Origin of the sequence: Spirosoma sp. KCTC 42546 (assembly GCF_006965485.1) — a bacterium.
Classification (GTDB): Bacteria; Bacteroidota; Bacteroidia; order Cytophagales; family Spirosomataceae; genus Spirosoma.
Genome location: NZ_CP041360.1, coordinates 7,222,783 through 7,280,453 on the forward strand (window position 1 = coordinate 7,222,783; position 57,671 = coordinate 7,280,453).

Genomic DNA, 57,671 nt, shown 5'->3' on the forward strand with positions numbered 1-57,671 from the left:
ACCCTGATCTCGTTCGACAGGCAATTGCTACGCTTAAGGAACAGGAACAACAGGCCCAACTCGTATGAAGTATCCTGCTCTCGGACACATCGGCTATTGTACCAACATCCACGCAGGCGAAACCTGGGCCGATCATTTTGTGGCCTTACAACAGGCCATTCCTGAATTAAAACAACGGCTATCGCCCGATGCGCCTTTTGGTATCGGCCTTCGGTTATCAAACATAGCCAGCGAAGAACTGGAGCTTCCCGAAAATCTGGTAGCCTTCCAACACTGGCTGGCCAATAATGACTGTTATGTATTCACGATGAACGGGTTCCCGTTTGGCGGCTTTCACCATACAGTTGTTAAAGATCAGGTGCATACGCCGGATTGGACAACCGAAGCGCGCGTTGACTACACGAAACGGCTATTTCGGATTTTATCCGTTCTGCTACCAGTCGATGAATTAGGCAATGCCATTCAGGGGGGAGTGTCCACCTCGCCCCTCTCTTACCGGCGTTGGTTCGAATGGGAACAACCTGCCGCCCGTGATTATATTTTTTCGCAGACGACTCAAAATGTGCTCGAAGTAGTAGCCGATCTGATGCGGTTACGGCAGCAAACCGACCGGTTGATGCACCTCGATCTGGAGCCCGAACCCGATGGGATCATTGAAACAACGGACGAGTTCATCACCTGGTTTACAGATTACCTGTTGCCTATGGGTATCGAGCAGATCAGTGAAGAATTTGGGCTAACCGACGAACAGGCCGAGAACGCGATTTGCGAACATGTTCGGTTGTGTTTCGATGTTTGCCATGTTGCAGTGGGCTACGAAAAACCAGCCGAGGTATTGGCAAAGCTGAAAGCTTATAACTTACGGGTTGGGAAGGTACAGATCAGTGCTGCGCTAAAAGCCGAGTTCCCGGACGATCCGGCAGGACGGGAGACTGTACGTCAGGCTTTTGCCCAGTTCAATGAACCAACCTACCTGCATCAGGTAGTAGCGCGTACACGATCGGGCGAGTTACTCCGCTTTGCCGATTTACCCGATGCATTGGACGCATTCAACGACGACCATGTGGAATGGCGCTCCCATTTCCATGTACCGATATTTATAGCCGAATATGGCGTTCTGCACTCAACACAGGACGACATCCTGGCTACGCTTAGCTTGCAGAACACCAGTAAGTTTACGAACCAGATGGAAGTTGAAACCTACACCTGGGATGTTTTACCGGCCGATCTGAAACTAGGCATAGTTGACTCAATTGACCGGGAGATGAAGTGGGTTTTACAAAATTCTTAACCGCAAAGGGCGCAAGGGTTTCGCAAAGGCGCTAATTAATTCTTTGCGATCTTTGCGCTAACCCTTGCGCCCTTTGCGGTTAGAAATACATTATGAAAAAGACTGTAGTACTCGACGTTGTGGGCCTGTCGTATTCGCTGATTGGCGAACACACGCCTTTTCTGAAACAGTGGTTTGCCAATAAACATCAGGCCACAATCGACCCCATGCTCCCGGCGGTAACCACGTCGGTACAGTCTACCTACGTAACCGGTAAGTGGCCGAGCGAAACCGGTATTGTTGGCAATGGCTGGTACGATCGGACCGATTCGGAAGTCAAATTCTGGAAGCAGTCGAACAAGTTGGTAGCGGGTGAAAAAATCTGGGAACGGGCCAAGAAGATTGACCCCAGCTTTACTGTCTCCAAAATGTTCTGGTGGTACAATATGTATTCCACCGCCGATTTTTCGGCCACGCCCCGCCCCCAGTACCCATCAGACGGCATGAAGATCCCGGATTGCTATACGCAGCCCGGCGACCTCCGCGACAGGCTCCAGAAAGAGCTTGGTACGTTCCCGTTATTCCAGTTCTGGGGCCCTGCTACAACCATTAAAAGTTCGCGCTGGATTGCCGATGCGTCTATGCTGGTCGATAAGTGGCACAATCCAACCCTGACGCTGATTTATTTGCCGCACCTGGATTATTGCTTACAGAAATTTGGTCAGGATTTCTCAAAAATCGCGAATGATCTAAAAGAGATCGATGACGTCTGTCGCGATCTGATTCAATACTATGAGCAGCAAAATGCCGAAGTAATTGTGCTGTCGGAATACGGGATTACGAATGTGAGTAAGCCCATTCACATTAACCGAATTCTGCGCGAAGCCGGTATGATCCGATACCGCGAAGAACGTGGTCTGGAGTTGTTCGATGCCGGTGCCTCACCTGCCTTTGCTACCCCCGACCACCAGATTGCTCATGTGTACATAAATGACCCGGCGGTCTTCGATAAAGTACGATCGTTACTGGAAAAGACACCGGGTATTGAACTGGTTCTGGACAAAGAACAACAGAAGAAATACAACATCGACCACGAACGCTCCGGCGACCTTGTCGTAGTTGCCGACGCCGAAAGCTGGTTTACGTACTACTATTGGCTCGACGATGCCCGTGCTCCGGATTTTGCCCGACTGGTGGCTATTCACCAAAAACCTGGTTACGATCCTGTTGAGATGTTTATGGACCAAACCAACCCACTTATCAAACTCAAAGCGGGTTACAAACTAGGTCGCAAATTACTGGGGTTCCGCTATCTGATGAACGTCATTTCGCTGGATGCTACACTTGTGAAAGGATCACACGGGCGAATAAATACGGCCCCTGAGTATCATCCTGTATTTGTCAGCAGCAAAAACGTAGGAAAGTCATTGTCGGCTACCGACGTGTACGACCGAATTTGGGACACATTATCGGTAGAATTACCCGAAAAACAGATGAAATGAGTTCTTGGTTATTAGGCTGAAAGCCTGTAATTTAACTCTATGAAAGCCTTCCTTGCCCTCATTCTGCTCGCTTCTGCCTGTACGTCGAACCGGCCAGCGGCAATCAACGCCCCTGCCGACGGTGCTGAATACTACCAGCCTTACCAGCCTCTGGCGGTTGTACAACCCCGGCTTTATCCTGATCCACAGGGTGGACTTGGTCACTCGCAGGACCCCGATATTCGGGTCACAGACATTAAGTTGACGGCCAGCTACACGGTATTGTATTTAACGTTTGGCAAAGACCCGAACGGCCGCGACAACAATTACTACGGCACCAGTAGCATTTCGTTCAACCCAAAAGCGGTACTGGCCTCGGCCGATGGAAAGAAAACCTATGCACTGGTCAAAACGGAAGGCATACCCATGACACCCGAGTCACGCGAGATCAAGAATGATGAAAAAGTACCCTTCGTTCTCTATTTCGAGCGACTGGATAAAGGTGTTGAATCCTTCGATCTATTTGAGTGCAAGAGCGACAATCAAAATTCCTGCTTTAACGTAGCCGGAATGGCTATTCACAATCCCCTTAGTGCAACTGCCACGCAGAACTAGCCATTTTTAAGAAAAAATAGCTAGTTCTGTGTAGCAACATCACGAAAAGGTTAATGTGATGTCAGATGCTTACATCTGACATCACGAAGTACCATCCCAAGCCGACTATAAAAAAAAGAAGCTTTCCTGCCAGCGTTTTCTACGCGTTGATCGTCTATGTCTTTAGAAGTCAGAATGACCTTCTTTCCCAAGAGATCAACGTTCAAACGTCATGAAAACGATTTTCACTTTCTCATGCAGGCTCCTGATCAGCCTACTTATCGGCTGGATAAGTGCGGGGTGCAGCCGTAGTTCAACGGAAGCCAATCCGCAAGGCGACTGCCGGATTCAGCAGTACAACGCTGTATCCAAATCGGCACTTTCCAATACCAGTAGTCAAACTACCTATGAGTACGACCCGCAGGGTAATCTGACCAAAACCGTAGCCACCTTTACGAAGCAATCAACGCCCGCCACGAATCAACAAACAAGTACCACAACCGTTTTATACAGTTATGATACGGATGGGTATTTGACGAAGATGAACTCGCAACTCGTCACGATAACCACCGCTACGGGTAAAATCACCACTGAACAGATAGCCATGGCCAACAGTTATTCATACACCAATGGGAGGCTGACCAGTGCAAGCAAGCGAACGGTGGGCGCGTATGGTCTGAACACGACCGTTAGCGAGTTGTACGAATACGATGGAGCCGGTGCTCTGGCAACGAAAACAGCCCAAACTCATTACGACTATGACCCAGCCGTAACGCACGAGATTCCAGGTAGTCCAACAGGGCCGCTACAAATCTGGACCTATCAGCAGAATGTGTTGATCGATTACGTTGAGAAATCAGGAGCGCTGGAGTCTCGTCCTATTACGATTCAGAATGGGTTAGCAACGTCAATCACGATTCCCGGCAATTATAAAGTCATTTGGGCGTATGACAACCAGCAGCGGCAAACCAAATTAGCTGAGTATGTTGGTGATACACTCACCAGAACAACCACTCAGACCTGGGGTAATGCAAAGCCGGCTAGTGCCTCTTTACCTGCTTTCAAAGGATTTCCGAACACGATTCCAACATCCGAATTTGGGCAATCGGGTGTTCTGGCCACTTCCAACTATTTGTATTGGAATTCGATCAGTAAAAAAATGGAGACGTTTTCAGAGCAAACAACTGTTAGCCAGACAAACGAACAGGGATTTGCAACAAATGTCGTTAGTACCGTTAAACACCCATTGGCGGTCGATCAGGATTATACAACGACTGAAACCTATACCTATTCAGGTTGTCAATAATACAGGCTCAACAGTTCGATCAACTTGACTGAACGTCCTTTAGTAGACATTATAAAAGACTGCCGACGGGGAAAGGAGGCAGCCATGCAGGCGCTTTACGAGCGCTTCTACAGCTACGCCCTATCGGTTTGTCTGGCATATGCCAGCGACCAGGAAGACGCCCGCGAAATGCTTAACGATGGTTTCCTGAAAGCATTTCGGCATCTGGATACGTTAAAAAATGAGGATGTACTCGTACCCTGGCTACGACGAATTCTGATAAACACCGCCATTGATTATTACCGTCGAAACCGGAAACGGGCCTTGGATCTATCAACGGATGAACTTGCGTATACACTTGAAGAACCCTACCTGAATGACGAAGCAATTTTTGCCCAACTTTCAGCCGAGCATATTCTTGCCGTAATCCATCAATTGCCCCTTCCCTACCGAATGGTTTTTAGTCTGTATGTGCTGGAAGGCTATACACACCGCGAAATCTCGGAACAGCTTGGCCTTGCCGAAAGTACGTCACGAGCGCATTTATCGGAAGCAAATCGATTATTACGTAAAGCGCTGACCAACCAACTTCCCACTACCCATGAGCGAACAAACCGATAAACCGCTCCATGACTGGGTACGTCAGTCACTGGACACCTACCGCCCCGATTATAACCCGACCGATTGGGCACGTCTCCAGCGTACGTTGCGTCGTCGGCGATGGGGGCGCTGGGGTGCTCTTACGAGTGTATGTCTGCTTCTTGTCGGTTTGATCAGTTGGTTCGTTGTTGAACAGCAAACAGACAACGTAAAGCAGAGTTCTACTACTCTTCTCTTACGTAGCCCCAAACCAGCGCTTATACTGGATTCTATTGAGGCACATAATTCTGATGCGCTCACTAGCTCATCAGGAATTCCGAAAATGGAAAAATTGATGCCCACAGCAGCGAGATCTAGTCCATTTTATTCATTCGCGACAGTCAAACCAACATCCGTTTTACAACCCGTTATTGATATACTAAGTCCGACTCGTAAGCTAAACTTGTTGCCAACCGACATAAATGAACACATTCCATTACCACATCTAATTGCCTTTAGCCCTGAAGAAACCGCCATCAAGCAACAAATGATAACGGGCGACTTCGGCCTAGACTCAACTTCCTATCGTGTTTTGGATCGTAACCTACGTACGTGGCCAGACGCGGTAGTTGTCTGTGACTTTACAACCAGTATGTATCCATACACGACACAACTCTTTGCCTGGTTCCGAAAAAATGCCCGTAACCCGGCCATTAAAGGCATGGTATTTTTTACAGATTGTGATAGTCTGGGTCAACAAACACGCCCTGGCGGTCCAGCGGGGCGCATGTTTGTGACACGAGAGCGGGACCCAGCCAAAGCCTTACCAATTTTACTGGATGCAGCTCGCAATACCACTCGTAACAACGACGATGCTGAAAATGATATAGAAGCACTTTTGTTTGCACAACAGACCTTTCCTGAGGCTAAGCATCTGATTCTGCTTGCCGATAACATCAGTACGGTTAAAGATATAGCTTTGTTGAGCAAGGTAAAGAAACCGGTTCATGTGGTGCTTTGCGGAACAACAGGCAGTGATACAACACGGGCCTTCCAACCTGACTATTATACGATTGCCAGTCATACACAAGGCAGTGTGCATACCCTCGAAGATGACCTTACGCCCAGCCTGTTATCCCGAACAACTACCCTCCGGGTTGGCTCACATTATTATCGGTATGTAGCGCACAAAAAACAATTTAAACTTACTCCCTTTTCCCACAGACCCAGGCACTTTCTAAAACTCATCTGGCTGTAAAGAATGAACGAGCGGTTGCTGACCAATAGGAACTTATCTTTTTCTATTCATATATGTACCGAATTTATTAATCGGACGTTAGTAGAAGATAGTACTGTATGTAGTTCGTATCTGGTTATGCCTCTTTTTGCCTCTAGTCGTCGTCGTTTACGCATCTCTTTTATTATTGCGATCAGCCTGATTTTTAGTCTTGTTACAGTTGCCCAACTTAATTTAACCTACCATCTGCTCAACGGCTATTTCTTGAGTAGCGATGCCCCTGTTAATAAAGGAAAGCCTACCCTATTTGTATTCGAACAGGCCGAAACATTCGGGAACGTGTTCAAACCAGCCACTACTATGAGTAAGCGGCCTGATGCGGTGAATTTCACCAAAGAAATGGCCATTGGTATTGCCCTACCACCAACTAACAAGCCCCCAAAGCTTTCCGTAAGCAAAGTATTCGTCCAGGATTCCGTTTTGACGGTCCGCTATATTCGCATTGCAGACACCACCTTAACGAATAATCCGCAATCCTTTACAAGTCAGCCTATTCTGCTATTTGCTATCCCGAAGCAGGTAGTTCTAAAAACTAAACTTGTTGAAAATGGCAAAGTGGTGCAGTTGCTTAAGAAACGTGAAGAAGAGTAACGCTCTTTTTTGACCTTAGGCTAGCCTGTTGCACCTGATATATATAGCGATCACAGGATGAGTTTGACTCCGTAAAGTTGACAAGAACATAGAACCGCCTGACAGCTAAAGTCATCATAGAGTAAATGGGAACGCTGGTCTTTGCAAAGACCAGCGTTTTTTAGTTCGTAAACAAAAAGCCCCATCTTGATGATGGGGCTAAGTATTTTTCTTGATAAACGTGATCTTATGGGTCAGATGCACTTGGATACTTATTAGACGTAGAAAGTGTTATTTGGACACAAAAAAAACGTTGGGTCTAAAAGTCCCAACGTTTCATCTAACCCATAAGAGCTCGCAAACTGACAGACCGACAGCTTGCAATCAGTACCAATTTAGTTGTAAAACAACCAAATTGGTAACTTATTGATTATATGGCCAACAGAATAGACAACAAAAAAAACGCCAGTTCTACTAGAACTGGCGTTTCTGCATTCCGTTCAAACCTAAACTCACCCTAAGAGCGGCATAGGTTATTTAAATATAAATCTTGTGCCTCAGAGGATTGCATTAAAATTGATCGGCATTATGAACAATTACACCAAATCCGTTTAATCCAGAAGCCTGTTTCACGTCTCAATCATCAATATGGTTTTCCCACGGCCAAAAATATCTCATGGACATAGCTCCTTTACGTGATGTAAGTACAGGCGGCCTGTGATTGTCTGTAATTTATGGCACTCCTTTTTTATCCGTCCTTAGCTCTACTTAGATATCATCCTGACCTTCGAAACTATCGACAATATCGTTCATCAATTTTGGGCAATTTTCCTCATAAATCGGGCGCTTACCTGACTATTCCAGTTAGTAAAATTTTTACAGCATGATTTTGCCTGTTCATATGCTTAACAAGTGATTTTATAGACAAAAACCAGATATTGACACACTAAATGAGGCCTTAATGCTTCCTTACTCATAACATATGACCGAATAGTATATTTTTAAACACGAATAGCTTGTCTGGCAAGGTTTTGGCGCTTTGTGAATTCTATAAAACTCATAAATCATGGAACGCAACATCAACCCGGATTTACTTAAGGAATACATCAAAACACTTATCGCTACGGATGTAGTATTCCCCGGTATACTGCCTCGCCAGTGGGGTAATGACTTCAATCGTATGGAATTACAGGTAATTCACTTCACACTGAAATTTATCCTCAAAACAGCTGATCCAAAAACCAAAAAAGTTCTGATTGAAGCCTTCAAAAAGGTTGAAGAGCATGACTTAAGCCTACACTGGTTTCTATGCGACTTCTGGGAAGCTATTGTTCCCATACTGATCAAATACCCGTATTGGCCAACTCGAAAATCGTCATTTCAACACGAATTGAATTAATAAAATCTCACTATATACCCAGGGTCAGCTGCCCTCCCTGAACCGTTGCTATAGGCTGTAAACTTGATAGTGAGACACCCAGCAAACGAACACCTTTTGGCAGAGGGAGTAAAGAAGCCAATAAGTCGAGGCTGATTCTGGCAAATACCGATTGGTCCGCAATGACGCTGAGGGACGTTCGACTGCGGGTAATCTGCTGAAAATCGGCATATTTAACCTTCAGCGTAACCGTCCGGCCTACCAGGCCCATTCGCTCACAGTAGGCCCATACGCTTTTTATCAACGGTTCCAGCTCCGTTGCCAAATCGGCATAGTCTGTTAAATCCTGTTCAAAGGTGTTCTCTGAACCTACAGATTTGCGCTCCCGATCCGGAGTCACCGGGCGGGTGTCGATGGCCCGGGCGATGCTATAATAGTGATGGCCTACTTTACCGAAATGGTCCAGCAAAAACGCTTCGCTTTTCTGCCGCAAATCCAGACCGGTAAAAATGCCCAGTTGATTCATTTTTGCTGCCGTCACGCTGCCAATCCCGTGAAACTGCCCAACCGTCAGGCCTTCTACAAAGGCTAGTCCCTGATGCGGCTTAATGACAAACAAGCCATCAGGTTTTCGGTAATCGGAAGCCAGTTTCGCCAGGAATTTGTTATAAGAAACGCCCGCTGATGCCGTCAGACCCGTTTCCTGTTTGATCTGCTCTTTGATGGCCTGAGCCGTTTGCGTAGCGGTGCGTTGGTCCGTCAGTGTATCCGTTACATCGAGGTAGGCTTCATCCAGCGACAGCGGTTCAATCAGGCTGGTAAACTGAGCGAAAATAGCCCGTATCTGACTGGAAACGGCCTTGTATACATCAAAGCGAGGCTTTACAAATAGCAGATCCGGGCACTTGCGAAGAGCGATGGATGAAGCCATGGCCGAGCGTACGCCATATTTTCGGGCTTCATAACTGGCGGCAGCTACCACGCCCCGCTGTCGGGAGCCCCCTACGGCTACGGGTTTCCCGCGCAGATCGGGGTTATCGCGCTGCTCAACAGATGCGTAGAAAGCGTCCATATCGATATGGATGATTTTTCGGGTACCGGGCTGCTCCATACTCAAATTACCCGTTTCTGTATACCTCTGCCAGCCGTGTTACAACATCCCATGAAAACGGAAGCCATTGATCACGGGTGCTGTCAAATACTTCGGTAGCTGCTTCGCAGGCGAACAGCTTATAATCAAACTTGGGGTAATTACTGACCAAATAGCCCGGATAGTAGTACTCTTTCTGGTAGCGTTGGGCAAACTTAATTTTCTGTAGCATCAGGTATTTCCCCAAGCTATGTTTACGGTAATCCGGGTGGTAAAAATTCATGATACCCGCAATGCTTTGAGCGCCATTATCGAAGATACCGGCAGCAATCAAACTGGCTCCGTCCCGCACTTCAACTACGTACGTATCAAACACATTATACACGGCTCCGTCCAGCAGGCAAGATTCAACAGATTCGGGGGCGTCAAAATTTATGGAACTTCTGTACAAGGCATACAGGCTCTCCAGTTCCTGCGAAAGCACAAAGGGCTTCACCGCAACGGAGAATTTCTCATTGCTTCGTAATAGCCGGAGCTGTTTTGTGCCATATGTAACAGTTGCGAGTGTAATACGTAACCAGTGTACCGCACAGAGCGAATCATCGAACAGGACAAACCGGCAGGTAAAAACATCCTGCTGCATCCGAAAATAGCCTTTGCTCAGGCACAAATCCAGCATACTTCCTTTCATAGGTAGGTTGGGATAGCGCGAACGTCTACGTTCGTGCTGATTATTCTCCGGCCTCTGGCCGATTGGTGATTAGTTGGCTTCAGGCCAAAGGCCGGGAAATAGTCAGCACGAACGTAGACGTTCGCGCTATCCTATCACTTTCCGGTGGTTATCTCTTCATAAGCGGCCTGCAGGCTCCGTATAATGCCATCACCCTGCCACTCTGTTACACCCGGAATAGCTGTTGCTTTCAGAATCTCGTCTTTCGATTTTCCCGCTTTGACTTCTCCCCCAACAAACACCAGGAGCTTCTCCAGATAGTCTTTAAATGCCTTGATATCTTCTTTACTTCCCGTAATTTTTTCGGGGTCGAAGGCGTGCCCAAACACGAAGATGGTTTTGTTATCGAAAGTCGTCAGCGTTTTATCCAGAACTGTAATCCAGTTTTTAATACTGGCTCCCGCACTTTTATCAATAAACGGATACCGACGATTCGACATTAAGTCGCCCATGTGCAGCACGTTGGCGTTCTCGAAATGGATTAAGCCATCGCCATCCGTGTGGCCCGGTCCGAAATAATAGGCCCGAATACTTTCGCTGCCTACCTTCCGCTTCCAACCCTCATTAAAGGTGATATCGGGATAGAGTTGCTTATCCTCGGTCTTTGCTTTTTCGGCGACTGCTTTCTGGTTTTTCAACGAATTCTCGTGCGCTACTACGTGACCCACCATCCCTTTAAACGCAATGTTTCCCGACGTATGGTCGCCGTGGTGATGCGTATTAATCAGTAAGGGAAAGGCTTTATCTTCCGTTTTTTTCAGGGCGTCAATTAAATGCTGCGCCTGTTCGGGAAATTCAGAATCGACAACTACCCAGCCCTCTTTGGTTTGGAGATAGGCAATCGTGCCGCCTTTTTCGGTAAAAACGCCCACATTATCGCGAACCATCTTCATTTTGAATGGGTCGTCGGCCAACCGATTGGCAAACAATGCGTGCTGAAACAGGGAAACGCCCCCTAAAGTTAAGGCCGTGTGTTGAACGAAACGTCTGCGATTCATGGACTTGTCGGTTCGGGTTTAGCGATTTTTTAGCCGATGGCTAATTGAGTTGAAAGTTACTCAAAAAGCCGATACAAGTCTGTTTCGTAACCGCTCGTCCAAACTAGATTCTATTGATTCTTCAACACAATTTTTGGTGCTGTCAGTTTCTTAAAACTGACAGCACCAGCAGTGTTCATCAAATTAACGAATCAGGTAACGACACGTCTGGGCCAAGCTGGAGCTTGGCCCAGACCCTATAGACGGCTAGGATTTGGCCAGGTCTTCCGGGCGAACCGGTAATTGCCGGAGTCGTTTTCCGGTAGCGGCAAAAAGGGCGTTAACAAGCGCCGGGGCAATAGGTGGCACGCCTGGTTCGCCAGCACCGCCCATTGGTCCGGTGCTGGGTACAATGTATACGTCAATGACTGGCATTTCATCGATACGTAGCATACGGTAGTCATGGAAATTGCTTTGCTGAACCCGGCCCCGCTCCAGGGTAATTTCACCGTAAAGAGCAGCCGTGAGACCATACACAATACAGCTTTCCATCTGCGCCCGAACGCCATCGGGATTTACAGCCAGTCCGCAATCAATGGCGCAGACCACGCGGTGGAGATGAATCTTTTGTTTATCAACCGATAACTCAACGACTTGCGCGATGTAACTTCCCATAGCCGCATGGACAGCCACGCCCCTGAATCGACCAGGCGGTAGTGGTTTTTCCCAGTTGGCTTTTTCGGCAGCAAGGTTAAGTGCCGCCAGATGCCGGGGATGCTCGTTCAAAAGCATACGTCTGTAGGCAACAGGGTCTTTGCCCGCTATAGTCGCGAGTTCATCCACTAACGTTTCCATCACAAAAGCGGTGTGCGTATTACCAACGGACCGCCAGGGAAGAACAGGAACATGGCAGGTAGTTGTGTGAAGCTCAACGGAATGGTCAGGAATCTTTGCCAGGTAAGGCGATCCATGCACCCCACCTACCGAACTATAATCAATACCCTTCTGAACAATTTCCGCGGCCAATGGGGTATTAGTAAAAAGAGATTGCCCAACAATTCGGTGTTGCCAGGCTGTCGGGAATCCGTCTCGGCCAATCCCGATTGTTGCCCGATGCAGATAAACGGGCCGGTAATAGCCGCCTTGGATATCATCCTCCCGAGACCATATCAGTTTGATAAACTTACCACTGACTTTAGCGATCTGAACGGCTTCCATAACCCAATCGGCGTTAAAGGAACCCCGCCTACCAAAACTCCCTCCCAGAAAAGGCGTGTTAAACGCAACCTGCTCGGGCTTTATTCCCAAAAACGCAGCCACTTCCTGCTGATGAAGAAACGGCGATTGCGTACCAGTCCAGATCTCGCATCGGTCGTTAAGGATCTTAACGGTACAGTTCAACGGCTCCATGGGTGCATGCGCGAGGTACGGAAACGTGAATTCTGCATCAATGGTTTTGGCCGCTGTTGACAAAGCACTTGCTACATCCCCTTTTTGCTGGCTGGGGATTCCTTTTGTTGTGGCTAGCTCCCTGTATGTGTCCAGTTGAGTTTTGCTGTCAACGGGCTCATCGGTTCCCAGACTCCAGTCTATTTTCAGGGCATCACGACCGAGCCTGGCAGCCCAATAGTGATCAGCCAATACGGCCACACCCGTTGGAATCTGAACAACGGCCCGAACTCCCTGTATAGCTTTCGCTCGGCTGGAATCGACTGATTTTACTGTTCCACCGAACACGGGCGCATGGGCTACAACTGCCGTAAGTAAGCCAGGGAACTGAACATCAATCCCATAGGTCGCTTTCCCATTGATCTTTTCGGGACTGTCAACCCGCTTTTGAGAGTTACCGATGTACCTCCATGCTGTAGGTTCACGAAGTTTAACGGCAGGTACCGGTAGTGTTGACGCTTCAGAAGCAAGTTCGCCATAACTGACACGCCGGGCACCCGCAATGACATACCCATTTTCCGTTCGGCAGTCCCTGGGTTGTAGACCTAATCGGTTGGCCGCTGCCTGCACCAGCATGGTACGGGCCGTTGCGCCCGCCAGCCGATACCGATCAAATTCGGAACAGGTTGAATCAGACCCTCCGGTAGTCTGTACCGAAAGCGGTTCGGCAAAATCAGCCCCTTTGCCAGCTGGCCGGTGTTCAACCTGTATGTTGTTCCAGTCACAGTCCAGCTCTTCGGCAATCAGCATAGTTAGGGTCGTCCAGATACCCTGACCCATTTCTACCTTCGAGAGAATAAGTTGTAGGCTATTATCCTCGCCAATACGCAGGAACGCATTCAGTTTCCGAGCCGGTCGGGTTGACGGAGAGGCTGTAAAGCTGGACGGGGTAGCGCTGACAGGCATACCCAAAGCGATAACAAGACCGCCAAGTGAGCTTGTTTTAAGAAAATCTCGACGACTAACAGGCCTTGTTTCCTTCATTTTACATCTTTTTCGTTGCGCATAGCCGCCCGATGAATGGCTTTTCGAATACGCTGATACGTACCACACCGACAAATGTTACCCGCCATAGCGGCATCAATATCCTCGTCGGAAGGGTTTGGTTTTTCGCGAAGTAAGGTAGCTGCCGACATAAGTTGACCCGACTGGCAATAGCCACATTGCGGCACTTGTTCGGCAATCCAGGCTTGCTGCAACTGCCGACCAATATCACCCGAAAGGCCTTCAATAGTGGTTACCTCCTGCCCCTTTACAATTGAAACGGGTGTTACGCAGGAACGCATCGCTTCACCATTTACATGAACAGTACAGGCCCCACATTGCGCCATGCCACAACCAAATTTTGTCCCTGTCAACCCAATACGATCCCGAATGACCCAAAGTAAGGGCATAGATGGATCGACATCCAGCGTGTACCTCTTTTTATTGACGGAAAGCGTTATCATATTTTTTTGCTACGAATCGCCCGCTTTAGGGTTGCCCGTACTCAAAGGAAATACGTAAGCTACGAAGTAGAAAATGTAGTTGACCACCCGCATGCCAGCATAGACCAACTGCATTTTCTGGTTGATTATGTGTGATGCCAATCGAGTAATCCCCTAATTTAGCTCCGGGGGAGTGTGCCTATCTATCCCCATTATTTTATGGTCGATCAAATCATTGACGCACGTCAGGCTTCTCTTGGAAATGGGTTTGCCGTCCGACGTATTCTACCTTACCGACTACGACGTATGCTCGGGCCATTCATTTTTATGGATCATGCCGGGCCCGTCAACTTCACCCCCGATCAGGCGTCTACGATGGATGTGCTTCCTCATCCGCATATTGGCCTGTCTACAGTTAGCTATCTGTTCGATGGGCAGGTAACGCACCGGGATAGCCTGGGTGTTCAGCAGATCATTCGGCCGGGTGAAGTCAACTGGATGACAGCCGGAAAAGGCATAGCACATTCCGAACGGTTTGAAGATCCGGCCACGCTGGTAGGTGGCTCACTGGAAATGATTCAGACCTGGGTGGCGCTTCCCGAAGCCAACGAAGAACAGACTCCAACCTTCGAGAACTACGCCCCAGCCGAACTACCTATATTCACCGACAAAGGTGTGTGGTTACGGCTGATTGCCGGAGATGTTTTTGGCCTGCGGAACCAAGTAAAAACACATTCGCCCTTGTTTTATGCGCACGTTGTGCTGCAACCCGGTACGCGTTTCGGTATTCCTCAGGGCTATTCAGAACGGGGCGTGTATATAGCCAAAGGTAGCCTTGAAGTCAATGGCCGAACCCACGGAATCGGTCAACTGCTGGTTTTCACACCCGGCATGGACCCCGTTTTGGTGGCGCGTGAAACCTGTACCTTGATGCTGTTAGGGGGTGAGCCTCTGGGCGAACGGTTTATCTGGTGGAACTTCGTTTCCTCCCGGCCCGAGCGCATTGAGCAGGCCAAAGCCGATTGGCTGGCCGGTCGTATTGCGCTGCCACCCAACGATAACTCGGAGTTTGTACCCTTACCCAATGACAAGTCAAGGCCTGCCGGAACACCCCCGCCCCAACCGCTATCCTGAATAATGGATAATAAATAACCATTGTACATTATTCATTATTCATTCACCGAGTTGTTCTCGCTTGGCTACGCCGAGTGATGATTATTAGTTCAAGGGCCTCTGGCCCGTTTTTGACCTGTTACTCCGGCCAGAGGCCGTTAAAGCAATAGCCCTCACTCGGCGAAGCCAAGCGAGAACGGCGCGTGAATGGGGAAACAATAGAATCCTGAGAATCTAAGTTTTACCAGTAGAGCAACCCCAGCACTTTCCTTTTCTGTTGACGACAACATCGTGTACAAAAACCAGCGGCCTCCCTCGGGTCTGCATAACTCTATCAAACAATGGCTAAATCGCGGTGGTACCGACTCCTGCCGATTGCGTTTATTACCTATAGTCTGGCCTACCTGGACCGGGCGAACTTTGGCTTTGGAGCTGCCAGCGGCATGGCGACGGACCTGCACATTACGCCCTCGATGTCGTCTTTGCTGGGGTCCCTGTTCTTTTTGGGCTACTTTTTCTTTCAGGTTCCGGGAGCAGTATATGCCGAAAACCGAAGCGCCAAAAAGCTGATCTTCTGGTCGCTGATTCTGTGGGGCGGGCTCGCTATGGCAACGGGTATCATCAGCAATGTGAATGCGCTAATTGGTATTCGCTTTATGCTTGGCGTGGTCGAAAGTGCGGTTATGCCGTCGATGCTGCTTTTTTTAAGCCGATGGTTTACCAAAGCCGAACGCTCTCAGGCCAATACGTTTTTAATTCTTGGCAATCCGGCCACTATCCTCTGGATGTCGGTACTGTCGGGTTATTTGATCCAGGCGGTGGGCTGGCGATGGATGTTTATTCTGGAAGGGCTTCCTGCCATTATCTGGGCGTTCTTCTGGTGGCGGCTGGTCGATGATAAACCGCAGGATGCCAACTGGTTAACCAACGCCGAAAAACAGGCACTAGCCGATCAGTTACAGCAAGAGCAGCAAGGTATCAAACCAGTCAAGAACTACGCCGAAGCCTTCAAATCCAGGGTGGTTATTCTGCTCAGTTTACAGTATGCATTATGGAGCATCGGAGTGTATGGCTTTGTAATGTGGCTCCCGTCTATTCTACACGCAGCGCCCAACATGTCGATTATCAAAACAGGCTGGCTGTCTTCGGTTCCGTACGTACTAGCCATTATTGGCATGCTGAGCGCGTCGTATTTTTCGGACAAAACGCAAAACCGAAAAGCTTTTGTCTGGCCGTTCCTGTTGATTGGGGCGTTGGCATTCTATGGTTCCTATTTACTGGGTGCCGATCATTTCTGGCTATCCTTTACGCTACTCATCATAGCTGGAGGAGCTATGTATGCGCCCTATGGTCCTTTCTTTGCCATTATCCCGGAGATATTACCCAAAAACGTAGCGGGTGGCGCTATGGCCCTGATTAACAGCCTGGGGGCATTAGGATCATTTATCGGCTCGTATATTGTTGGTTATTTAAACGGAACAACCAATGGATTCGGAGCATCGTATATTTTCATGGCAGGCTCGCTGTTGCTTTCCGCACTGATAACCCTAATCGCCGTAAAAAAGCCTGTTTCAGCCAATACGCCCGTTCCCGTAACAACTACAATCCCGTAACGAATTTCCACTTATTCGGAAACATGGCCGCATACGTGGAATCACTATCCCACTGTAAAAAATCGCTCTTCTCTGCGTTCTCTGTGCCTCTGTGGTTAATCTATTTTTTTATTAACCACAGAGAACGCAGAGAAGGAATATATTTTCGATACAATGCAGAAGCTGAATGATAAATGGATGCGCATCATCGGTGTTCCGTTGCTCTCCTTAACCGGGCAATGGATGATGTATGGCTATACCAACATCCCGTATCCGGATGATTGGCGCATTCCGTTTTTCTTCATTCTGGGCAGCGTACTGGTGTGGGAGGCCAACCGTTGGGGCATTATCGTATCGCGCCGACGCTACCCGGAACTGAACCAGACACTTAAGCGGGTTTTATTTCAGCTAAGCTGGTTTGTCTGCTGTGCCAGCGGAATCCGCATCTCACAAACACTTTTCTACGAATTTATTGGCCTCTGGCCATCCGAAGATTACTTTTTATTCAAGCCTTACTTTTTCAATACGCTCGTATCTGTAGTGGGCACAATTCAGATTGCGGCCTATTACGAGGGTGTTTATCTGTACGAGCGCTGGCGGGTATCCTATACCGAAGCGCTGGAACTTAAGAAAGTGAACCTGCAAAGTCAACTCGACTCGCTGAAAACCCAAATCAATCCTCATTTCCTGTTCAACAACCTGAACTCGCTGTCATCGCTGATTACCACCAACGCCGAACAGGCCGAGCGGTTTCTGGATGAACTCTCATCTGTATACCGCTATCTGCTCCAGCAGAATAGCCGTGATCTTTGCCCGCTTGATGAGGAGATGCAGTTTATCAACGCCTATTTCCACTTAATCAAAACCCGCTATGGCGACGGCATTTTTCTGGTGAATGAGATCGAGAGTCAGTACCTCGCGTACCGCATTCCACCCCTGACCCTTCAGATTCTGTTCGAGAATGCCATCAAGCATAATGTCATCCTCGCCGACCGACCGCTGACGATCAAATTATACACCCAAAATGGGCAGTTGTACGTAGAAAACAACCTGCAACAGAAGAAGGTAACTGTTCCATCGAATCAAATCGGCTTGCAGAACATCATGATGAAGTATAAACTGCTCGATCAATCATCCGTTATGGTTTACCATGATGAGGATCGGTTTCTGGTTGGCGTTCCCCTGCTCAATCCAGCGGTGTAAGTCCATTCTCACCGTATGTCAAATTAAATCCGCCGTTTTTGGGATGGATTGCCCCATCTATCAAGTCCGTCCGTTTGTTAACGGCAGAATGTGCTGTTTTAATGGCCTTCATTGGAACAAGGCCATTAGCTTATGAAAAAAAAACCTATGAACTTGTTCACCGACTGGCTGCATAGGTTTTTCGAGCAATCAGTCGACTGGATCATCCTGATCGTTATTGCGCTGATTATCCTGCTTGTGTTGTATTTGTTTTAACTCAACCGTACCCATCGTAGTACTCATAGTCAAAAAGGCTTTTTCACGGTAACCAATGCGTTGTTTTCTGTTCGGTCTATTGGTACTTCTGATTTCCGGGGCCGCTTCAGCCCAAATGCCCAGCCTAAAGCTTGAACACCTGACAACCCGCGAGGGATTACCCTCCAACGATGTCTGGTGTCTGAACAAAGACCGGCAGGGCTTTTTGTGGATCGGTACGGGCCGAAATATCTGTCGTTACGACGGCTACAATTTTCTGCGATTAGATAGCCTGAAACTGGGCTATTGCTCTGGCGTTTCGACTGACTCTAAAGGCGATATATACACCTCCAACGACACCCGGGGCCTTTGCAAAATTGATGTAAAAACGCTGGCCGTAACAACTGTAGTCAAAAACGATTACGATGATGCCGACCCGAGCAACGACCTCCACGAGCAGGGAATGGTTGACTCCTACGATCAGGTGTGGGTGTGCGACTATACCTCGGTGCAACGCTACGACCCGTCCACTAAAAAACTCCATCGCTACACCTTTTCACAGACCGCTTCGGGTGGCGATGTGTATCAATACGCCAGCTTTTTCGAGGATGCCCAGCGCCGACTGTGGATCGTTTCGGAAATAGGGCTCTATCGGTTTGACCGTTCGCACGACAAACTCATTTGTGTGCTGGGGAAGGAAGCTCGTTTAGCCCGAAATCGCATACCCATTCGCTTATGCAAAGCCTCCGCCGATGCCGACGGTAACCTTTGGCTTGGTGGCTATGAGTATGGCTTAGTCCGGTTTTCGCCAGAAAGTCAGACATTCCGAATTCGAAAGGAAGGTTTCGATCATACAAATGTGGTGTGCGTGAAGGAGTCGCAGGATGAAAATGGGCAAAAAATCCTGTTCGTGGGCACCGATGATGGGGTGAGTATCTTTTATCCCGGCCGGAATCAATTGTACCATTTACCTGAGTTTTACAACAGTGGCATTCAGGTAAAAGATATGTACGACGATACTGTCAATGGGATTCTGTGGATCGGCACGGGCGAAGGTATTTATAAGTACCGCTACCGAAACGTTGGTATTCGTACTGTAGATATCCCCCCCAACATTGTTCGGCTACCCGTAAAAATTACCAGTATTTTACCCCTTCCCAACGGTAACTACCTGTTGGGTTTATCGCATTCGGGGGCATTGATCTGGACACCTGCCACTAACCACTTCCAGCAACTGCCGTATCCCACCAATGAGAATGCGCTCACGCAGCAATTTCGTTGGATACAGGGGCGTCCTTTTGCGTTTACCGATAAAGGTGTTTTTGCGGGCGATCTTCAGAAAGGCAGTTTTTCTGTCTGGCAACCAGCGGCCCGTTTGTATAAAAACACTGATTTTCGCGACGGTCTGCTCGACCGGAAAGGCCGGATCTGGATTGCCAATTTAAACGAAGGGGTAAAGGTGGTTGACCCCGCAACAAATCAGGAACTCAACCTGTGGCCCGAAAAGGAGAATCGCAAACTACTGAATCTGACGTACATAAAAGGAATTCTGGAAGGTATTGACGGGCGTATCTGGGTAGCCACCTGCTCCCGCGGACTATTCTTTTTCGATGAAAAGCGGGCTGAGTTCATCAACATCGAAAGCCTTCCGGCTAATAAAGGCAAACTTATTGGTGGAGATTGTATTAATGGAATGCAACGAACGGCTGACGGGTCTATCCTGATCTCCAGTTGGGGGGGCGTCTCGAAGCTATCAAGTAAAGGCCATATCCTGACCACGTTCGAGTTCAAAACGGATGCCCTTATCGACACCTATTGTTCGAACATTGCCGAATCCCCGACTAAGCATCTTTGGTTTAGCACAAATGAAGGTATCAATATTGCCAATCCCAAAAACCACACGATCCGCTACCTGACTACTATTGAGGGCTTACACAGTAATTCGCCGGTTGGGTTCTACTATAGCCCGGCTAACGAATTATTTCTGGGCCACACAAACACAATCAATATCCTCAATGTCAGCCTGTTAAACAATCAGACCACAAAACCCCATATCGCCCTCAGTTCGATTGAAGTAAAAGGGAAACCCATCCAGCAGGATGTGTCGAAGGAGATTATGCTGCAACCTGATGAGAATGCCATTACGCTGAGTTTCTCGTCACTGAATTACGAGCCGTCCTCTAAAAACCAGTACAAGTATCAGTTGCAGGGCCTGGATACCAGTTGGGTCGATCTGGGTGATCAGCATATGCTCTCGTTTACAAATCTGGCTCCAGAAGCCTATCAGCTCAACATCAAAAGCGGGAATGGGAGTGGAATCTGGACGGATAAGCCATTAGCGGTTCGTTTTACAGTGAAACCCCATTTTACGGCTACCTGGTGGTTCCGCTCCCTCATTGGCCTGTTCATTGGTGGTCTTGTAGTGGGTATGATGCGGTGGCGTGTGAATGCCCTGGCTGAGCGAAACCAGACCATAGCCGAACGCAACCACATGGACCTGCAAATTGCCGAATTGAAACTCAGAGCCCTACAATCGCAAATGAACCCTCACTTTCTGTTCAACTCGCTCAACTCGGTTCAAAATTACCTGCTCACCGATCGGGGTATTGAGGGTGCCAAATACCTGTCTAAATTTTCCAGACTGGTTCGGCGCATCATGGAAAACTCGAATCATCAGTACCTGCGCTTCGAGCAGATTATCGAAACGCTACGGATGTATGTCGAAATGGAGTCGTTCCGCTTCAATCACGAATTTCATTACGAATTCGACATTGAAGATAACGAAACCTTGCTGGATGCCCTGTTGCCACCCATGCTACTCCAGCCCTTCGTCGAGAATGCCATCTGGCACGGGCTAATGCCCAAAGAAGGAGAGAAAAAACTTACCATCTCCGCCTACATCGACCGTAACCACATCTACTGCATGATCGAAGACAACGGTGTTGGCCGAACACTGACGCCCCAGCGGGAGGGGCACATTTCAAGGGGTCAGGAGATGACCAAAGGTCTTTTCGAATCGCTCAGCCGGAAAGACAGCAAGGCTAAACTCGAGATTATCGACCTCTTCGACGCCACTCATAACCCGGCAGGTACCCGCGTAGAAATGATAATTCCCGTTGAAAAAGGGTAGAACGTGCTATCGAATGCTGGCCAGATGAAAAATACGAGTGAATATGCACGCCAGTACCAACAAGCACACACTTAATAGCGGTATGTGTTGCCTTTCAAATCAAAAAGCGTGATCTTCTTGCCTGACGGTTTGACCAGCGTGATTTTATCGACTTCGGTTGTGTCCATCCGCTGTACATACTCAGCATCTTTGGGCAAATACATATTGGTCAGTTGGGCATCCTGAATTGAAAAAGGCCAGTACGTCTTTTCAATTTCATCGCGAGGGTGCAGCCGAATAGACGGATAAAGCACCGTATCTCCCGGCACATAAGCCTGCTTGATCTTTTGGGCAACCAGATAATAGGGATTAGGGCTACGCTGTCTGGCAAAATACGTGTATTTGGGCTCCTGGTCCTGATAAATGTGGTAGAGCAGCCGAATAACAAAATAACACTGGATCGCTAAAACCACCCACAGCACTTCCCGGAACTCGTTTTGGATGCGCGCAGCCTGTTGCAGCAACAAGGCCACCAGAATAACACTGAACGGAAACGAGAAACCAGAATAACGCTGGGTAATTCCATAGGTGTGCCCATTTCGAAAGGCCATCACGATCAGAAAGAGGGTAGGTACAACGGCCAGCATGATAACAAAGACCAGGAGCGGAAGTCGTCCTTCCATCGCTTGTCTACGAATGGCCAGCAGGAGAAGATAGGCAAAGGAAGGGAGCGCAGCTACCACTACATACTGAAGGTTGATGACCGTAACCAGCGGCAAAGCAGCTATCAGCAGAAGCGGATAAAGCAGGAATACCCACAGTGGAAGTGGGCTCATTGGGTGGTAACGATAAAGAAGGCCGACGGCGAACAAACCCAAAAACACTGAAATCGCTACATTCCGAATCCCCAGAGCATCGATTTGCCCTAGCCCATTCGAAATAATAAACAAATCCGCCCAGATGGGTGCAGAGCGTTCAGCAACGTTGATCAACGTTGCTGGCAGAATGATCCCAAATCCATTCTTGTAGGGATCTGTGAGCGCCAGATTCCGGTAAAACTGTGCCTGATAGGCAAGCGTTTTAAAGGTATAAACCCCTCCACCAAACAGGAACCATAACGATACGAGCCCCACCCCCACCAATCCCGTCAGCAGAAAGGGTACCCAACGGCGTGCCGGTCGTACATAGATCAGTGCATAGAGACCATGACATAAAAAAACGGTGATCGTCAGGTAATGCGAGAGTAAAGCCATCACAAATACAAGTCCATATACCAACAGGCGTTTGTTTACGGCTTGCCCTGATCGATGTTGATCCAGGATCAATAAAAACAAATGAGTTGCTAATAAGGTCAGAAAAAAGCTCATCGAATAATTACGAGCCATGTGGCTATACGCAATAAAAAAGGGCTCGACAGCCGTTAACAACGCACTGAGTAAGGCTAAACGCTCGGATTTAAAATGTCGGCGAACAAACAGAAAGACCAGACCAACGAGTAGTGTACTGAACAACACGGAAGGGAAGCGCAGCGAGAAATCACTCAGGCCAAACAACTTAGTCCACAGCCACAAAACAGCGTAATAACTAGGGCTATTGCCAATATCTCCCCTAATATTGGCACCAATAAAATCGTCAATAGACTTTTCTTTCCAGAATTCACGGGGTGTAAAATAGGGTTTTCCAGGTGTAAAAAACACGTCCCGCTGGTTAGCCCCCTCCATAGAAATTCCCTGGGAGATAAGCAACGTATACTTTTCATCAAGGTAGATACCATAGGTGCCGGAATGGTAAACCCGTAAGGCAAAGGCCAGAATCAGAATTACTGCCAGGACTGCGTTCGTCGACTTGACTAATTTCATACATGAATGGCGTTAATTTAATGGACAATGGTAATGTAGACTCATTACTCATTGTCCATTATTCATTATCCATTGCTTATAGTTACACTTGCCAGGGTCATTTACGTTTCGTACAGAAGATAATAAACTGAGCTGAGAATATGTGCTTTACCACCGGTATTTTTTCCAATAGGGGCTGAAAAAAATAGATCACTTTGGCGGGGCCTGTTGGAAAGAAAAACGGAACATAGCCCACGTAATTCCAGGACCGGATCTGTCCACCTGCATTTCGTATCCATCGTTTTAGCTCCCACTGAAAGAAAGACTGCTCCTCATGCTCGATGTGGTATTGGGAGGTTCGTTCGATGATTTTCAGAATAGGGTTGTTCCCGTTGGGTTCCATGATAATCAGATTGTCGGCCAGTTTAAAGGCATTGGTGATAGCCTTCTGCTGATCGGACAAATGATGCAACACCCCCCGAATAACGGCAACATCGTATTTCTTTGGGGGTACGGGTAGCTGATCATCGAGGAGATTGATCGAGCTAAATTGTACAGACGGATAGTTTTGTTTAGCAATCTGAATGGCAGATTCGGCCGGATCAAACCCATGTACTTCCAACTGCGGAAAATTCTGTTTGATGTTGTGGGTGTACATACCATCTCCACAACCAATATCTACCAGCGTTTTGTAGGAAGGGTCAATGAGTTTAAAGATTTCGTCTGAAATACGTTTGTTAGCAACGTGCGACGAGAACTGAGCATTGGTGGTGTAGAGAAATCCACCATTTTCCCGCACGTTTCGATTAAACTCCTGAACATTCTTTTTTAGAGTCATATTCATGAAAGAAGATAAATCTGGTGAGAGGATAGATCCTACTAACTTCGAAATGGGCACTAGTAAGCAATGACTACTAGTTAACTAGCAGACAATGGGTACTGAGAATTGAAGAGAAAAGAATCAGGTACGCTGAGGCTAACAAGCCTATAGTAAACGGTATCCGCTATATATCGTCAGGAACGTAAGATGTTCAGCTAGTTCAACTTATGCTGATGAATTTTGAAACCAAATAAAGAAATGAAATGAAAAAAAGCAACCGTTAAGCTGGATAGCAATTATTTTTTTAGATAAAGCACTCCTCCCTCCAGGTTAATTGCTCATTAATTACTTAGTAGTCGGTAGAATACACCCGGCAAGGCTTTCGTAGATAGACCTAACTAGAACGTATTACCAACCTAAGTAAGCCCTTTTATGAAACGCCTAACACAAACATTGCTGGCTGGTTTAGTCAGCTTATTGCTGACTCCAACCAAGCCCCTCTTAGCCCAAACAAAGCTGGGAATTTTTGAAGGACATACCGACATTGGTGCCGTGTTAAAGCCGGGATCGGCACAGTATAATACAAAGACCCACCAGTACGAACTCTCTGGCTCCGGCTATAATATCTGGTTCGACCACGATGAATTTCACTATCTGTGGAAACGCATCAAAGGTGATTTCATTCTCTACACGCGGGCAAGCCTGCTGGGAAAAGGCGTTGATCCGCACCGCAAAGTTGGCTGGATGGTTCGGAGCAGCCTCGACGGCAAATCGGCCCATATCAACGCGGCCGAACATGGTGATGGCCTTACGTCCCTGCAATTCCGCCGTACAACCGGGGCCAATACTGAAGAAGTCCGTTCGAAATTAACGCACGCCGATGTGATCCAACTGGAACGAAAAGGGAACACCTACACCATGCGGGTCGCCAAATTTGGCGAACCCTTCGTGACCGAACAGGTGACTGATTTAAATCTGGGCGACGAAGTGTATGTAGGACTCTTCATCGGATCGCACAACAAAGACGTACTTGAGCAGGGTACCTTCCGCGATGTGCGTATCAGCGTACCCGCTCATGATGGCCTCGTCCCCTACCGCGAATACCTGGCCAGTAACCTGGAGATATTGGACGTAGCCACAGGTAACCGGCAGGTGATCTTCAACGCACCCAAGTCCATTCAGGCTCCTAACTGGATGCCCAATGGAAAAACCCTACTCTATAATGGCGACGGCCAGATGTATAGCTTCAATCTGGCAAAAGGTCAACCCTCTGTGCTGAACACGGGAGATGTAAAAAATAACAACAATGACCACGTACTGTCGTTCGATGGTAAAATGCTGGGACTGAGTAGTGGCGTAAAAGAGTTAGGTGGTTCTATCATTTACACCGTACCGGCAACGGGCGGCACACCGAAACAGATTACCCCCAAAGGTCCCTCCTACCTGCATGGCTGGTCGCCGGATAAGAAAACGCTGGTCTTTACGGGCTCACGGAATGACGAGTACGACATTTACAGTGTCCCCTCTGTCGGTGGCCCCGAAACCCGATTAACCGAAGCGAAAGGGCTTGATGACGGTCCCGAATACACGCCCGATGGCAAGTACATTTATTTCAACTCCAGCCGTACCGGCACCATGCAACTCTACCGTATGAAAGCCGACGGTAGCGAGCAGGAAGCGATTACGAATGGGGAGTTTCACGACTGGTTCCCGCACATCTCACCCGATGGCAAATGGATCGTATTCCTGTCCTTTTTGAAGGAAGAAGTAAAAGCGGATGATCACCCATTTTACAAGCACGTTTACCTGCGCCTGTTACCTATCTCGGGTGTTGGCCAACCCAAAGTGATTGCATACATCTACGGAGGACAAGGTACCATTAATACCCCTTCGTGGTCGCCAGATAGCAAACGGGTTGCCTTTATCAGCAATACGGCGGAGAGTAGTATTAGTCCTGTTGAGAAATAAGAGCGCTCGCTAATTACCCAAATGTTACCATATTAATTATTTATTTAACAAAATACCAAGACTACTTACCTTTTGGTATAGATATTGCTTCTTTTAATTTCATTCTGTTAACTGTGGGCGCAGTTATAGTAATGTAGATGTAATAGGAAACGCTGGCTCCGTTAGGGCCAGCGTTTTTTGGTTTAGCACGGTGTGGATTCAACAAATACCATCTTGGGGCGGACATAAGACAAGCTCATCCTGACTGAACTATCGGCCTGGGCAGTCCCTTCTTTTTTCGGCAGGATTGCAACCGTACTGTATAGTATTATTTAAATAATTATTAGAGAATAGCCCTTATTTAGTTAAACTATTCCAGTAATCAATAAAACTATTTGCGGCCTTATACCCCGTTGTTTGTCCTTGGTAGTATAAGCCCACGGCTGCCGAGTCTTGAACCAGAAGAAATGAATAAACATCAATTCCTAGTAGTTGCTGCTCTTGCAACACTGACCAATATTCCGACATGGGCGCAATCTCCTCCTACCTATAGCTGGACTAATCTGCCCAAAATCGCTCAACCCGCTTTTCGAAAGGATACGATAACGATTCTGGCGCATGGCGCAAAACCCGATGGCGTTACGCTGAATACGAAGTCGATCAATGCGGCCATTGCTGCCTGTAGCCAGAAAGGTGGTGGCGTGGTACTGGTGCCCGCTGGCTTATGGATGACGGGCCCAATTGAGCTGAAAAGCAACGTCAATCTACACCTGAAAAAATCGGCGACCCTGCTATTTACCACCGACAAAAGCCAGTATGCACTGGTCGAAGGTACGTACGAAGGCAAACGAGCCGCCCGGAATCAATCGCCCATTTCGGGGGTGAATCTGGAAAACGTAGCTATTACGGGTCAGGGAATTGTTGATGGCAATGGAGATGTATGGCGAGCCGTAAACAAAGGACAGTTGACCGACAGCCAGTGGCAGGAGAAAGTAGCGTCGGGCGGGGTGTTGAAAGACGATGGCAAGGTCTGGTATCCGAGTGAGCAGTTTAAACGGGCCGCTACAGAAAATAAAAGTATGTTGCTGGCAGCCGGGAAAACTCCTCAGGATTTTGCCGATATGAAGGACTTTCTGCGGCCTAATCTGCTGGTGCTGACGTCCTGCAAAAAAGTGTTACTGGACGGCGTTACGTTCCAGAATTCGCCCGCCTGGTGTCTGCATCCGCTGATGTGTCAGGACCTGACTATCCGAAACGTCACCACCAAGAATCCAGAATACGCCCATAACGGCGATGGTATGGATATCGAATCCTGCAAGAACTTCCTGATCGAAGGGTGCACGCTCGATGTGGGCGACGATGCCATTTGCATCAAATCCGGCAAAGACGAAGAAGGTCGTAAGCGCGGCATGCCGACAGAAAACGGCATCATTCGGAATAACACCGTCTACAACGGTCACGGCGGATTTGTGGTGGGTAGCGAAATGAGCGGAGGTGCCCGCTATATTTTCGTCTCGAACTGCACATTCATGGGGACCGATAAAGGGCTTCGTTTCAAATCGGTGCGGGGTCGTGGTGGCGTTGTCGAGCACATCTACGCGAAAGACATTTTCATGAAAGACATTGCGCAGGAAGCTATCTTCTTCGATATGTACTACTTCGTCAAATTCGCGACGGATGGGGAACGAGATGAACGCCCGGTCGTGAATGAAGGGACACCTATCTTCCAGAATATGAAGTTTGAGAACATTGTCTGCAATGGAGCCAAAAAGGGCGTTTTCATTCGGGGATTGCCCGAAATGGCGGTCAAGAATATTACAATGAGCAACCTGGTTCTTCAGGCCGACAAAGGCGTGGAGTTGATCGACGCCAGTGGTATTCGTCTTGACCATGTACAGTTAATAACCAACGATACCAAGCCCGTCATTCTGGTCGACAACAGCAGCAATCTTACGTTCGATACCGTTCAGTACGATGCGAATACCAGTTTGTTGTTTTCAATAACGGGCGAGCGTAGCCAGGCCATTCGGGTCTCCCACACCGATCTCACCAAAGCCAAAACCAAAGCTGAGTTCAGCAAAGGTGCAGTCGAAAAGCAATTGGTTATAAGCCAGTAGGTAACGATTAAATTAACCACAGAGGCACAGAGAACACAGAGTTTACATAGAGCTTGTTTAAACTCTGTGTTCTCTGTGCCTCTGTGGACAATAAAATGTATTCGTGCTTAAACCCCTTGACCGTTCCAACTATAATCCAATGATTCGATTTTCATTCCTGCTTTGCCTATTGATCTGGGCAACAGGCACATTTGCCCAGACTCCTCCGCCTGCTTCCCCCACGTCTCCGGCTTCGGTTACCGTGGCCCTGGATGGAAGTGGCAACTTCAAAACGATTCAGGAGGCCGTCAACAGCTTCCGCGACCATATGCAAGTTCGGGTTACGCTCTATGTTAGGAACGGCGTGTATGCCGAAAAACTCGTTATTCCGTCCTGGAAACCCAATATCCACGTTATCGGCGAAAGTAAAGACGGGGTCATTATTACGGGTGATGATTACTCAGGGAAAGACTATCCGGGCGGGAAGGATGGAACAGGGAAGGATAAATTCAGTACCTACACCTCCTACACGGTTTTAGTCGATGCGCCCGATGTTATTCTGGAGAATCTGACCATTCGGAATACCGCTGGTCGGGTTGGACAGGCTGTGGCGCTACATGTAGAAGGCGACCGGTTTGTGTGCAAAAATTGCATGCTGTTAGGCAATCAGGATACGTTGTACGCAGCCGCCGAAGGAAGCCGACAGTACTATGAAAATTGCTTTATCGAAGGAACGACCGATTTCATTTTCGGAAAATCAATCTCTGTTTTCCAATCCTGCACCATCAAAAGCTTATCGGACTCGTTCATCACCGCGGCTGCTACGCCTGACTATCAGCAGTATGGATTCGTCTTTTTCGATTGTAAACTCATTGCCGATCCAGCCGCGAAAAAAGTATATCTGGGTCGCCCCTGGCGTCCGTATGCCAAAACGATTTTCATTCGAACCGAAATGGGCGACCATATTCTGCCCGTCGGTTGGGACAACTGGGGCAATGCGGCCAATGAAAAAACGGTGCTCTATGCTGAATACGGCAGTACCGGCGTTGGCGGAAATACAGCAAAGCGAATCGCCTGGTCGAAACAGCTAACCGCTAAAGAAGTACGCCAGTACACCGTGGCCAGTATCTTCTCCGAGAAATCACTCTGGCTACCGGAAAAGCAATGAAGAATGAAGAATGGACAATGTAGAATAGAGAGTCTGTACTCATTATCCATCACCAATACCTACTCGTATGAAATCACAGTTACTCTCTTGGGCATTTTTTCTTGTCACACTTCCTGGGTTTGCACAGAATACTGTATCGAAACCTTCTTCATTTGATGTATCAACGCCTTATGTGTCGAAAGTTTGGGTAGCGGACTTAGGCAATGGCTCTTACAAAAACCCCGTTCTGGACGCCGATTATTCGGACCCCGATGCCTGCCGGGCGGGAGATGATTTCTATCTGGTCGCATCCAGTTTCGATGCCATTCCGGGTTTGCCCATCCTTCATTCAAAAGACCTGGTGAACTGGACCATCATCGGTCATGCCCTGAAGCGTCAGCCCCCTTTCGATCATTTCGAGAAGACCCAGCACGGTAACGGGGTTTGGGCACCTGCTATTCGCTACCACAACAAGGAGTTCTACATCTATTACCCCGACCCCGATTTTGGCATCTACCTGACCAAAGCCACTAACCCGGCTGGCCCCTGGTCGGCACCAGTGCTGGTTGAAAGCGGCAAAGGATTGATTGACCCTTGCCCGCTTTGGGATGACAATGGGCAGGTATATCTGGTACACGGCTGGGCGGGTAGCCGGGCCGGGATTAAAAGCATCATTACGGTAAAAAAGCTAAGTCCCGATGGCACAAAGGTGACGGACGAAGGTGCCATTGTGTACGACGGCCACGAAACCGACCCTACCATCGAAGGGCCGAAAATCTATAAACGGAACAGCTACTACTACATCTTTGCCCCGGCGGGTGGCGTACCTACGGGCTGGCAACTGGTGTTACGTTCGAAAAGTATTTATGGACCCTACGAACGGAAAGTCGTTATGGATCAGGGCAAAACGCCCATCAACGGGCCGCATCAGGGCGCGTGGGTCACGACAAATCCGGGCAAAGGGAAAGCCGCTGAAGACTGGTTTTTACATTTCCAGGATAAAGAAGCCTATGGCCGGGTGGTACATCTGCAACCGATGAAGTGGGTGTCCGACTGGCCCGTGATTGGCGTAGATCCCGATGGCGACGGCAAGGGCGAACCCGTGTTGACCTATAAAAAACCAAATCACACCAGCGGAAAATCCTATCCGGTTGCTACCCCCGCTGAATCGGATGAGTTTAACACAACAGCACTGGGCTTGCAATGGCAGTGGCAGGCGAACCCGAAAGGCATTTGGCACACAACCAGTCGGCAGGGATTCCTGCGATTGTACTCCTACAAAACACCGGAGGACGCGAAAAATAACTGGGAGGTGCCAAACCTGCTGATGCAGAAATTTCCGACAGAAACCTTCATGGCCACCACAAAGGTCATCTTCAAGCCGAATCCGAAACTGGAAAATGAAAAGGCAGGCTTGATAATTATGGGGTTGAGCTATGCCAATCTGATGCTAAAAAGTAGCAAAGAGGGACTTGCTCTGGTCTACGGTGTTTGTAAGAAGGCATCGGAAGGAAAATCCGAAGAAGAGACAGTCATTACCCGTATCAATCCGGGCACCCCGGTTTACCTGCGCGTTGCTGTAACGAAAGGGGCGAAATGCCAGTTCAGTTACAGTTTAGACGGGCAGAATTTCACAAAAACAGGCGATAGTTTTCAAGCCGAAGTAGGTCGCTGGATCGGCGCTAAAATGGGCATCTTCTGCACCCGTACCACCCAGATCAACGATTCGGGTTATGCTGATTTCGACTGGTTCCGGGTAGAGCCCGTGACAAGCGTTACACCTTAATACCCTACTAATGAGCAAGATAACAAAGCCATACACACGTACCTTATGGCTACTCTTTTGCCTAACTACGGCTTTTGCCCAACCCGCACCCACCGTTGCTACCAATGCGCCCTGGTCGGTTCGAATGGCCGATTCGGACATGATCCGAAATCCCAAAGGATGGATGCTCGACTTTTCCAAAGAGCCTCGCTGGGGGTATTGCAATGGGTTGGTGTGTAGCGCACTCGAACAATTGTGGAAGAAATCGGGCGATGAAAAATACTACACGTATATCAAGGGCTATGCCGATGACCTGATCAATCCTAACGGCACTATAAAAACCTATACCCTTAGCCAATACAACATCGACGCGGTTAACTCGGGCAAAATCCTCTTTGCCTTGTACGAAAAGACCCACGACCCAAAATACGAAAAAGCCATTCGCTTGCTACGTAGTCAGATGCTAACCCATCCGCGTACGAGCGAAGGCGGTTTCTGGCACAAAAAACATTATCCACACCAGATGTGGCTCGATGGGTTATACATGGCGTCACCGTTTTTAGCCCAGTATGCCCAGGTCTTCAACGAACCTGCCTTGTTCGCCGACGTAGCCAATCAAATTCAGCTCATCGACAGGCATAATAAAGACCCAAAAACCGGACTGTATTATCACGGCTGGGACGAAAGCAAAGAGCAGCGCTGGGCAGATAAGGAAACAGGAAAATCACCCCATGTTTGGGGACGTGGTATGGGTTGGTACGCCATGACCTTAGTGGACGTTCTGGATTATTTCCCCAACGACCATCCGCAACGAAAGCAGATAATAGCCATTACGAATCAGCTGGCACAAACATTGGCTACCTATCAGGATAAGCAAACAGGTCTTTGGTACCAGGTCATGGACGTAGGCAAACAGGACGGCAATTACCTGGAATCGTCGGGCTCAACTATGTTCGTTTATTTCCTGATCAAAGCCGCGAAGAAGGGCTATATTGACCAGAAATACGCAGACGTTGCCCGGAAGGGATACGACGGCATTCTAACGAATTTTATTAAAACTCAACCCACAGGCATTGTAACCATTACGGATGCCTGCGCGGGCGCTGGTCTGGGTGGCACGCCCTACCGCGATGGCTCCTATGAGTATTATTGTAAGGAAGCCAAACGGGATAACGACCCAAAATCCGTCGGCCCCTTTATCATGCTGGCGCTTGAGTTTGAGGGGAAGAAGCGGGGGAAGTAGTAATGTAGAGGCCAATATCGTGGTGGCAGATACTTATATCTGCCACGATAGGTTTCTCAAAACCTATTTTTCACATGTAGGTTTTGAGAAACCTTCTATATCGGTTATTAGTAACCGACATCACTTATTTTTGATAGTAGCTTTAATGCTCCGAGTTCGACAAAACAACAACGCGTTTAACGCATGAAAAAGAACCTCACCACCAGCTTATTTTCCGCACTTTTTGTTCTTCTCTATTTACAGGGTGCTGCGCAACCCTCTCCCACTAGTTACCCATCCCGGCAGTTGTTGTTACGTGACGAGGGGCTTTCTAAATTGAATTACATTGACCTGGCCCACCCCGAAAAAAACTACTTCATCGCTGTTCCGGCGGGTCGGGATCTGCAACTGGTGGGGCAGGGACGGGTGATGATCGGCACCGGTAAGGGGTATGAAGAGCGGGACATTAAAACGGGCAACAAAGTAGCCGAACTCACTACGTTCGATGGCACCATTGCCGCCCGACGCTTACGCAATGGCCATATATTGCTCGTGGGCTTGAACTGGCAGGGAAAGAAAGGCATCGTACTGCTGGAACTGGACCAGAACCAGGCTGTGCAACGAACCATCAATTACCCCGATTTTACCTATGTCCGACTGGTTCGGGAAACCGTCGACGGTAACTTTCTGATTACCTCCAATGATCAGGTGTTTGAGGGTAAACCCGATGGTACTATCGTGTGGCAGGCTCGGCTTACGAAACAGGACAAAGCACAACACGCCTGGCAGGCCCAGCGACTGGGCAATGGTTCTACGCTGGTAAGTGGAGGCTATTCGGCCAACTTCCAGCGATTCGATAAAAAGGGCGTCTGGGTGGATAGTATTAGTGGCCCGCCCATTGTAAACCCCCATTTTTTTGCTGGTTTTCAAGTATTGAAGAACGGGAATTGGGTCGTTGCGAACTGGCAGGGACACGGGCCTGAACACGGAGCCAGCGGTACACAGATACTGGAATATACGCCAGCAGGTAAGCTAGTCTGGTCGTGGAAGCAGGACCCTAAGCAGCAGTCGTCCATACAAGGTGTTTTGGTTCTGGATGGACTGGACCTGAACCGGCCGCATGTGGAGGACGCTCAGGGGCGACTAGTGCCAAATTGAGAAGACCCGATTTGGCGAAAGCCCTAAAGAATTCTCAGATTCCGTAATGAAGTGAGTTCTATTTCGTGTGGTTGTCCCCTGGAATCAAGAGTTGGGGAGAACTCCCGTTATTGAATCGAGAAAGATTTCATGGTGAATTGTAGGTTATCTATGGCTCACAAATATGAACCTGACGACACATGCGGTTTGGAATGATCGTTTTCTTGCTATGTATAGGGGGGCCTTGCTTGGCCCAAACTCAACAAAGCGTCAGTTTTACCAACCATAATCAGGTATTAGCTGGCACGCTCAAGATGCCTCCAGGAACGGGCGTTCACCCGGCGGTACTGATTATCTTAGGCAGTGGCTCTAGCAATCGAGATGGGGAGGTAGAGGGACTTAAGCCCTTCCAGGCAATGACGACCGAACTGGGCAAAAAGGGATTTGCTGTGTTACGCTATGATAATCGGTCTAAAGGTCGCTCATCAGGTAAGCCAATGGAAGAGTCTACTACTACAGAATTGGCTACTAAACGACGGTACGAATTCGGAAAAGTCTTCAACACGGTTAATCAAGCGCATTCAATACTGCAAATTAAGCACGTAGACCATAACTTAATTACGACCGATCAGCGTGTTCCAAAGCAGTCTCCTCGGCCTTTACAAAAGTAGTAGAAGAGGAGGCACGCAAATTGATTTAGCGATGTAGTTATCTTAAGTAAACCCTCCTAACTGAGACGACTGAGTTCTCATGTAACAGCTCCATAAATGGGGCGTTTAACAAAATAGTTAATCCACGAGTACATAGCCTTAAGTTTGGCACTTTGACTAACCTATAGTTCATTAGTCAAAAAATGGCTTAGGTAGTTGATAGGCTTTCCGAAGGTCAACCATTAACGAAGTGCTCGCTCTTGTTTCGACAAGTTCAAGCGAAGTGTTATTGTATACGTTGTTTCTTTATCTAAGATCATTAGATAGTGGTCTGGGTACTGAAGGGATAACCTTTTTTTTACATTAGATACGCCCAAACCACCCAGTACTGAAGAAGGATTGATTGGCTTACTATTGATCAGCGACAAATTCAGTACATTATCATGAACCACTAGGGTCAGCTTTACCCAGGATTTTTGGGCGTTATTTTGAACCCCGTGCTTAAAGGCATTTTCAATAAAGGTAATTAATAAGAACGGGGCGATCTGGAGCGATTCGTCAACCAATTGGGGCAAATCGTAATCCAGCACTAATCGCTTGGCCGTTCGGAGCTCTTCCAGATTCATATAATCCCGAATGAAGCGCAGTTCCTTGTTTAAGGGAACGAGCGAATTGGCGGTTTCATACAAGGCGTAACGCATCATACCCGATAGCTGGAGCGTTATCCGGGCCGCCTGTGGATTCTCTTCCTCCGTCAGGGCATAGATGCTATTGAGCACATTGAACAGAAAATGGGGATTAACTTGACTTTTCAGGAAATCCAGTTCAAGCCGGGTGTATTGTTGCTGAAGCTCTCCATGACGTACTTGCCTGCGGTAGACTTCCAATACGAGCTTCACGGCTAACGGGTAGAAAGCACGCTCAATGATAAATGATAAGTGAAAAAAGGTGCCTACATTAAATAAAGCTTGTCCGTAAGGCAATCGCTCAAAATGGTTGATTGATCCCGAATAATCGTCCGCTAGGCCGAAATAGTGCTTGACGATAGACGATGAATAGTAATAAACCGTAAAGAGAATCACATAATAAAGGGCCAGGCCAGGCAATAGGACAAACGGACGGCGGCCATAGTGGGTAAAGAGATAAACCAGACTATAATACTGGACCAGGACGCTCAGCGAATCCCGTAAGATAGGCCCTACGTACGTTTTGATGGGGTAATGAAGCGATGGATTGGGATAGAGAAACCAGGGAATGTAGGTAGAAAAAATCAGCAAAAACACCCCCAGAATCAGCACCCCATGAAAGCCGACTCGGGTCCAGCCCCGATACTGGGCTTCATCGGTCAGTAGGGTTAGTCTAAACATGGACACAGGCGGAAAGCGATACGCGCACAAAGTAATCTGGTTGGGGCAGCTTTGCCTCTTTTTTCGATAAAGAACCCTTTTTATCCGATGAAACGCACGATCCGACTTTCATCGAAAAAACGAAGCTCTTAATCGATTTAATGGAAGCCCCCGTTTGGCCCGCGCTACTTTCGTTCCCAATAGGAACCTCCTTGATTCTCAGATGCACGCAAACGGATTACAGTCTTTACGTTCAGAAAACATACCGGCAGGCAATCGCTGGTCAGCGAAACGGCCTCCCTAAACAGTCAGCCACTTCTGTACCGCTTCTCGTACGGGGGCTCGGTAGTTAGGCCCGACAACCAACGTCTGTCCCGTTGAGGTATGAATGGTATTTCCTTCCAGGGTTTGAATGTGGCGCAATTGGATGATGCAGGATCGATGGACCCTCAGAAAGCGGTCGGCGGGTAGGGTATCGACTAGCTTTTTCATCGTTAAGAGAACTACCAGATAGCGATCCGCTAGAAAAATTTTGAGGTAATCACCCAGCGATTCGGCAAAGACGATATCATCTACCCGGACTTGTTCCAGTTTCCGGTCGGTTTTAAAGTAGATAAACTCTGCACCTAATGTGGGGTTGGCAACCGGTGGTAACAGGCTTTTTTGCTCTGGCAAAGAGCCTGCCAAGGGCGCACTGGTTTTCTTCTCTCTGGCGCGTCCAATCGCTTTGAGGAAACGCTCAAACGAGATGGGTTTGAGCAGATAATCCGTCACGCCCAGATCAAAACCATCCAGGGCATGTTCAGGATTGGCTGTCGTCATAATTACGGCCGGGTGTGGGGCCGGGTAAGCCCGTAAAAACTCAAGCCCCGTCAGTTCTGGCATCGTGATATCGAGAAAAATCACATCGGGTAACAAATCCGGTAGCTGATTAAAGGCGATAATGGCATCATCAAAGGTGGCGATTAACTCTAGTGAAGTAACGCGCCGGACATACTTTTTCAAGAGCTCCTGGGCCAGGAATTCATCGTCAATAATCGCGCAACGAAGTGGATTTGTCATAGTGAGTGTATAATCCGATAAGCGGGTATACTACAGAGGTAATAGCCGATGGTTTTACCGGCAAGCGCCTACAGAACCCAACCTAAAAAGTGCTCAACTCGATTGGTCGCTTCCTGCTTCAAGTCATATTCTTCCCTGCTTTACTCTGTATATCATGAAAAAAATCACATCTCTCCTCCTTTGTTTGTGGATTTGTCTTCCTAGTCTTGCCCAATTTCAACTACAAGGAACAGCCGTTGAAACGCTTCATCAGCCAGCACCTTATACAACCATTCGGCTCGCTTCGGCGACAGACTCCAGCACGATCAAAGGAGCCGTAACCGACGAAAAAGGCTTTTTTAGGATCGATAATCTAGCGGCTGGAACGTACTTACTTCATGTACAGTCGGTTGGCCACCAAGCCACATGGCTTCCTGTGTTTTCGTTAAATGAAACTAATCCAACCAAGGATTTCGGCGTCATTACGCTGAATGAAAAAACAGAAAAACTGGCTGAAATAACCGTCAAAGGGCAACGAAGTTTGGTGGAGAACCAAGGGGATCGGATGGTATTGACCGTAGCCAACAGCGTCATTGCTAAAGGAAACAAGGTAGAAGACCTGCTGAACTATGCACCCTTGGTGTCAAAAACGCCCTTGGGTATTAAAGTGGGCAACAAAAGTAATGTTCTGATGCTGGTGGACGGTCGCCAGATGGGTCAGGGTGCTCTAGACAACTTCCTGCAAAATTTCTCGGCGGAGGATATCCTAAAAATTGACGTAATCCCCAACCCCTCCGCCAAATATGATGCCAGCTTCGGAGCCGTCATTAACATAATCACCAAGAAGAGCTTAGAACGAGGCATCAATGGGCGGCTGAGCACTACCTACTCGCAGGGACACAATGGGCGCTTTAACCCCAACGGCTCCCTTAACCTTCGATCGCCGAAGTGGAATGTGTTCACTACCCTCAATGGCCGACTTGATCAGGTGGGATCTGAGGAGGCTACAGAACGTGCTTATCAAGGCGGTTCTATGTCGGGGCAAGCCTTCTCGGCTTATAAAACCAAAGGCTTTTCCACCTTTAGTGGCGTTGAATTTTTCCCCAACCTAAATCATGCGCTGGGTATCCGGTTCAATAGTAATGCACAAACCGTTCGTAGCACTACCGACGGGACAACGGCGTTTAGAAGCCATTTCGTCGGGGAAGATTCATTACTTTTATTGAGTCGGCTTGAAACGGATTACACGCGGAATTATGATGCCAATATCAACTATACGGGTAAACTCGACAGTACGGGCAAGGAATTGTCGGTTAACCTAACCAAGAGCTTTTTCGATCGATCAAATACCCAATACTTAGGCTATCAGTATCAGAATGCAGACGGTAGCTCGATACGCCCACCCAGCCGGGCTCGAATTCAGAACCCCAAAACGGAGGAAAATCTGATCCTAAAGGCTGATCTAACGCTGCCCACAAAAGGCGGACGCTGGGAGTCTGGCTTTCAGTTAACAGCCATTAGCAATGACAACCTGGTAACCCAGGAAAATGAAGCGAGCTCAGGAGTCTACGTACTCGATTCGAACTTTAGTAATTCCGGAAAGTATTCCGAAAATTCCTTTGCAGGTTATGCCAGTTACAGTACCAAATTTAGACCCGGCTGGTCTGTGCAAACCGGTTTACGGTATGAACGAACCCATCAGGAACTGGTTAGTTCAAATCTGAGTCGGATATATTCCGGTTTTTTTCCTAGCCTAAGCCTGAGCAAAACACTACACAACGGCCCAAAATTTAGCTTTTCCTACGCTCGTAAAATAGCTAGACCGTCCTTATCGGCGCTGGTACCTTATCGCTGGCAATCCGATCCTTACCTGATTTCGGTAGGTAATCCGGGTCTAAAGCCATCCTTTGCCCATACGCTAGACGCTAACGTGACCCTGGGTGGGCTGACCCTGTCGATTAACTATTCCAACACACAGGATGCGATCCTGAATACCGTATTTTTTGATCCAGACACCCGGATTTATACCGTATCGTTTACCAACTTAGCGCGGCTTCACAGCGAATTTGTGGGTCTTACCTGGGGCCATGATTGGTATAAGTGGTGGTCTATGAATTGGAATCTGGGCCTTCGGGGCTCTCAAACTGATTCGCCTATCGGTCAGTATGATGCTGGCAAGTTGACGGGCTACGGCCTACAAACCTATATTAACAATGTATTCTCTTTACCCAAAAGCTACAAAGCGGAATTGCTCCTGGTCTACGAATCACCCAACCGAAGCACGATCAACCAAAGCAAAGCGCTATTTTTCACATTCATTAGTCTTAATAAGTCCCTATTTACCGATGGGAATATCAAACTTATTTTCCGGGATGTATTTCATTCGCAACTCTACCGCTATGTCGTTTCCTATGGCAATGTGTCTTCGAGTAATCAATACTATAATGATAACCAGCGCATTCAGGTAGCGTTTACCTATAATTTTGGCAAACGCACGGTAAAGCCCGCTAAAGACCGAAGCCTAGGCAACGACGCGGAGAAAAACCGGATGGGAGGTGGTGTGAGATAATCGGCTAAATCGAAGCAAATTGTGTCCGCATGTTACTCCCTGCCTACTCGCTGGCAGCTTTGTTAAGCCGGTTATGGGCTGTAGTTGCAGATCATCCTATACACCGTCGACTTAAAGCGCATCGAGTAATCCATATCAGCCCAATACAATACTAGTATCTAATTAAGCAATCAATGAGCATTCAATTAAGATAAACGCTCACAACGAGAGACCTAGAACCGTTTATGTGTCTGCGTCGAGCAACTGGCGTTTACTGAAACGCAGAAGTCACACCCGTAGTTAGCCTGAAGGGTTTCCTACTTCGGCTACTCTATATGCACTTAGTAGAACGAAGAAAATAGTGCGTGATGTACCCCTTCGACAATGGGGAGGCTAGCCTACATCTACGTTGCCCAATAAACGCTACTACAGAATCAACACGACGAATCAACCTCAACAAGCACTGGACAGAGGCCTGTATCGAGGACGCTACATTTGTGAACGTTAATTTGAATCGGGCCTGTGTCCTTAACAGGGCCTAAGCTTAGGAATGCTGATTTAAGGGATATAGATATTGAAGGCGCTCAACTGGGCGGAGCCTATTTTCACCAGATCGGCATGCCTCCCCAAGGTCATCCTCAGTATGATTCATCAGCCAAACAGCCCCCCTCCGATTTGATAATTGTGACTTATCGGGTAGTACTTTGACTAATTGCAACCTGGCGGGTGTTGTGTTGACGAATTGCCTCCTGAGGGGCATGAAAATCAACGGTATCTTAGTGGAAGAGCTAGTAACTTTCTATGGAAAGTAATGAACTTGGGGATTGTATGTTACTTTAACCTGAATAACTGGTACATTCTCAACCCTCCTACTTGAGACGATAGAATCTTCACGCGTCTGCTACAGGAAACGGGTGTTTTTAGAAACGGTAATTTAAGGGTGGACTATTCAATAAAATAAGTTACCGATTACACATTTGTAAGGAGTTTAGTAGCCAGACTTAAGTAGTATTAGGAGATACCACAATCTTACTTAAACACTCCTGATATGTCTACACGTACTACTTCTCGAGCACTCGGTTGGTTAATTGGATTGTTGCTGCTTGTCTGCTGGAATTTGAAGGCCGAGGTTAGGCTTAATTTCACTGAGATCGATTCTATTCAGGCTACAAAGTCGTTTCGTGAACCAAATACGGCTATCGATTCCGCCCCTATCAGCCTGACGGCCACCGCTGGGGTGCCCTTTAAATACCAGTTGCCCGCCCTACTGCCCTATCAAAGTGCGATTTACTCCTCATCACAGCTACCCGGCAATGGATTGAGCCTATCTTACGTAACCTTACCCCCATCCATCGTGGGTACGCCAAACGCTACAGGTGTGATGAACCTGACCGTCAGCGCCAATCTTACTTCGAACGGCCAGCCAGAGTCAGCCTGGGTTCCTATTATTATTACGATCACTGCTCCCACTCCCATCAATCTGACGGCTACCGCTGGGGTGCCATTTAGCTATGAGCTTCCCGTCCTACTGCACGACAACAGCACCGGTTATACCTCACCACAGCTACCTGGCAATGGATTGAGCCTATCTTATGTAACTTACCCCCCATCCATCATGGGTACACCAAACGCCACGGGCGTCATGAGCTTGACTGTCAACGCGCACAATAATGTGAATGGTCAGGAGGGATCCGCCTGGGTACCCATCACCCTTACAGTTATTGCCCCTACTCCCATCAGCCTGACGGCCACTGCTGGGGTGCCATTTAACTACAAGCTACCCGTCCTACTGCCCAGTAATAGTGCAGGTTACTCTTCACTACAGCTACCTGGCAATGGATTGAGCCTGTCTTATGTAACTTACCCCCCTTCCATTACCGGCACGCCCACCACCACGGGCGTTATGAAGCTGACCGTCAACGCACACAGTAATGTAAATAGTCAGGAGGAATCGGCCTGGGTACCCATCACCATTACGGTCAACCCATCTGCGACAAGCTTCGCCATTACCGGCGTCAACCTGATTAGTTGCCAGACCATCTCGGCTACCCAACGACAACTCTCCTTTACCCCCCAATACGTGGGTACCACAGGACAGCCCATCCTGTTCACCGTCTATCAGCAGCTTCCCTTTACCACCCAACCAGGCCCCTATAGCCTCAATCTCGACACCAGCAATCCGCTCATTACCCTGATTGCCCAGCAGAACGGGGTTCTAAGCAGCTATAACTATCAGTGGCTGGCTGGCTGCAACACGACTACGCCCAACCGCCCGCCTACCACCACGGGTATTCCCCCCCAGACGGCCCAGACAGGGCAAGCTTACCAACTCAGCTTAGCGAACTATGTTACGGATCCTGATGGAAACCCCTTAACCTATATCGTATCCGGTCTTCCCGCACCCCTGACCCGAACCGGGGTCATTATTAGCGGTACGCCCGCTAGCACGGGCAGTTTTCCGATCAGTGTAACGGCGGTTGATCCAAGTGGCTTGTTTGTCTCGACTACGTTCCAACTCACCGTGAACGGAACCACCCCACCGACTCAACCTTTTACGTTGGTTGGTGTCACCACGACTGGGTGTCAGAACCTGGGGGGGAATCAGTGGCAGGTGACGTTTACTCCTCAGTATACAGGACTGACGGGTGAGCAAATCGTGCTGGCCATGACCAATGGAATAATCACGACCCAGGCCGGTCCTTATAGACAGACCTTATCGACTGAACAGCCGTTGCTGACGCTGATTGCCCAACAGGGGAATACTACCTCAGCCTATAACTACTTCTGGCTGGTTGCCTGTACTGGGGGAGCTCGGCAGGCAGCCAGTGAAGTCGGCAATGGCTTACAGGTTAAGGTGTTTGGCAATCCAGTACAGAGTCAGCAGGTGGACGTAGAAATTAGCGGAGTTATCGGGCGTTGGGTAGAGGTGACGGTGCTGGACATTCAGGGTCGAAGCCATCACCAGCAGCGGCTGGATTGGTCCACAGATCGGGAACGGATCAGCCTGCCTTTAAGCCAAGAAGTAGGTACGCACCTGGTCCAGGTACGCACGGAGGGTCAAGTTCATACGGTAAAGTTGATCAAGAGCCGATAAGATTTGTGTAGGAGGGAACAGACCCGCCAGAACAAAATTGGCGGGTCTGCTTTTGTTGTAAAATCCACCTATCAACCTTCCTGTTTGTAAGTACAAGGTATTGGTTCTCAAACAACGCTCCTTTAGGAGACGAATGAGCGTTTATGTGTTTACTTCAAGAAATGGGTGTTTTTAGAGACAGTTAATCCAACCAAGCGTAAACTATTTCCTGTCATTCATTTATCGCCCGAGATCATCTTTTGCCGATGTAACTCGCCCCATTTGCGTAAGGATTCAATCACGTCATGTAATGTTTGGCTATGAGCTGTTAACGTGTACGTCACCTTAGCGGGATAGGTGTCATATAGAGTTCGCTTGACCAACCCGTTCAACTCCAGATCCCGTAATTCTTTGGAGAGCATTCGATCCGTAATCCCCTGAACCTCTTTGGCGATTTCCCCAAACCGCTTCTCCCCGAAGGTAAGGGCCACAATAATCGGCAACTTCCACTTCCCATTTAATACATCCAGGGCATCCCGTATGGGGCGCAAAGTACGGCTACATTCCTCCGGTAATAAGTTTGTTGGCTCCATAGACTATCGTTTGTAATAAGCAGGTTGTTTTCCTTATTGGGCTTGTTGCTATACTTGAGTATAGTACTATACTCAAGTATACTACTTACTAAAGTATAGCAAATGTAGTAAATTTGTAGAAGCAAAGGGAACACAAGCATTGACCCTTCATAAACCAGGTAGTGATATGAGCATTCAACGAAATCTTGCCAAACTATATACACCCCAAGCCCAGCGGGGATTTTTAGGAGCGGGCCATCTTGCCAGCCCTCTCATTCAGGTTGCTTTTTCAGAGAGCGATCCGTTTATCGTCTTGATGGATGATCGGCTCGAAAAACGGGATGAACAGCCAGTCGGTGGACCACACCCCCACGCCGGTTTTGAAACGGTTTCCCTATTGCTGGAAGGCGAGATGGGCGATGAGGCTTACCGCATGAGTGGGGGCGATTTACAACTAATGACGGCCGGGAGTGGCGTGATTCATACCGAAACCATCGAGCGTGAAGCCAATATGCGTCTCTTGCAATTATGGTTGACGCTGCCCAAGAAAGACCGCTGGGCTACACCACGGGTGCAGGACATTCCCTTAAACCATGTGCCCAGAGTTACCAATGAGTCGGTGGATATCAAAGTCTACAGCGGCTCTTTGGCGGGTGTAACCTCGCCCGTTCAGAATTATACGCCCCTGATTCTGGCCGATATATGGTTGGCACCCCATGCATCTACCGTACAATATATTCCTGCGCCTTACACCGCCTTTTTGTATGCGATTGAGGGTAGTGTGGAAGTTGGCGACGCGAAGAAACAGTTAATGCAGGATCAAGTGGGCTGGCTTGACCGATTCGCGGATGATGACGTCCTGAGTGAACTTAGATTAACGGCTGGTGAAACGGGAGGTCGCGTCATTCTTTATGCCGGCGAACGGCAGGGGGACGAAATTGTATCCCATGGACCCTTCATTGGCGATACGCAAGAGGACATTCGTCGGCTTTACCAGGATTATAGACAGGGTAAGCTGAACCATATTGCCACCCTTCCCCAAGGGCAACATATTCACTACTAATCAGCTATTTGCTAATTGAAAGGCCTAGTTCATAGGGATTATAATCAGAAATGACCGTTTCTGATTATAATCCCTGTTTTATAATTTCGCATTAAACGCTCTTTATTGAGTTGCTGTAGCTAGTATCACAACGGCGTAAGATACCGAAGCGGGAACACAGGATTAAAGCGTATTCTCATCCTACCCTCCTACTTGAGACGATAGAATCTTCATACAGGAAGCGGGCGTTTTGAGAAACAGCTATACACCATATTTCTGACCCTCGTTACGTCTAAAGTCCATGAGGGTTATTCCATCATAACGATACACTCCGAAAAAAATATCCAGCCAAAATACGTCCATTATTAGCTTCTAAAATCCCAAAAAGTTAGTGATTGCGTTATTTCAATTACAGTTACCACGAACCCCGCTATTGCTTATACATTGATTGTGCACTGATTTTATCGAGTAAAAAATACAGCATAATAATATACTTCGCCATCAGGGTCAGTGTATTTTGTTCCACCTTTTGGGAGGCTGTTCTGTATGATCAGGCTCTTACCGATAGAATCAGTATACTCGTATGTAGGGTCAATCCATCTGGAAGTGGATGCGTCTTTGGTTTCGGACTTAATACTATTTTTTTACCTCCTGTTTGGTTTTATCTATAGTAGATGAACCTGTTTAAACTTTATTTTTTATATCTCCAATGCGCTTTAGTTTAACCGCAGAGAGCGCTGAGACAAAGTCGCAAAGAACGCTGAGTTTGCTGACTGAATTTCTTTGCGCTCTTTGCGCTTTGCCTTAGCGTTCTTTGCGGTTAATTTGAAAAGTTTAAACAGCTTCAAAAAAACAACCGTTAAGAATAAAGCATCTATGTAGTTCATAATTTACTTAGCAACCGCCTTGGCGAGGGGCACGTTTATAAATTAGTTTACTGGCTCGTTCTACATAGTCGCCCGATAGTATTGGATATGAATACTTGGGCGCGTGCGATACATTATGGCTTCTTATAATTAGTTTGTCGTTAACGTTCAGGGTATGCAATTGCTGAAATTCATTGTTAACGTTCAATAAATTCCTGTCAGATTTCTCCGAGCCAAAACTAAGAATATAATCGTCGCCATTAATCCTGACCATCACTCCAAAACCTAATCGTGAGCCTGGCGGAAGAGAAAGAGAGGTTACAACAGCCTCCATATTGGTAAAAGCACTTATATGTTTCCTTACTTTAGCTTCACCGGCATACACTTTTTTACCTTCGGGAGACGCTTCCCATTTTTTGTACCTTATACCATCAGGGGTAGCCTCCCATTTTTTTAATGCAGCTTTCTTTTCAGCAGCAGAGAATGGCGTTGAGGTTGACTTTTTCGAAGCTTCATTTTTAATTTCACGATTAGCTAATACTAGTCCGCTTACCACAACCAGCGGTAAGATCAGCGCATACATAATTTTTTTCATGTTTTTTGCAGGTTTAATTAAAATAAGTCTATATCCTGATAAATCAGATCCGGTTAAGGCATTCTTTTTATTTTCAAGGATTTCAACCACTGCGATGGTCCGCAAAGCTAAAAGTTCGTATTCTGTCGCCTGTTAATGGCCTGTAAAAGAATGTTAACGAAACGTAAAAACTTCTCTTACAGACTGCTATGGATTTTGGCCTCTAAGTAGTTGGATATACTGTACACTAATGTTGCCTATACAGCTGTCTTACAAAACGCTCCCATATGAGATGAAAATAACGTTGATACATCCGGCTTCATCTATCCATGTTCGGAACTCGATGAGATAGTAGTTTTCTAAAAAAAACGATCCTGCATGACAACTGTCCGTGTCTGCGTCTTAAATAGGGCGTTTACTTCGGAGTTCTGATAAAAACCCTTTTTTGCAGGTTTTACGTAAACTACGAAACGGTAGATTGACTGGGTTCATCCTACTTACTTATATGCTGGCGAAGTAATCCATTAGTCTGTGCCACCACAACCACTGACCCGCTACGTTCATTGTTAGGTGCAAAAGCAGAAAGAGCCCTAAAGCCAACGGGTACGATGGCTGTAGCCGACCCATTCGTCGATCGTCAAGCAGTAGCAGCAGTAATACCACTTCAATGGCGACGAAACTACCATTCAATGTTTTAGCGAAACTGTCAAACCAAGGAATGAAAAATAATAAGCGGGTAATAGCGGGCGGCAGAATGATGAGTACAGTGCAAACCATATAGCGGGCATGGAGGGCTAATCGTTGCCCATTTCCTAAGCTCAACCCCAGAAACAAGGAAAATAGGACCAGGGAGGAAGCGTCGATGAACGAAAGCTGATAAACCGCTCCGGGCGGGTACTCATCGGCTGCCCTGAGCATCAGGTGCATCATCTTGACTCCTCCAATCAGCAGGGCAGGCACTAGCACAATCGTGCCGATCCAACCTAGTTTTCGATGCAAGGCCAATTGCCCACGTCGATACAAAATAGGTTGTAGAATGAGTAACCCCATCCATAATCCTGCGGAGGCTCCATGCAGATGATGGTATAGGTCAGTCTGCATGAGATGGGAAAAATAAGACCGGGAAAATCCCAGCCAGGTTATGATAACGGCCACCCCAAAATACCAGGGTGCATTGGGATATAGCAGAGCCTGTTTAACTGGAGTTGACTTGACGTGGTCTTGGTTAGGCTCTTTCAATTGAAGTAACTATCTATCGTGAGGCTTTTCTTAGAGTAAGATAGCCATTAAATCATTCTAAACTAGAGAGCATGAGTTGCCTGTGTAAAATTTGCGCTATTGGCATAAGCCGTATCCATAAAACTTGGCTTGATGGATCAATACCAGACCACATAGAAATAGATTATTAACGTATACACTGCCCTGCCTGTAAAAATGGGTCTGCTTTTCCTCAGCATGTTGTTTTGTACGTTGGAAAGTAAACGATGAAAACTGTCAGCTCAAAAGACGGCTGCGCACCCCGTTCTCGCTAAACATTTGTTTAGTGATCCACAGCTAAAGGCAAGCGGTTAAGAGCTGGCTTGCTCCTACTGTAACTATATGCCCTTTCAACTACAACATTGCGACTTTTGGCTACATCCGTTTTTGTAGTACGGCAGAACTTTGCATCAACAAAAAACGCAAATCATGAACTTAACAAATAACACAATCTTGATTACAGGCGGAACGGGTGGGTTCGGAGTTGAATTTGCCTCAAAACTAATGGCACTAGGCAATACCGTCATTATCACCGGACGAAACGCTCAAAAACTACAGGAAGTAGCCCAAAAACTGCCTGGGGTACATACCATACAGAGCGATGTGAGTTTAGTAGAAGACATTAGTACCCTGTATAACCGAGTGACCAGGAAATTTCCGGACCTCAATATCATTATCAACAATGCGGGCGAAATGCGAAAAATCAGCTTACACCATCAGCATGCCCTTACGGACATCACCCGAGAAATTGACATTAATCTAATGGGGCCTATCCGGATGGTGCAACAGTTCCTGCCGCATCTCAAAACAAAAAAAACGGCTGCTATCCTCAATGTTACGTCGGGCATTGCGCTGATGCCTTTTCCAATATCCCCCATTTATAGTGCAAGCAAGTCGGGGCTTCGGGCGTATACACAAGCGTTACGGGTGCAACTAAAAAATACCAACATCAAGGTTATTGAGCTTGTCGCTCCCGGTTCGTCCACCGCCCTGAACGACAAATTTCGAAACGAAGACGGCTTTAGTGAGAGTGCCTTGATGGCTCCTGAAAAAATAGTCGATGCCGCCATCAAGGGAATGCAACATGATAAGAATGAGATTTATCCTGGTCTTGCCAAATTAATGCGGGTGCTGAGCCGGGTGGCTCCCAACTTTATCATTTCGCAATCGGCTAAAATGGGCGCATCATTTATGTATGGTAAGCAGGAACACGAATAATAGGAACAATTCACGGCTTATCGTACGCATCCCGCTATTGGATCAGACCCTGAAATTCAAACGAGTTCATCCAGTAAACCACAACAAAACTTATGAAAATCATTAGTATCCTACTCCTGTTCATTTCATCGTTTTTAAGCATTAAGCATGGTTGGGATGCTTTTCAACCCGCTACTGCCGAACAAACAAAAATGATGGCAGACATAGGTATCACCGAGACCGTGAAACCGTTCTTTGGCGTATTTTCAATCATCATTGGGTTGATGATTTTGTTTCCCCAGACATTTTTTATCGGAAACCTACTCAATGCAATCACCATTCTATTGATCATGGCTTTATCCTTACGAGCAGGAACGGTCAGTACGGCTTTACTGGAAATTCCTTTTCTTGCCTTGCCGTTACTCCTGATTTGGTTAACGTATCCCTTCAAGAATTAACCGTATGGCCATGGATAACAAAAAACCATTCAGAATTAAATCAATAGCAGAAATACATCGGTTGATGAACCTGCCGAAACCACAGCACCCGCTCATCGGTATTATTGATCTGAAATGGCTTAAAAATGACCCCAATATCAATTCCGTTATTTCTGATTTTTATGTTGTGTCCTTAAAAAGGGGCTGCGACAAATTATTTTATGGTCAGCAGAAATACGATTTCGATGAAGGGCTAATGGCCTTTATCTCGCCAGGGCAAATTTTGCGTGGAGAAGAGGGCGGTGTACCGCACCATCTGGAAGGCTGGATGCTGTTCATCCATCCCGATTTTTTATGGAATACATCACTGGCTAAAAAAATCAAGCAATACGAATACTTTGGGTATTCGACCAACGAAGCCTTGTTTCTTTCCGACAAGGAGGAAACGATCATCAACGGCATTCTTGAGAATATCAGGCTGGAATACCACGCCAACCTGGATAAATTTAGTCAGGATGTGATTATTGCTCAATTGGAGGTGTTATTTACGTATGCCCAGCGGTTTTATGAACGCCAATTCATTACCCGAAAAATCACCAACAGCAAACTACTAGACCGATTAGAAGCTGAACTAACCCGTTACTTTGCTAATGAGGATTTGCTGGCAAAAGGACTGCCTACTGTTCAATACATGGCGGATACACTCCATGTTACCGCCAAATACTTAAGCAGTTTATTGAAACAGCTCACGGGGCAAACCACGCAACAGCTTATTCACGAAAAATTGATTGACAAAGCGAAAGAAAGACTGTCGACGACTGAATTGTCTGTTGGCGAAATTGCCTACGAACTAGGCTTTGAGCACTCGCAATCATTTAATAAACTGTTTAAATCGAAGACGAACCTGTCGCCTTTAGCATTCAGGCGATCGTTCAATTAACCACGATCCGGGCAGACGATCAATCCAGAACGATCACCGACTTCCCCATGACTTTACCCCGACGAGACTCCCGGTAGGCTTCTCGGATATTGGCCAGAGAATAGGTCTTATTCAGCACGATCTGCAGATCATGTTCAGCCAGATGCGCTAACGTATTAAGCCCGTCGACGGTGGGCTTTACGATCAAAACCTTGAGTTTTTGCCCGGAAAACAGATTATTAATGGCTGAGTAAAGAAGCGTCAACGGCGATGGAAGCGTACTGACAAACACAGCTCTCGATTTCATTAGCGGCCTGGCATCGGTAAAGGAAAGCCTGGTCGATAGATCAATAACAGCATCGAACCGTTGAGCCAGACTCCGAATAGGCTGCCTGGTGTAATCGACTACATTATCAGCGCCCCACTTGGTTACTTCGGCAACGCCCTGTGTGCTGACAACTGCCGTCACCCTGGCACCGCGTTTTTTGGCTAGTTGCACAGCAAATAGGCCAACCCCACCGCTAGCCCCGTTAATCAATACGTCCTGGTTAGGGCCTACTGCGGCCAGCTGATCAATAATTTGCAGGGCCGACAGTCCGGTTAGGGGTAAGGCCGCTGCCTGCTCAAACGACAGGTTAGCCGGTTTTGGGGCAATATCCGTCTCCTTAACAACAATGTAATCGGCGAGGGCTCCGCCTTTGAATACGTCCAGTACGCCAATGACCGCATCACCAGTCTTAAAGCGGCTCACGGCGCTGCCTACTTGGTCGACACTACCCGAGAAATCGATGCCCACCGATTTAGGAAAGCCAGTGCCCGACATCAACTTCATGTCTCCACCATATACTTTCCAATCCAGCGGGTTAATCGAAACCGCTTTTACCCGGATCAGCAGTTGATCGTTCTGAATACTGGGCACCGCTTGCTCGACTACCTCCAGCACGCTTTCGTCGCCAAACTGATTATACATTACTTTTCTCATGATTGCCGTGTTTTAGTTTCTACACCGCAAAGTTGGGCCTGATAAAGAACTGTAAATAGCGCAAAAAGCCAGAAAAATAGTCGAATCCGACGAAGCAGGTGCACCCAGCAACTTCCCGGTAGGTGTCCCTATATAGAAAGAAGTAGGCTTTATGCTTTGGTTTGTCCGATAGGACTGATTTACGGTCACATCGGAATATTTTCCGGCTTAAAGTCTTCCGAACTTTGTGAAGTACTTCAATCAAACATCATGGGAAATCACAAAAAACCGATCACGGTAGGCTCTCAGGAAGGCAAAAGCGTTTCTGTTGGTGGAAGCACCTATCGAATCCTGGTGGCTGGCAAAGACACAACAGGAGCCTTCGCTACAATTGATATGCTGGTACCTCCCGGCGGTGGACCTGGACCGCATGCCCACGCCGATTTCGAGGAATCGTTTTACGTAGTCGAAGGCGAAATTGAGGTCAAATCCGAGTTTGGCAGTTATGTAGCCACCAAAGGGTCCTTTATTAGCATTCCCAAAGGGGGTGTAGTGCACGGTTTCAAGAATACGAGCGGGCAAACGGCCCATTTGCTTTGTACCGTGGTACCTGCTGGCCTGGAACTGTTATTTGAGGAGATCGGCCAACCCGTTGCAGCCGGTCAGTTCCTGCCACCGCCCGTGCTGGATGGTCCTACCATAAAAAAACTACAGGCTATTGCAGAAAAGTACGGTCAGCAAGTATTCCCGCCGGATTATCTGGGATAACCAGCGCGTTACGAATAAGAGTATCGCTTCGGGTTTAAGCCATAATGCTTTTCAAACAGTCGACTGAAGTGGCTTAGATTGGAAAAGCCCAGCTCATAGCCCACCTCACTAACCGAATGTTTGCCCTGTTTCAGTAGGAAGGCGGCTTCTTCCATTCGGGCTTGCTGGTAATACGTATAGATGGTGCTGCCAAATGTTTGCTTGAAAAGCTGTTTTAGCTTGGTTTCGCTCATCGCAGCGACCTGGGCGAGCTCACGGATTACCGGCGGCACGCTCAGGTCGCTGATAATTTCATTGCGTATGGACAAGAGCCTTTCCGCATCAGCGCTGTTGATTGCCTGATGAGCAGCGCTTTCGCGTAAAGACAGTTTATAAAAAACCAGATAGAGCAGTTCCTGCACCTTGATCTGCATGTAGAAGTTGCTCAGATTGGTAGTCATGTCCATGGCGGCCATGTTTTTAAGTAGCAGCTTGGTCTCGGCTTCCATACGTTCAAAAAAAAGGAAGGAGTTACCGCTGCCGGTAATCGTTTGGAGTACCGAATTGGGCTCGTTAACGCCTAATAATTCCGTCAAACGGAGCGGCTTTATGGCGACCACCACATACTGAATCTGTTGATGGGCGGGAAAACGGATGGTTGAGCTGAGATCGTTGGAGGTAACCTGGATCGCCGACTCATCGCGCTGCGAAAACAGAACCTGGGTGTCCTCGTTGTAAGCGATCTGGAGCGCCTGCTCGTTGTTGTAAAAAAAGACGGTGATCAGGTCATTTCCCTGGCCGGATGTAGTGCGTTTGAGGACAAGATCTTCCTTGAGCAAGTATCGGTGTATGGTGATCTTGAAGTCCGGCCCGAATGCTAACTTCCGTACGTACCCCTGTCCTATATGATCCGGTATCACCAGCAGGCCGTTCTGTACCGGTGCCTGTATATGACGGGCAAAGTACGTTATAAAGTCGAAATCAGGTGTTGCATAGAAACTGAATAGCATGACGAAAGAGCCTCTTCAGGCTTAGTTGAATTAGTCATCAGGAAGTTAATTCAGGGTTTACATACCCGATTCAGAAACTCAGTGATATACGTCAGGGTTGGCGTAAACCAGGGGTTGAAAAACATGAACGTGTGGGGCGCATCGGGAAAGGTGTGCACGTCTGAATAGATACCCAGCGCATTCAGTTTTTTAATCAGATCGTCACGCCCACCGTGCATCCGATCTACGGAGCTGTTCAGAAATAAAATCGGGGGGGTGTGCTTGTCGATGTGGTTTAGCGCCGAGGCTTCCTGCCATAAATCGGGCCGCTGCGTTTTGGAATAGCCAAACCAGTACGTAGCTGCCGAAATCGACTTCGAGTCATCGCCCTCGCCCGATTCTGGATGAATAAACGCCAGCACTCCATCAATATCAACAATAGCCTGCACCGCGCTCGAATAGCGTGCATTACCGCCTGTTCCTTCAAATGTTGCCTGTCCATTCGTGGTGCCCACCAAAGCGGCTAACTGTCCACCCGCCGAAAATCCAAGAACCGCAACCCGCTTCGGATCAACGCCGTATTTCTTCGCATTAGCCCGAACCCAGCGAATAGCCGCTTTCACATCATGTACAGCGGCTGGGTACAGAGCTTCCGTCGATAAGCGGTATTCAACCGGAATCGCCACAAAGCCATTGGCCGCCAGTTGTCCGGCCAGCGTATTATTATGCGATCGGTCGCCGGAACGCCAGCCCCCGCCGTGAATCATGACAACCGCCGGGCGAGCTTTCCCGGCAACGGCTGGTCGGGCGTAGACATCCAGTTTAAGAGTTCGTCCCGCAATGGGTGTGCTGTACGTAACCGCTTTGTCGATACGGACTCCGGCTGGCAAGGTTGAATCGGCCAGAGTAATGTCGGGATGGTATTTTTTCTCGCGCAGGTAAGAGCCCTGTACCGTAAACGACGTATCCCGGCCACCGGTTGGTTTTAACTGGGCATAGGAAATTGTTGTGCTTAACGCAAGGATGAGTAGTAAAGCAACTGGTCGATTCATACAAGTTTGGTCAAGGCGGTCAACGAGTAATTTGGAATACTTTTCAAACTATTGAGCATCGGTAAGCAGATTCATTTCTCGTAACCAGCTTTCGCACAAGGTTGTCCACTGCTGCGTTGAGCCTGGATTGTTTCTCAGGGCAATGGCGTGGCCACCCTGTGGAAATATATGCAGACTAGCCGGAATTTTCTTGTCGATCAATGCCTGATAAAATAGCAAACTATTTCGCTGATCGACAACCGTATCATTGTAGGCATGCGTCAGAAAACAGGGAGGAGTCATAGCCGTCACTGCGTTTTCCAGCGAATAGGCTTTCAACAAATCGGCCGATGGGTTGGGGCCTAACAAATTTTTGCGACTGCCCGCGTGCGCGTATTGGCCCATTGTAATGACAGGTGAAACCAGAAGCGCAAAATCGGGCCGGAACGCCTGACTGCTAATTGAATCGCTGATGGCCGATACATCAGTTGTATGGGTTGCCACCAGTGCCGCCAGATGGCCGCCCGCGGATGAACCCTGAACGCCCACTTTATCGGGCTTGATACCCCATTTTTTTGCATTGGCCCGGATAAATCGAATCGCTCGTTGGGCGTCCTGTAGCGGCCCCAGCTCCCGTTGTTTTAAGTCGGGTGAATTCGGTAACCGATAGTTAAGAACAAAGGCGCTTATCCCCATCGTGTTGAACCATTTCGCCAGTTGCCACCCGCTGATCACATACGCCAAACGCTCGTAGCCTCCACCTGGACAAATCACCACAGCCGCCCCTTTGTTCTCCTGAGCTGATGGAAAGAACGCGTACATGCCTGGCGTTCCAACCCGGTATACTCGCTCGTTGGCAATACTATCTTTTAGCGCCATACCTTTTGTATTTGGCATGCTACCGGCAGACCAAAGCGGTATAAAGTCCTGTGCTGTAACGTAGTTGCCTGAAACTAAAAGAAGGATAACTAGTAAACCAATTTTGCGCATACGTTCGAGGAAGGATAAGGTAAACAAGACCTGATTGAGGGAAAAGACGGTCAAGGATAGAGAAGCCAATTAGATTAAGCAAAGGAACTATTGTGACTTTTTACGCAATCGTTACCGGGAACGTTCCCGATAGAAAATAGGCTGCATAGCGACCAATTAAGCCGCTATCAATTGACTTTCCTGTGATGGATGACCCCCGACAATCAGGGTAATGTGCTGGTTCTGCACCCTTATTTTAATCACTATAGGCATAAAATTCTGTACTTTAGCAAGCGATTTTCGGTACTACCAACTCATCATGGAGTATAAGACTCTTCCAGATACTGCCTTATTGATTTACCTGAAACAAGGGGACGAATCCGCGTTTCAGGAGATCTATGTGCGTCACTGGAGGAAATTGTTCATTGTAGCGAGGAACAAACTCCCCTCGACCGATAGTCCCGAAGACATGGTTCAGGATTTATTCGTGAAGCTTTGGGAGCAGCGGGAAAACCTACTCATTGAAAATCTGGGCGCTTACTTACAAACGTCCCTCAAGCACGCTATTATCAATCTGTTCAAAGCGAGGTTGATCCGCGAGAAGTACGTTGAACATGCGCAAAGTTTTTCGCCCAATACCCAAACCACAGAAGAACAAATTGCGCTAAACGACCTGATGGCTACAGTTGAGCAACAACTGAACGATTTGCCAGAAAAAACCCGTCAGATTTTCCGCCTAAACCGATTGGAGTATAAGTCGGCGAAGGAAATTTCAACTCAACTGGGCATTCCCGAACGAACCGTCGAATACCATATCAACTTAGCCCTCAAGCTGCTCCGGCCTTTATTACAGGATTATTTTATGCTGGCAGTCGCGCTCTATTACTGCTAAGTTTACTGTGCATTCAAACGGAGTCCCCATCGATCCCTTCGTTGTAATAGCCAACGAGCTAAAATTGACCGCATCGCTGATCCATACAGACAAGTAATTTGAGCCGTGGACGAAATTGCCTAAGGAAAACAACGCCCACCTTTGTATCGTCAAATCATAAAACAACAACGATGACAACGATTCAAAAAATAAATCTCGGCAAAAATGGACCCCTCGTTTCTAAACTCGGATTAGGCTGCATGCGCATGTCTTCTATCTGGGGCGGTTCTACACCTGACGAAACAGAAAGTATTGCTACTATTCAAATGGCCTTAGACAGCGGCATCAATTTTCTGAATACCGGAGACTTTTATGGTGCTGGTCATAATGAAATGCTTGTAGGCAAAGCCATCAAAGGACGGCGGGACGACGCGTTTATCAGTGTCAAATTTGGCGCAATTTTCTACAACGGCCAATGGCTGGGAATGGATCTGCGCCCCATAGCCATCAAGAATTTCATCAACTATTCGCTGACCCGTTTGGGTATTGAAACCATTGACCTCTACCAGCCTAGCCGAATGGATAACAGCGTGCCCGTAGAAGACATCATCGGCACAGTTGCCGACCTCATCAAAGAAGGAAAGGTTCGTTATCTGGGCGTTTCTGAAATAACGGCCGATCAATTGCGCAAGGCGAATAGTATCCATCCGGTAACCGCCCTGGAAATAGGGTATTCGTTGGCCGATCGGCAGATAGAGAGCGACTTACTTCCTACGGCAAAGGAACTGGGTATAGGCGTTGTGGCGTTTGCCAATACGGCCGAAGGGTTACTCACCGGTGAGCTAAAAGCGCCCCTTCCTGCCAATGATTACCATACGCACTTCTCGCGTTTTCAAGGGGAGAATCTGATCAGGAATCTTGAAAAGGTCGACGTATTGAAGCAACTGGCACAGGAAAAAGGCTATACGCCGACACAGTTGGCGATTGCCTGGGTGAATGCGCAGGGCGATCATATTATGCCCCTGGTCAGCATGAGCCGACGATCACGCTTACCGGAAAACATGCAGGCAATGGCGATCGAGTTCACGGCTGACGAAATGAATACGCTTACAACGCATTTTGCGCCGGGCGCGATCCTTGGTGGTACGTACCTTCAGCGGTAGTTAGTCTGTACATAAACCTACAGTTTATTTTTTTTACCTAAAGGCTGTTTAGGATTTACTTTTTAATGAACGAGTGTTTGATTTTATCAGTCAGTTTTACCCCTAAATCCCCTGAAGGGGACTTAGCTCGTGTTCAAACAAAGTCACCTTCAGGGCAGGGCTCTTAAGTTCTAGCGTTTTTACCCCCCAACCCCCTGAAGGGGGAGTACTCCGAAATGGATTTTCTCCCCCTTCAGGGGGGTTGGGGGGTAAAAATAAGCCAACAAAAGAGGCTGGTTAAGTAAAGAAAATTCAGAACTTAACAGCCCTGTCCTTCAGGGGATTTAGGGGTAAAACTGACTAGAAAAAATAATCCTAAAACAGCTTCCTAGTGACGAATCCAACAGAAATAATTCCGGGAGTCATTTTTTACGCTTACTCTTCGGCCATGAGAAAGGAGAAAGTAGCGTTCCTGGAACATAATACCCTGGTCATGCAGATTTCAGGCCGCTTTTCAATGGAAACTGCCAATCAAAAGATTTCTATGGGTCGTGGTGAGATGTTGTTGATACAAAAAAATCAGCTGGCCGAACTCACCAAAACTCCGCTTGAAGACAATGAATACCAAACCATTATCATAAGTCTACAAGAAGACCTGCTCCGGAAGATTGTTCTGGAAGAGCAACTAGAGATAGGTCAAAAATACGTGGGGCCTCCGAACGTTCTTATTCCCGCAAACGATTTTTTGCGGGCTTTTTTTCAATCGATTATTCCCTATGTCCGTAATCCGGGAGAAAAAATAACCAATTCGATGGGCATGCTGAAAGTAAAGGAGGCTGTACACCTCCTCCTGTACACCATGCCTGAACTCGAAGCATTTTTATTCGATTTTTCCGAACCCTACAAGATGGACCTGGAAAAATTCATGTACAGTAATTTTCATTACAATGTTCCGGTTGAAAAATTTGCCCAGCTAACGGGGCGAAGTCTGGCGGGTTTCAAGCGTGATTTCCAGAAAACATTCGGAATGGCACCCCGGCATTGGCTACAGGAAAGGCGGCTTACAGAAGCCCGGCATCTGATCGAAACCAAGCATAAGAAACCTTCTGCCATCTACCTCGAACTGGGATTTGAAAGCCTCTCTCATTTCTCGCATTCGTTTAAGAAAAAATTCGGCAAGGCACCTACCGAGTGGTCACTATAGGCTGTATTAGGCCGGGTGCCTGATCGCTCCGGCCTAATACAGCCATGCCCACCGTTTGGCCCAATCCAGCAATACGGCATTACGCCATTTGAACACCGTTTTAGCACCCTGCTGTCGACCGTCGAACAGCGATGGGTCGCCTTTGTCGGTGTACCAGTTCGCGCCTAATTTGAAATCACTGGCACTCCGTTTGCCCGGCCAGCTATTGTTCACCACAAACTTCCCGCTCTGTTGAGTAAAGCCCGGAATGGTTGAGTTGATTGTGTAGCTCAAGGTTTCGGTCTGTTTGGGAATGTACAGGATTGCATAGTTGCCGTTACCCAGGTAATGCCCCGGCCATTTTTGCTCACCAATCTGGGCCTGCACGGTCATCGTAAAACAGGCAGAATCCGCCGGAATATCGACTTTAGGACCCTTGAAATGAAACTCCATCACCGAATAAACGCCCACCGTATCGGCAAGGGTAGTGTTGCGGTTAAAGAGGGTCCGAGGGCTGTGGTTGAATTTTTCAAAGCTGCCGCCCCAGCTTTCTTTGAACGGATCATTTGGGTCGCCATCCATCATGTAGAGCAGCGAAGGCGTGTCGCCCATCTTCACGTTGCCCTTGTAGTAGTTCTTAAAGTCTTTGCCCAGGTGTCCGGCAGCGCGGATATAGCGGTCGTAATACGTACGGGTATCGAGGCTATCGGGCACGCCCGTATTGGAAAAGAAGCCGTTGTAAGAGCCATTTGCTTCGATGAACCAGAGGTTCGGGAAGTTCTGCGCGATATACGCATAGGTGTTCGCGCTCCACTTTTTATTCGGTCCTCCAATCCAGTATACCTTGATCTTAGTTTGAATCGAAGGATCGTCGTGCAGCGCCTGGGCCAGATCGTCCAACCCGCC

General features: G+C 47.8%; 50 protein-coding genes (2 of these 50 only partly in view). 32 read left to right on the forward strand and 18 right to left on the reverse strand.

The genetic code is table 11. The annotated features are described in order from the left end of the window. From EXU85_RS29475 to EXU85_RS29515, 9 genes are all read left to right on the forward strand, one after another. Positions 1 to 68: the 3' end of a 3-dehydroquinate synthase gene (locus EXU85_RS29475; RefSeq protein WP_142775513.1), read on the forward strand. It extends 1,099 nt beyond the left edge of the window; only the last 68 of its 1,167 coding nucleotides appear in the window; its start codon lies off the left edge, out of view; its stop codon occupies positions 66 to 68. Then, a complete protein-coding gene (gene eboE, locus EXU85_RS29480) occupies positions 65 to 1,291 on the forward strand; it encodes a metabolite traffic protein EboE (protein ID WP_142775514.1) in 1,227 nt (408 codons plus the stop codon). Before EXU85_RS29475 ends, eboE begins: the two co-directional genes overlap by 4 nt. 92 nt (positions 1,292 to 1,383) lie before the next feature. Continuing rightward, entirely contained in the window at positions 1,384 to 2,772 is a 1,389-nt protein-coding gene (locus EXU85_RS29485) for an alkaline phosphatase family protein (protein WP_142775515.1), read from the forward strand. A 39-nt stretch (positions 2,773 to 2,811) separates the two neighbouring features. Further along, positions 2,812 to 3,366: a hypothetical protein gene (locus EXU85_RS29490; protein WP_142775516.1), complete on the forward strand. Its 555-nt coding sequence runs from the start codon at positions 2,812 to 2,814 to the stop codon at positions 3,364 to 3,366. 211 nt (positions 3,367 to 3,577) lie between these two features. Then, positions 3,578 to 4,651, forward strand: a complete 1,074-nt coding sequence (locus EXU85_RS29495) for a hypothetical protein (RefSeq protein ID WP_142775517.1) — start codon at positions 3,578 to 3,580, stop codon at positions 4,649 to 4,651. A gap of 24 nt (positions 4,652 to 4,675) precedes the next feature. Then, a complete protein-coding gene (locus EXU85_RS29500; protein ID WP_142775518.1) occupies positions 4,676 to 5,251 on the forward strand; it encodes an RNA polymerase sigma factor in 576 nt (191 codons plus the stop codon). Further along, complete coding sequence (locus tag EXU85_RS29505; RefSeq protein ID WP_142775519.1) at positions 5,232 to 6,467, forward strand: hypothetical protein; 1,236 nt, start codon at positions 5,232 to 5,234, stop codon at positions 6,465 to 6,467. Before EXU85_RS29500 ends, EXU85_RS29505 begins: the two co-directional genes overlap by 20 nt. A 117-nt stretch (positions 6,468 to 6,584) precedes the next feature. Continuing rightward, a complete protein-coding gene (locus tag EXU85_RS29510) occupies positions 6,585 to 7,097 on the forward strand; it encodes a hypothetical protein (protein ID WP_142775520.1) in 513 nt (170 codons plus the stop codon). Between the two features lie 1,045 nt (positions 7,098 to 8,142). Beyond that, entirely contained in the window at positions 8,143 to 8,475 is a 333-nt protein-coding gene (locus EXU85_RS29515; protein ID WP_142775521.1) for a hypothetical protein, read from the forward strand. 10 nt (positions 8,476 to 8,485) lie between these two features. On the opposite strand, the gene dinB is transcribed toward EXU85_RS29515, so the two are convergent. The 6 genes from dinB to EXU85_RS36040 form a co-directional block, all read right to left on the reverse strand. Further along, positions 8,486 to 9,565, reverse strand: coding sequence for a DNA polymerase IV (gene dinB, locus EXU85_RS29520; RefSeq protein WP_142775522.1), 1,080 nt, complete (start codon positions 9,563 to 9,565; stop codon positions 8,486 to 8,488). Between the two features lie 7 nt (positions 9,566 to 9,572). Continuing rightward, positions 9,573 to 10,235, reverse strand: coding sequence for an arginine-tRNA-protein transferase (locus EXU85_RS29525; RefSeq protein ID WP_142775523.1), 663 nt, complete (start codon positions 10,233 to 10,235; stop codon positions 9,573 to 9,575). Between the two features lie 134 nt (positions 10,236 to 10,369). Then, the gene (locus EXU85_RS29530) at positions 10,370 to 11,272 is read right to left on the reverse strand and encodes an MBL fold metallo-hydrolase (protein ID WP_142775524.1); all 903 of its coding nucleotides are present in this window, start codon (positions 11,270 to 11,272) and stop codon (positions 10,370 to 10,372) included. A gap of 246 nt (positions 11,273 to 11,518) precedes the next feature. Then, positions 11,519 to 13,684 carry a xanthine dehydrogenase family protein molybdopterin-binding subunit gene (locus EXU85_RS29535; protein WP_142775525.1) on the reverse strand — a complete coding sequence of 722 codons (2,166 nt, stop codon included), beginning with the start codon at positions 13,682 to 13,684 and terminating at the stop codon, positions 11,519 to 11,521. Beyond that, entirely contained in the window at positions 13,681 to 14,148 is a 468-nt protein-coding gene (locus EXU85_RS29540; protein WP_142775526.1) for a (2Fe-2S)-binding protein, read from the reverse strand. Before EXU85_RS29540 ends, EXU85_RS29535 begins: the two co-directional genes overlap by 4 nt. Before the next feature lie 9 nt (positions 14,149 to 14,157). Continuing rightward, a complete protein-coding gene (locus EXU85_RS36040) occupies positions 14,158 to 14,289 on the reverse strand; it encodes a hypothetical protein (protein WP_256366012.1) in 132 nt (43 codons plus the stop codon). Positions 14,290 to 14,346: 57 nt separating this feature from the next. Here EXU85_RS36040 and EXU85_RS29545 point away from each other — a divergent pair, with 57 nt between their 5' ends. From EXU85_RS29545 to EXU85_RS29560, 5 genes are all read left to right on the forward strand, one after another. Then, entirely contained in the window at positions 14,347 to 15,261 is a 915-nt protein-coding gene (locus EXU85_RS29545) for a pirin family protein (RefSeq protein WP_142775527.1), read from the forward strand. A 320-nt stretch (positions 15,262 to 15,581) separates the two neighbouring features. Continuing rightward, positions 15,582 to 16,853, forward strand: coding sequence for an MFS transporter (locus EXU85_RS29550; RefSeq protein ID WP_142775528.1), 1,272 nt, complete (start codon positions 15,582 to 15,584; stop codon positions 16,851 to 16,853). Positions 16,854 to 17,006: 153 nt separating this feature from the next. Next, entirely contained in the window at positions 17,007 to 18,035 is a 1,029-nt protein-coding gene (locus EXU85_RS29555; RefSeq protein ID WP_142775529.1) for a sensor histidine kinase, read from the forward strand. 132 nt (positions 18,036 to 18,167) lie between these two features. Continuing rightward, a complete protein-coding gene (locus tag EXU85_RS36045; protein ID WP_256366013.1) occupies positions 18,168 to 18,290 on the forward strand; it encodes a hypothetical protein in 123 nt (40 codons plus the stop codon). 55 nt (positions 18,291 to 18,345) lie between these two features. Continuing rightward, complete coding sequence (locus tag EXU85_RS29560; RefSeq protein ID WP_142775530.1) at positions 18,346 to 21,399, forward strand: two-component regulator propeller domain-containing protein; 3,054 nt, start codon at positions 18,346 to 18,348, stop codon at positions 21,397 to 21,399. 71 nt (positions 21,400 to 21,470) lie between these two features. Here EXU85_RS29560 and EXU85_RS29565 read toward each other — a convergent pair whose 3' ends face one another. After that, positions 21,471 to 23,237, reverse strand: a complete 1,767-nt coding sequence (locus tag EXU85_RS29565) for a glycosyltransferase family 39 protein (protein WP_142775531.1) — start codon at positions 23,235 to 23,237, stop codon at positions 21,471 to 21,473. Between the two features lie 97 nt (positions 23,238 to 23,334). Beyond that, complete coding sequence (locus EXU85_RS29570) at positions 23,335 to 24,060, reverse strand: bifunctional 2-polyprenyl-6-hydroxyphenol methylase/3-demethylubiquinol 3-O-methyltransferase UbiG (RefSeq protein ID WP_142775532.1); 726 nt, start codon at positions 24,058 to 24,060, stop codon at positions 23,335 to 23,337. 408 nt (positions 24,061 to 24,468) lie between these two features. On the opposite strand from EXU85_RS29570, the gene EXU85_RS29575 reads away from it, so the two are divergent. The 7 genes from EXU85_RS29575 (at position 24,469) to EXU85_RS29605 (ending at position 34,021) form a co-directional block, all read left to right on the forward strand. Continuing rightward, positions 24,469 to 26,004 carry a TolB family protein gene (locus EXU85_RS29575; RefSeq protein ID WP_142775533.1) on the forward strand — a complete coding sequence of 512 codons (1,536 nt, stop codon included), beginning with the start codon at positions 24,469 to 24,471 and terminating at the stop codon, positions 26,002 to 26,004. A 446-nt stretch (positions 26,005 to 26,450) separates the two neighbouring features. After that, a complete protein-coding gene (locus EXU85_RS29580; protein WP_142775534.1) occupies positions 26,451 to 28,100 on the forward strand; it encodes a glycoside hydrolase family 28 protein in 1,650 nt (549 codons plus the stop codon). A gap of 139 nt (positions 28,101 to 28,239) precedes the next feature. Continuing rightward, positions 28,240 to 29,247, forward strand: a complete 1,008-nt coding sequence (locus tag EXU85_RS29585; protein ID WP_142775535.1) for a pectinesterase family protein — start codon at positions 28,240 to 28,242, stop codon at positions 29,245 to 29,247. A gap of 67 nt (positions 29,248 to 29,314) precedes the next feature. Continuing rightward, positions 29,315 to 31,012: a glycoside hydrolase 43 family protein gene (locus EXU85_RS29590; RefSeq protein WP_142775536.1), complete on the forward strand. Its 1,698-nt coding sequence runs from the start codon at positions 29,315 to 29,317 to the stop codon at positions 31,010 to 31,012. 10 nt (positions 31,013 to 31,022) lie between these two features. Next, on the forward strand, positions 31,023 to 32,234 hold the full coding sequence (locus EXU85_RS29595; protein WP_246859294.1) for a glycoside hydrolase family 105 protein: 1,212 nt from the start codon (positions 31,023 to 31,025) through the stop codon (positions 32,232 to 32,234). 183 nt (positions 32,235 to 32,417) lie between these two features. Next, entirely contained in the window at positions 32,418 to 33,371 is a 954-nt protein-coding gene (locus EXU85_RS29600; RefSeq protein WP_142775537.1) for a hypothetical protein, read from the forward strand. Between the two features lie 227 nt (positions 33,372 to 33,598). Then, on the forward strand, positions 33,599 to 34,021 hold the full coding sequence (locus EXU85_RS29605; RefSeq protein WP_142775538.1) for a S9 family peptidase: 423 nt from the start codon (positions 33,599 to 33,601) through the stop codon (positions 34,019 to 34,021). Between the two features lie 221 nt (positions 34,022 to 34,242). Here the strand turns inward: EXU85_RS29605 and EXU85_RS29610 are convergent, their stop codons facing one another. Both EXU85_RS29610 and EXU85_RS29615 read right to left on the reverse strand, forming a co-directional pair. Continuing rightward, on the reverse strand, positions 34,243 to 35,367 hold the full coding sequence (locus EXU85_RS29610) for a sensor histidine kinase (protein WP_142775539.1): 1,125 nt from the start codon (positions 35,365 to 35,367) through the stop codon (positions 34,243 to 34,245). Between the two features lie 279 nt (positions 35,368 to 35,646). Then, the gene (locus tag EXU85_RS29615) at positions 35,647 to 36,408 is read right to left on the reverse strand and encodes a LytTR family DNA-binding domain-containing protein (protein WP_142775540.1); all 762 of its coding nucleotides are present in this window, start codon (positions 36,406 to 36,408) and stop codon (positions 35,647 to 35,649) included. 154 nt (positions 36,409 to 36,562) lie between these two features. On the opposite strand from EXU85_RS29615, the gene EXU85_RS29620 reads away from it, so the two are divergent. The 3 genes from EXU85_RS29620 (at position 36,563) to EXU85_RS29630 (ending at position 42,029) form a co-directional block, all read left to right on the forward strand. Further along, positions 36,563 to 38,956: a TonB-dependent receptor domain-containing protein gene (locus tag EXU85_RS29620; RefSeq protein WP_142775541.1), complete on the forward strand. Its 2,394-nt coding sequence runs from the start codon at positions 36,563 to 36,565 to the stop codon at positions 38,954 to 38,956. A 683-nt stretch (positions 38,957 to 39,639) separates the two neighbouring features. Next, a complete protein-coding gene (locus tag EXU85_RS36270; protein WP_168207891.1) occupies positions 39,640 to 39,747 on the forward strand; it encodes a hypothetical protein in 108 nt (35 codons plus the stop codon). 236 nt (positions 39,748 to 39,983) lie between these two features. Further along, a complete protein-coding gene (locus EXU85_RS29630) occupies positions 39,984 to 42,029 on the forward strand; it encodes a hypothetical protein (RefSeq protein ID WP_142775542.1) in 2,046 nt (681 codons plus the stop codon). 215 nt (positions 42,030 to 42,244) lie between these two features. Here the strand turns inward: EXU85_RS29630 and EXU85_RS29635 are convergent, their stop codons facing one another. Continuing rightward, positions 42,245 to 42,601, reverse strand: a complete 357-nt coding sequence (locus EXU85_RS29635; protein WP_142775543.1) for a helix-turn-helix domain-containing protein — start codon at positions 42,599 to 42,601, stop codon at positions 42,245 to 42,247. Positions 42,602 to 42,767: 166 nt separating this feature from the next. On the opposite strand from EXU85_RS29635, the gene EXU85_RS29640 reads away from it, so the two are divergent. Beyond that, complete coding sequence (locus tag EXU85_RS29640; protein WP_142775544.1) at positions 42,768 to 43,643, forward strand: pirin family protein; 876 nt, start codon at positions 42,768 to 42,770, stop codon at positions 43,641 to 43,643. 873 nt (positions 43,644 to 44,516) lie between these two features. Here EXU85_RS29640 and EXU85_RS29645 read toward each other — a convergent pair. Together EXU85_RS29645 and EXU85_RS29650 are read right to left on the reverse strand one after the other, a co-directional pair. Next, positions 44,517 to 45,188 (reverse strand): hypothetical protein, encoded by a 672-nt coding sequence (locus EXU85_RS29645; protein ID WP_246859296.1) that lies wholly within the window; start codon positions 45,186 to 45,188, stop codon positions 44,517 to 44,519. A 375-nt stretch (positions 45,189 to 45,563) separates the two neighbouring features. Next, positions 45,564 to 46,163, reverse strand: coding sequence for a hypothetical protein (locus EXU85_RS29650; protein WP_142775545.1), 600 nt, complete (start codon positions 46,161 to 46,163; stop codon positions 45,564 to 45,566). A 585-nt stretch (positions 46,164 to 46,748) separates the two neighbouring features. Between EXU85_RS29650 and EXU85_RS29655 the strand changes: the two genes are divergently transcribed. The 3 genes from EXU85_RS29655 (at position 46,749) to EXU85_RS29665 (ending at position 48,893) form a co-directional block, all read left to right on the forward strand. Beyond that, a complete protein-coding gene (locus tag EXU85_RS29655) occupies positions 46,749 to 47,537 on the forward strand; it encodes an SDR family oxidoreductase (RefSeq protein ID WP_142775546.1) in 789 nt (262 codons plus the stop codon). Between the two features lie 92 nt (positions 47,538 to 47,629). Then, the gene (locus EXU85_RS29660; protein ID WP_142775547.1) at positions 47,630 to 47,974 is read left to right on the forward strand and encodes a hypothetical protein; all 345 of its coding nucleotides are present in this window, start codon (positions 47,630 to 47,632) and stop codon (positions 47,972 to 47,974) included. 10 nt (positions 47,975 to 47,984) lie between these two features. Further along, positions 47,985 to 48,893 (forward strand): AraC family transcriptional regulator, encoded by a 909-nt coding sequence (locus EXU85_RS29665; RefSeq protein WP_142775548.1) that lies wholly within the window; start codon positions 47,985 to 47,987, stop codon positions 48,891 to 48,893. Positions 48,894 to 48,912: 19 nt separating this feature from the next. On the opposite strand, the gene EXU85_RS29670 is transcribed toward EXU85_RS29665, so the two are convergent. After that, positions 48,913 to 49,854, reverse strand: a complete 942-nt coding sequence (locus tag EXU85_RS29670; protein WP_142775549.1) for an NAD(P)-dependent alcohol dehydrogenase — start codon at positions 49,852 to 49,854, stop codon at positions 48,913 to 48,915. A gap of 249 nt (positions 49,855 to 50,103) precedes the next feature. On the opposite strand from EXU85_RS29670, the gene EXU85_RS29675 reads away from it, so the two are divergent. Then, positions 50,104 to 50,601 (forward strand): cupin domain-containing protein, encoded by a 498-nt coding sequence (locus tag EXU85_RS29675; protein WP_142775550.1) that lies wholly within the window; start codon positions 50,104 to 50,106, stop codon positions 50,599 to 50,601. 8 nt (positions 50,602 to 50,609) lie between these two features. Here EXU85_RS29675 and EXU85_RS29680 read toward each other — a convergent pair whose 3' ends face one another. The 3 genes from EXU85_RS29680 to EXU85_RS29690 are packed head-to-tail and all read right to left on the reverse strand — an operon-like array spanning position 50,610 to position 53,644. Next, positions 50,610 to 51,590 carry an AraC family transcriptional regulator gene (locus EXU85_RS29680; RefSeq protein ID WP_142775551.1) on the reverse strand — a complete coding sequence of 327 codons (981 nt, stop codon included), beginning with the start codon at positions 51,588 to 51,590 and terminating at the stop codon, positions 50,610 to 50,612. Between the two features lie 50 nt (positions 51,591 to 51,640). Then, positions 51,641 to 52,621, reverse strand: a complete 981-nt coding sequence (locus EXU85_RS29685; RefSeq protein ID WP_142775552.1) for an alpha/beta hydrolase — start codon at positions 52,619 to 52,621, stop codon at positions 51,641 to 51,643. Between the two features lie 48 nt (positions 52,622 to 52,669). Then, positions 52,670 to 53,644 (reverse strand): alpha/beta hydrolase, encoded by a 975-nt coding sequence (locus tag EXU85_RS29690; RefSeq protein ID WP_210422416.1) that lies wholly within the window; start codon positions 53,642 to 53,644, stop codon positions 52,670 to 52,672. Positions 53,645 to 53,888: 244 nt separating this feature from the next. On the opposite strand from EXU85_RS29690, the gene EXU85_RS29695 reads away from it, so the two are divergent. From EXU85_RS29695 to EXU85_RS29705, 3 genes are all read left to right on the forward strand, one after another. Then, positions 53,889 to 54,461 carry an RNA polymerase sigma-70 factor gene (locus EXU85_RS29695; RefSeq protein ID WP_142775554.1) on the forward strand — a complete coding sequence of 191 codons (573 nt, stop codon included), beginning with the start codon at positions 53,889 to 53,891 and terminating at the stop codon, positions 54,459 to 54,461. Between the two features lie 170 nt (positions 54,462 to 54,631). Next, on the forward strand, positions 54,632 to 55,603 hold the full coding sequence (locus tag EXU85_RS29700; RefSeq protein ID WP_142775555.1) for an aldo/keto reductase: 972 nt from the start codon (positions 54,632 to 54,634) through the stop codon (positions 55,601 to 55,603). Between the two features lie 427 nt (positions 55,604 to 56,030). Beyond that, positions 56,031 to 56,786 (forward strand): AraC family transcriptional regulator, encoded by a 756-nt coding sequence (locus EXU85_RS29705; protein WP_246859298.1) that lies wholly within the window; start codon positions 56,031 to 56,033, stop codon positions 56,784 to 56,786. A gap of 33 nt (positions 56,787 to 56,819) precedes the next feature. On the opposite strand, the gene EXU85_RS29710 is transcribed toward EXU85_RS29705, so the two are convergent. Next, positions 56,820 to 57,671: the 3' portion of a nucleoside hydrolase-like domain-containing protein gene (locus EXU85_RS29710; RefSeq protein WP_142775557.1), read on the reverse strand. 438 nt of this gene lie beyond the right edge of the window; 852 of the gene's 1,290 nt are visible here — the last part of the coding sequence; its start codon lies off the right edge, out of view; the stop codon is at positions 56,820 to 56,822.

Excerpts from the sequence above, each read along its gene's own strand:
- eboE (WP_142775514.1), top strand. The coding sequence starts at position 65 with ATGAAGTATCCTGCTCTCGGACACATCGGCTATTGTACCAACATCCAC.
- EXU85_RS29485 (WP_142775515.1), top strand. The coding sequence starts at position 1,384 with ATGAAAAAGACTGTAGTACTCGACGTTGTGGGCCTGTCGTATTCGCTG.
- EXU85_RS29490 (WP_142775516.1), top strand. The coding sequence starts at position 2,812 with ATGAAAGCCTTCCTTGCCCTCATTCTGCTCGCTTCTGCCTGTACGTCG.
- EXU85_RS29495 (WP_142775517.1), top strand. The coding sequence starts at position 3,578 with ATGAAAACGATTTTCACTTTCTCATGCAGGCTCCTGATCAGCCTACTT.
- EXU85_RS29505 (WP_142775519.1), top strand. The coding sequence starts at position 5,232 with ATGAGCGAACAAACCGATAAACCGCTCCATGACTGGGTACGTCAGTCA.
- EXU85_RS29510 (WP_142775520.1), top strand. The coding sequence starts at position 6,585 with ATGCCTCTTTTTGCCTCTAGTCGTCGTCGTTTACGCATCTCTTTTATT.
- EXU85_RS29515 (WP_142775521.1), top strand. The coding sequence starts at position 8,143 with ATGGAACGCAACATCAACCCGGATTTACTTAAGGAATACATCAAAACA.
- dinB (WP_142775522.1), bottom strand. The coding sequence starts at position 9,565 with ATGGAGCAGCCCGGTACCCGAAAAATCATCCATATCGATATGGACGCT.
- EXU85_RS29525 (WP_142775523.1), bottom strand. The coding sequence starts at position 10,235 with ATGAAAGGAAGTATGCTGGATTTGTGCCTGAGCAAAGGCTATTTTCGG.
- EXU85_RS29530 (WP_142775524.1), bottom strand. The coding sequence starts at position 11,272 with ATGAATCGCAGACGTTTCGTTCAACACACGGCCTTAACTTTAGGGGGC.
- EXU85_RS29535 (WP_142775525.1), bottom strand. The coding sequence starts at position 13,684 with ATGAAGGAAACAAGGCCTGTTAGTCGTCGAGATTTTCTTAAAACAAGC.
- EXU85_RS29540 (WP_142775526.1), bottom strand. The coding sequence starts at position 14,148 with ATGATAACGCTTTCCGTCAATAAAAAGAGGTACACGCTGGATGTCGAT.
- EXU85_RS29545 (WP_142775527.1), top strand. The coding sequence starts at position 14,347 with ATGGTCGATCAAATCATTGACGCACGTCAGGCTTCTCTTGGAAATGGG.
- EXU85_RS29550 (WP_142775528.1), top strand. The coding sequence starts at position 15,582 with ATGGCTAAATCGCGGTGGTACCGACTCCTGCCGATTGCGTTTATTACC.
- EXU85_RS29555 (WP_142775529.1), top strand. The coding sequence starts at position 17,007 with ATGCAGAAGCTGAATGATAAATGGATGCGCATCATCGGTGTTCCGTTG.
- EXU85_RS36045 (WP_256366013.1), top strand. The coding sequence starts at position 18,168 with ATGAAAAAAAAACCTATGAACTTGTTCACCGACTGGCTGCATAGGTTT.
- EXU85_RS29560 (WP_142775530.1), top strand. The coding sequence starts at position 18,346 with ATGCGTTGTTTTCTGTTCGGTCTATTGGTACTTCTGATTTCCGGGGCC.
- EXU85_RS29565 (WP_142775531.1), bottom strand. The coding sequence starts at position 23,237 with ATGAAATTAGTCAAGTCGACGAACGCAGTCCTGGCAGTAATTCTGATT.
- EXU85_RS29570 (WP_142775532.1), bottom strand. The coding sequence starts at position 24,060 with ATGAATATGACTCTAAAAAAGAATGTTCAGGAGTTTAATCGAAACGTG.
- EXU85_RS29575 (WP_142775533.1), top strand. The coding sequence starts at position 24,469 with ATGAAACGCCTAACACAAACATTGCTGGCTGGTTTAGTCAGCTTATTG.
- EXU85_RS29580 (WP_142775534.1), top strand. The coding sequence starts at position 26,451 with ATGAATAAACATCAATTCCTAGTAGTTGCTGCTCTTGCAACACTGACC.
- EXU85_RS29585 (WP_142775535.1), top strand. The coding sequence starts at position 28,240 with ATGATTCGATTTTCATTCCTGCTTTGCCTATTGATCTGGGCAACAGGC.
- EXU85_RS29590 (WP_142775536.1), top strand. The coding sequence starts at position 29,315 with ATGAAATCACAGTTACTCTCTTGGGCATTTTTTCTTGTCACACTTCCT.
- EXU85_RS29595 (WP_246859294.1), top strand. The coding sequence starts at position 31,023 with ATGAGCAAGATAACAAAGCCATACACACGTACCTTATGGCTACTCTTT.
- EXU85_RS29600 (WP_142775537.1), top strand. The coding sequence starts at position 32,418 with ATGAAAAAGAACCTCACCACCAGCTTATTTTCCGCACTTTTTGTTCTT.
- EXU85_RS29610 (WP_142775539.1), bottom strand. The coding sequence starts at position 35,367 with ATGTTTAGACTAACCCTACTGACCGATGAAGCCCAGTATCGGGGCTGG.
- EXU85_RS29615 (WP_142775540.1), bottom strand. The coding sequence starts at position 36,408 with ATGACAAATCCACTTCGTTGCGCGATTATTGACGATGAATTCCTGGCC.
- EXU85_RS29620 (WP_142775541.1), top strand. The coding sequence starts at position 36,563 with ATGAAAAAAATCACATCTCTCCTCCTTTGTTTGTGGATTTGTCTTCCT.
- EXU85_RS29630 (WP_142775542.1), top strand. The coding sequence starts at position 39,984 with ATGTCTACACGTACTACTTCTCGAGCACTCGGTTGGTTAATTGGATTG.
- EXU85_RS29635 (WP_142775543.1), bottom strand. The coding sequence starts at position 42,601 with ATGGAGCCAACAAACTTATTACCGGAGGAATGTAGCCGTACTTTGCGC.
- EXU85_RS29640 (WP_142775544.1), top strand. The coding sequence starts at position 42,768 with ATGAGCATTCAACGAAATCTTGCCAAACTATATACACCCCAAGCCCAG.
- EXU85_RS29650 (WP_142775545.1), bottom strand. The coding sequence starts at position 46,163 with ATGCAGACTGACCTATACCATCATCTGCATGGAGCCTCCGCAGGATTA.
- EXU85_RS29655 (WP_142775546.1), top strand. The coding sequence starts at position 46,749 with ATGAACTTAACAAATAACACAATCTTGATTACAGGCGGAACGGGTGGG.
- EXU85_RS29660 (WP_142775547.1), top strand. The coding sequence starts at position 47,630 with ATGAAAATCATTAGTATCCTACTCCTGTTCATTTCATCGTTTTTAAGC.
- EXU85_RS29665 (WP_142775548.1), top strand. The coding sequence starts at position 47,985 with ATGGATAACAAAAAACCATTCAGAATTAAATCAATAGCAGAAATACAT.
- EXU85_RS29670 (WP_142775549.1), bottom strand. The coding sequence starts at position 49,854 with ATGAGAAAAGTAATGTATAATCAGTTTGGCGACGAAAGCGTGCTGGAG.
- EXU85_RS29675 (WP_142775550.1), top strand. The coding sequence starts at position 50,104 with ATGGGAAATCACAAAAAACCGATCACGGTAGGCTCTCAGGAAGGCAAA.
- EXU85_RS29680 (WP_142775551.1), bottom strand. The coding sequence starts at position 51,590 with ATGCTATTCAGTTTCTATGCAACACCTGATTTCGACTTTATAACGTAC.
- EXU85_RS29685 (WP_142775552.1), bottom strand. The coding sequence starts at position 52,621 with ATGAATCGACCAGTTGCTTTACTACTCATCCTTGCGTTAAGCACAACA.
- EXU85_RS29695 (WP_142775554.1), top strand. The coding sequence starts at position 53,889 with ATGGAGTATAAGACTCTTCCAGATACTGCCTTATTGATTTACCTGAAA.
- EXU85_RS29700 (WP_142775555.1), top strand. The coding sequence starts at position 54,632 with ATGACAACGATTCAAAAAATAAATCTCGGCAAAAATGGACCCCTCGTT.
- EXU85_RS29705 (WP_246859298.1), top strand. The coding sequence starts at position 56,031 with ATGAGAAAGGAGAAAGTAGCGTTCCTGGAACATAATACCCTGGTCATG.